This is a genomic window from Kytococcus schroeteri (assembly GCF_042433515.1).
Lineage (GTDB): Bacteria > Actinomycetota > Actinomycetes > Actinomycetales > Dermatophilaceae > Kytococcus > Kytococcus schroeteri.
Genome location: NZ_JBHLVH010000013.1, coordinates 56,804 through 113,923, shown reverse-complemented (window position 1 = coordinate 113,923; position 57,120 = coordinate 56,804). Strand labels below are relative to the sequence as shown.

Sequence of the window (57,120 nt, the reverse complement as noted above, 5' to 3'; positions counted from 1 at the left end):
CCGCCGCCGCCACGCCCAGCACCACGGCCCCGCTCCCGGTGCAGAGGTCCACCAGCTCGACCTGCACTCGACCCTCACCCCTGCTGGCGAGGATCTCGCCGGCCCGCTCGACGAGCAGCTCGGTCTCCGGGCGCGGCACGAACACCCCCGGCCCCACGGTCAGGCGCGCCCCGGCGAACCAGGCGTACCCGAGCACGTGCTGCAGCGGTTCACGGGCGGCCCGCCGTGCCACGCCGTCCTCCAGCGCGGCCACCTCCGGGCCGTCCGCGTCCACCGCGTGCCCCAGCAGGGCCCTCCGGTGCACCTCGGCGGGATCGCACCCCACCGCGTGGCCCAGCAACGCCGCCGCATCGGGGGCCGGGCTGGAGCAGCCGGCCTCGGCCAGCCGCTGCGTCGCCGAGCGCAGCAGGGCGGTGAGCTCCACCGTCGCCACGCCCTCAGCCCTCCCCGGCCAGCAGACGGGCCTCGTGGTCGGCCACGAGCGAGTCGATGACCGCCCCCAGGTCCCCGTCCAGCACCGCGGGCAGGTTGTGCGCCTTGTACCCACTGCGGTGGTCACTCACCCGGCTCTCGGGGAAGTTGTACGTGCGCACCCGCTCGCTGCGGTCCACGGTGCGCACCTGCGCCCGCCGCGCCTCGCTCGCCTCCGCCGCGGCCTCCTCCATGGCCGCCCGGCGCAGTCGGGAGGCCAGCACCCGCAGGGCGGCCTCCTTGTTCTGCAGTTGCGACTTCTCGTTCTGGCAGGTCACCACCACACCCGTGGGCAGGTGGGTGATCCGCACGGCGGAGTCGGTGGTGTTGACGCTCTGGCCACCCGGCCCCGAGCTGCGGAAGACGTCGATCTTCAGGTCGTTCGGGGAGATCTCCACCTCGGCCGGGTCCTCCACCTCGGGCAGCACCAGCACCCCGATGGCCGAGGTGTGGATGCGTCCCTGCGACTCGGTCACCGGCACCCGCTGCACGCGGTGCACCCCGCCCTCGAACTTCAACCGCGACCAGGGCATCCGTCCGGCCGGGGCCGACCCGGCGCGGACCACCACGCGCGCGTCCTTCACCCCGCCCAGGTCCGAGGCGGTCGACTCGGCCACCGTGGCCGACCACCCCTCCCGCTCGGCGTGCCGCAGGTACATGCGCACCACCTCGCCGGCGAAGAGCGCGGACTCGGCGCCTCCCTCGCCGGCCTTCACCTCCAGGATCACGTCCCGGTCGTCGTCCGGGTCCCGCGGGAGCAGCGCGCGGGTCAGCGCCGTCCGGGCCTCCTCGAGTTCCGCGGCCAGCGCCTCGGCCTCGGCCGCGAACTCGGGGTCCTCCGCGGCCAGCTCCCGGGCGGCGGCGAGGTCCTGCTCGGCCTGCCCCACCCGTCCGGCGGCCCGCACCACCGGCTCCAGGGCGCTGTACTGCCGCGCGGTGGCGCGCAGGCGCGTCGGGTCCGACACCACCTCGGGGTCGGCCATGAGCGCCTCCAGCCGGGCGTGCTCGGCCAGGGCCTCCTGCAGGGCGTCGCTCATCGGGCCTCCCTCATCCGGACATGATGATGGCCGGGGCCCCCGTGGGGAACCCCGGCCATGACCAGAAGTCTCAGTTGCCGGCCTTGTTGCCGTAGCGCTGCTGGAAGCGCGCCACGCGACCACCGGTGTCCAGGATCTTCTGCTTGCCGGTGTAGAAGGGGTGGCACTGGCTGCAGACGTCCACGTTCATGCGGCCGTTCGCGGCGGTGCTGCGGGTGGTGAAGGTGGCGCCACAGGTGCACACGACCTCGGTGGTGTCATACGCGGGGTGAATGTCCTTGCGCATGGGTCTCTCCTCGCTGGATGGGGATGTCCGGGTCGTCCGCGTGCCCGTGTGGACGGGACGCCGCGTTCCCCGATCGGGGCCTGACGTGAACCGGACGCAACGGAGCATTCTGCCAGCGCCGTCAGCCCGCTGGCAAACCGCCTCCGACGCGGGTGGGACGGGCCACCCGGCCACCCCTCCCCCGTCCCCCCTCGGTGCCATGCCCCCTCGGTGGTGATGCGTCCTACAGTTCACCCATGTTCGACTTCCTGCGCGATTCCCAGTGGCTCTGGTGGCTGGGCGCCGCCCTCGCCCTCGGAGCGATCGAGATGCTCACGCTCGACTTCATGTTCCTGATGCTGGCGGCGGGCGCCCTGGTGGCCATGGTGGCCGCTGCTCTGGGCCTGAACCTCACCGGGCAGTTCGTGCTGTTCTGCCTCAGCGCCCTGGTGCTGCTCTTCTTCGTGCGCCCCGTGCTGCGCCGCCGCCTGGAGGAGAGCACCCCGCTGGCCGTCACCAACGCCGCCGCCCTGACCGGTCGCGACGCCCTCGTGGCGGAGCCGGTCACGGAGCTGGCCGGCACGGTGAAGCTCCACGGAGAGATCTGGAGCGCCCGCCCCCAGTGGGACGGTGAGACCTTCGCCGTCGGCGAGCGCGTCCGCATCGCCCGCATCGACGGAGCCACCGCGCGCATCGAGCGCCTCCCTGCCTGACCCGTCCGACCCACAGTCCCCGAGGAGGAGACGTGCCCGAAGCCATCACCGCAGTGGTACTCGTGCTGCTGCTGCTGTTCGTGGTCGTCGTGCTGGTGCGATCCATCAAGATCGTGCCGCAGGCGACCGCCGTCATCGTCGAGCGCCTGGGCCGCTACAGCAAGACGCTGGACGCCGGCCTCAACCTGCTCATCCCGTTCATCGACAAGCCGCGCGCCACGGTCGACCTGCGTGAGCAGGTCGTGAGCTTCCCGCCGCAGCCGGTGATCACCAGCGACAACCTGGTGGTCTCCATCGACACGGTCATCTACTTCCAGGTGACCGACCCCAAGGCCGCCACCTACGAGATCGCCAACTACATCTCGGGTATCGAGCAGCTCACCGTCACCACGTTGCGCAACGTCATCGGTTCGCTCGACCTCGAGCAGACGCTGACCAGTCGCGACCAGATCAACGGTCGCCTGCGCGGCGTGCTCGACGAGGCCACCGGCCGCTGGGGCATCCGCGTCAACCGCGTGGAGCTCAAGGCCATCGACCCGCCGCCCAGCGTGCAGGACTCGATGGAGAAGCAGATGCGCGCCGAGCGCGACCGTCGTGCGGCCATCCTCAACGCCGAGGGTGTCAAGCAGTCGCAGATCCTCACGGCCGAGGGTGAGAAGCAGGCCGCCATCCTCACCGCCGAGGGTGACGCGCAGGCCGCCGTGCTGCGCGCGCAGGGTGAGTCCCGCGCCGTGATGCAGGTGTTCGACGCCATCCACCGGGGCAACCCGGACAGCAAGGTCTTCGCCTACCAGTACCTGCAGGCGCTGCCCAAGATCGCCGAGGGCGACGCCAACAAGATGTTCTTCTTCCCCAGCGAGATCACCGACGCCCTCAAGGGCGTGGGCGGCATCCTGGGCGGCCAGGGCGCCCTGGACGGCGCGTCGGCCCACCTGCAGGAGAACGTCAAGGGCGAGGCCATGCACCTCGACATCGAGGAGGCCACCCTGGAGGACCCGGCCGAGGCGCTGCGCAAGGCCCGCGCCGAGGCGGCGGGGGCCACCGACGAGGCCGCGGACTCCACCAGCCAGCGCCGCGGTTCGGCGGCCGGCATGGGCGGCCTGGGGGGCTCCACCCCGGCCGGCGGCTCGCCGGTGCAGAGCAACCCGGGCCTGGACACCACGCAGCAGGTGCCGCAGCAGAACTCGCCGATGCGGGACGACGTCCCCAGCGGTGAGGTGCAGCCGGAGGACCCGACCGACGGGTTCCCGCGCGGCTGACGCCTCCCCCACACCAGAGAGCCCCTCACCGGATCACCGGTGAGGGGCTCTCTGCACTGCGTGCGCCGGGCGCTCAGTCCTCGTCGTCGAGCTTGATCGAGGAGGTCTGCTGCACCTGCATGAGGAACTCGCCGTTGCCGGTGGTCTTCTTCATGCGGTCCAGGAGCAGCTCCATCGCGGCCTGGGTGTCCAGCGCGGCGAGCACGCGGCGCAGCTTCCAGACCACCTTGAGCTCCTCGGCGTTGAGGAGGATCTCCTCCTTGCGGGTGCCCGAGGCGTTGACGTCGACGGCCGGGAAGACGCGACGGTCGGCCAGCTGGCGCGAGAGGCGCAGCTCCATGTTTCCCGTGCCCTTGAACTCCTCGAAGATCACCTCGTCCATCTTGGAGCCGGTCTCCACCAGGGCGGTGGCGAGGATGGTGAGCGAGCCACCGTTCTCGATGTTGCGAGCGGCACCGAAGAAGCGCTTCGGCGGGTACAGCGCGCTGGAGTCCACACCACCGGACAGGATGCGGCCGGAGGCCGGCGCCGCGATGTTGTAGGCGCGGCCCAGACGGGTGATGGAGTCCAGCAGCACCACGACGTCCTGGCCCATCTCCACGAGGCGCTTGGCGCGCTCGATGGCCAGCTCGGCCACGGTGGTGTGGTCGTCGGCCGGGCGGTCGAAGGTGGAGGCGATGACCTCACCCTTGACCGTGCGCTGCATGTCGGTGACCTCCTCGGGGCGCTCGTCCACCAGGACGATCATGAGGTGCACCTCGGGGTTGTTCTGCGTGATCGCGTTGGCGATCGACTGCAGGATCATGGTCTTTCCGGCCTTCGGCGGTGCCACGATGAGGCCGCGCTGGCCCTTGCCGATCGGCGCCACCAGGTCGATGACCCGGTTGGTGTAGTTCTTCTGCCCGGCCTCCAGGCGCATCCGCTGCTGCGGGTAGAGCGGGGTGAGCTTGCCGAACTCGACGCGGCGCTTGGCGTCCTCGGGGGACATGCCGTTCACCTGGTCGACCTTCACCAGGGCGTTGAACTTGTTCTTGTTCGCCTTCTGGTTGCGGCGGCCCTGCTGCGGCGCCGGCATCGACATGTCGTCGTCGAGGTCGTGGCGCGGCTTGATGCGGCCCACCACGGCGTCACCCTTGCGCAGACCGTGGCGCTTGATCATCTGCTGCGGCACGTAGATGTCGCTCGGGCCCGGCAGGTAACCGGTCGTGCGCACGAAGCCGTACGAGTCGAAGACGTCCAGGATGCCCGCGATCGGCACCAGGTCGGCGTCGTCATGCTGGCCGCCGCGCTGCTGGTCGCGCCCGCCGTTGTCGCGGCCCTGCTCGTCGTCGCGGTTGCGGCCACGGTTGCGGCGGTTGCGACGGTTGCGGCGGCGGCCGCCGCGCTCCTCGTCGTCACGACCGTCGGTCGGGCCGTGCTGGCGGTCGTCGTCGCCCTCGCCACGGCGCTCCTCGCGCTCGTCGCGCCCCTGCTCACCGCGGTCGTCACGCTCGCCACGGTCCCCGCGGCGCTGGTCGTCACGGTCACGGGCGCCCTGGTCGCGGGCGTCGTCGCCCCCGGCCTCCCCACGCGACCGGCCGCCCCGGCGGCCCCGGCGGGTGCGGGAGGAGCCCTCCTCCTGGCCGCCCTGCTGGGACTCCCCGCCCTCGCGGCGGTCCGTCTCCTCGGCAGCCGCAGGCGCCTCGGCCTGCTCCTCGCGCGAGGCGACCGGCGCCTCCTGCGCGGCCGGCTGTGCGGCCACGGGCTCCACGCCACGGGCCGAACCGGCGTCCACGCGCGCCTGGCGGATCTCTGCGACGAGGTCCCCCTTGCGCTTCTTCGTGGTGTCGATGCCCATGCTGGCGGCCAGTTCCTGGAGCTCTGCCAGGCGGAGGGCGCTCAGGGCCGTGGAACGCTTCGGGCTCTCGGCCGGCTGGGTCTGGTCAGTCATGCAAGTCCTTCCAACCTGCGCCGACGGGGCGCAGCGGTGATGGATGTCGGCACGGCACCGGGCACGCCACATGGGGGCGCCCCGTCGTGCTCGGTTGCCGGCCTGCAGGGTTCGCCGTACGTGGCGAGGTGGTGTGCACCGGGTCCGTCATCACGTCCACGTCTCAGACGACGACTGTGTCGGAGACGGGGGGACGACCCTCAGGCCTTGAGATGCCGGGTGGAACGAGGTTCCCGCCGACGCCGTCACAGTACCACCCGGCCCGGCGACCTGCGCCACACGCCGACGGGGGCGGTGCGGGTGTCCCCGCACCGCCCCCCGTCACCGGGACGCCGTCCTCACATGCGCTCGGGCGCCGAGACCCCCAGCAGGTCCAGACCACGGCGCAGCACCACACCGGTGGCGTCGTTGAGCCACAGGCGGCTGCGGTGGAGGTCGGTGACCTCCTCGCCGTCACGGGGGCGCACGCGGCAGGCGTCGTACCACTTGTGGAACGCGCCGGCCAGGTCCTCCAGGTAGCGCGCCACCCGGTGCGGCTCGCGCAGCTCGGCGGCCTGGGCCACCACCCGCGGGAAGTCGCCGAGGGCCGCCAGCAGGGTGGCCTCGGTCTCGTGGTCGAGCAGGGCCGGGTCGAAGCCGTCGGCGCGGTCCACCCCATCGGCCTGGGCGAGGCGCGCCACGTTGGCGGTGCGCGCGTGGGCGTACTGCACGTAGAAGACCGGGTTGTCGTTGCTCTGCTTGCGCAGCTCCTCGCCGTCCAGGCTCAGCGGGGTCTCCGCGGGGTAGCGCGCCAGCGAGTAGCGGATGGCGTCGGCACCGATCCAGTCGAGCATGTCGTCCAGGTCCACCACGTTTCCGGCGCGCTTGCTCAGGCGGGCGCCGTTGATGGAGATGAGCTGGCCGATGCGGATTTCGATGTTCTTGTCCGCGTCGTCGCCGGCGGCCGAGCTGATGGCCTTGAGGCGGTTCACGTAGCCGTGGTGGTCGGCGCCCAGCAGGTAGATCTTCTCGGTGAAGCCGCGGTCCTTCTTGGAGAGGTAGTACGCGGCGTCGCTGGCGAAGTAGGTGTGCTCGCCGTTGCTGCGGATGAGCACGCGGTCCTTGTCGTCGCCGAAGTCCGTGGTGCGCAGCCACACGGCGTCGTCCGCGTCGTAGACGTGTCCCTGCTCGCGCAGGCGGGCGATGGCCTTGTCCACGGCGCCCTCGTCGTGGAGGCTCTGCTCGCTGAACCAGACGTCGAAGTGCACCCCGAAGCGCTCCAGGGTGTCCTGGATCAGGCCGAGCATCAGCGGGTAACCCAGCTCCCGGGCGGTGGCCACGCCCTCGGCGCGCGGCAGGTCGCCCAGGTCGGGGCGCTGCTCGAGCACCTTCTGCCCCAGCTCCTGCACGTACTCGCCCGGGTAGCCCCCCTCGGGGGTGGGCTCCCCCAGCGCCGCGGCCAGCACGGACTCGCCGAACTTGTCCATCTGCGTGCCGGCGTCGTTGATGTAGTACTCGGCCGTCACGTCGGCACCGGAGGCGGCGAGCAGGCGCCGCATCGAGTCACCCAGCGCGGCCCAGCGCGTGTGGCCGATGTGCAGGTGGCCGGTCGGGTTGGCCGAGATGAACTCGAGGTTGATCGTGTGGCCGACGAGCGCCTCGTTGTCACCGTAGGCCTCGGCCCCCTCCACGATGGTGCGGGCCAGCTCGCCGGCGCTCGCGGCATCGAGGGTGATGTTGAGGAAGCCCGGGCCGGCGATGTCGACGGCGGCCACACCTTCGGCCTCCCGCAGGCGCGCGGCCACGAGCTCGGCCACCTGGCGCGGGTTCATGCCGGCCTTCTTGGCCAGCTGCAGGGCCAGGTTGCTCGCCCAGTCGCCGTGGTTGCGGTCCTTGGGTCGCTCCACGCGGACCTCGGCGGGGACCTCGACGGAGATCTCCCCGGCGTCGACGGCGGCCTGGAGCGCCGTGGTGATGGCCTGTGCGAGCTGTTCGGGCGTCATGGGGCGCACCCTATCGACAGCGCTGGTAAGGTATCCCCTCGGTCCATGGCTGGACGGCGCGAAAGCGCGAGGTCGTACCTCGTTGTCCGCCCGACAGGCAGACCACGTGCCCCCGTAGCTCAGGGGATAGAGCACCGCCCTCCGGAGGCGGGTGCGCAGGTTCGAATCCTGCCGGGGGCGCACACGTAGAAGGCCCGGTCCACCAGGACCGGGCCTTCTACGTCCCCGGGAGCGAGCCCCACCGTCTGCCCCGCACCTGCCGACCCCTTCCCCCTTCCCCACTCCCTGGCCCCCTCCCCACTCCCTGGCCCCCTCGTTGAGTCGTCGTTTGTCGGGGTCCCACAGCCAATGTGACCCCGACAAACGACGACTCAACGAGGGGGGTGGCTGGGGACGGACGCCCTGCATCGACGGCTCGTCCACATCCCACCGAGCGGGGACCGCCCACGCCCACCTGTCCCGCTCACCCTGTGGACATGCCTCGAGACGCGCAGCCTCGGCTCCCAGCCACCACCCCCGACCACTTCACCTGCGCAGAAGCGCTGCAGCAAGGACTCACGCCAGACGTCCTGCGCAACCCGGCGTGGCACGTGCCGATGCGGGGAGTCCGCTCCCGCCGGGAGGCCACCACGGCCCTGGCCCGCATCGCGGCCGTCGCCACGGGGCTCCCCCACGGGACCGCCATCAGCTGTGACTCCGCGGCGGTCCTGCACGGCTTTCCGATGCCGCGGCCGGCCACGGCCGAACACGCCGTGCACGTCCGGCGCGCCGACGGATTCCGGGTGAGGCGACCGGGGGTCATCGCCCACGCCCGCCTCGAACGCCGACGGGCCCAGGTCGTCGACGGGGTGCTGACCGTGGGCCCCGAGGACACCTGGCTCGACCTGGCCGCACCCGGGCACTGGGGCCTCACCGCCCTCGTCGTGGCCGGGGACCACCTCGTGAACCGGTGGACAGGACGTGCCGTGGAACGGCTGGAGGAGGCGGTCGCGCGCCGCCGACGCTCCCCCGGGATCCGGCTGGCCCGCACCGCCCTGGGGCTCATCCGGACCGGTTCCCGATCCCCCGCGGAGTCCCACGCCCGGGTCCTCGTCGTGCAGGAGGGGTTGCCCGAGCCGGCCCTCAACGCAGCCGTGGCCGGCCAGTGGGGCGAGGTCGTGGCGGAGGTGGACATGCTCTGGGAGGAGGAGCGCGTCATCGTGGAGTACGACGGTGAGACCCACTACGAGGACCCCGAAGCCCGACAGGCCACCCTCCGCCGCACGGAGATGCTCCGGGACCTGGGCTTCCAGGTCGTCACGCTCACCCGACGCGACCTCTGGGCCGGGCAGCACCACCTCTGGCTGGCCGACCTGCGACGCAGGCTCCGCACCGCCCGCGGTTGACACCTCCCCAGCCGCCCCGTCCCTCTCGTCGCGGCCCCCTCCCCTCGTTGAGTCGTCGTTCGTCGGGGTCCCAGCGGAGATTCCACCCCGACGAACGACGACTCAACGAGGGGAGGGGGGGCGGGTCTCCCTCTCCGGGATGACGGATGTCACGCGATGCCGTCCTGCGGTTCACCCGCCTCCACCCCAGGGCGGTGATGGAATGGGTCCACCCAACGATCCAACGGCCCGGACGGACCGGGCCCCACCCACCAGGAGGTGACATGAGCACTGCCCTGCAGACGGACGGCCCCACGCCGCAGCCCACGGGCCGCGGTGCCGCCGGCGACGCCCGCGGCGCCCGCGTGGAGGTCCGCAACCTCTCCAAGCACTACGGCAGCTTCAAGGCCGTGGACGACCTGAGCTTCACCGTCGAGCCCGGCCGCATCACCGGCTTCCTCGGCCCCAACGGCGCCGGCAAGACGACCACCCTGCGCATGCTGCTCGGCCTGATCAGCAAGACCTCGGGCACCGCGACCATCGACGGCCACGACTACAAGGACCTGGCGCGCCCGCTGCACACGGTGGGTGCCGCCCTCGAGGCCACCGGTTTCCACCCCGCCCGTTCCGGCCGCAACCACCTGCGCACCATCGCCGCCACCCACGGCATCCCGGACTCCCGGGTGGACGAGATCATCGAGCTCGTCGGCATCCCGGCGGCCAGCCGCAAGAAGGTGGGCGGCTACTCCATGGGCATGCGTCAGCGCCTTGGCCTCGGCGTCACCCTGCTGGGAGACCCCAAGGTGCTCGTCATGGACGAGCCGGCCAACGGCCTGGACCCGCAGGGCATCCGCTGGCTCCGCGACTTCCTGCGTCACATGGCCCACGAGCAGGGCAAGACGGTGCTCATCAGCTCGCACATGCTCAGCGAGGTGCAGCAGACGGTGGACGACGTGGTCATCATCGCCAACGGGCGCATGGTCACCTCCGGGTCCCTCGCGAGCCTGGACACCGACTCCGGCACCCACGTGGTCACCCGCGATGCCGAGGCGCTCGCCCGGGTGCTGGCCGAGCGGGGCGTGCGTGCGACCGTCACCGGCCCCACCACCCTGGACGTGGAGTCGGGCGACGCCGTCCTCATCGGTGACACCGCGCTCGCCGCGGGCCAGCCCATCCACGGACTGTCCGCCGCCAGCAGCAGCCTGGAGGACATGTTCGTGAAGCTCACCGACCAGCACGGCAACCGGAACACGGAGGTCTGACATGGGAACCATCAACTCCGAGCTCCGCAAGGTCTTCACCCTGAAGTGGTGGTGGGTCCTGTGCCTGATCCTGGCGGTCGTCGCCGCCGGGATCGTGGCGCTGAACGCCTGGCAGTACGACTCCCTCCTGAGCGATCCTGCTCTGGAGGAGGCGCGCAACTCCGGGCAGATCCCGGGTCTCGACGACCCGCGCACCATGATCGAGAGCGTCTACCGCTCCCCTCTGATGTTCGGCTACCTGCTGGCCTTCACCGGCGGCGCTCTGGTGGCCGGCAACGAGACCGCCCACAAGACGTGGACCGCCACCTTCACCGCCGTCCCGCGCCGCTGGTCGGTGCTCGGTGGAAAGGTGGTCGCCGCCATCGTCGTCGCGCTCCTGACCGGTCTCACCCACCTCGTGGTGGCCGTCGGGTTCGGCGCGGCGCTGACGGGGGTCTTCGACGCCCTCGAGCCCTTCCCGGAGCCGGCCCAGCTCGCCGTGACACTCGGCACCTTCGTGGTGGCGCACGTCCTCTGGGCGCTGCTCGGCCTGGGGCTGGCACTCCTCACCAACAGCACGCTGGCGACGGTGATCATCGGTTTTGTGGCCACCCTCATCGGCGACAACGTGATCGCCGGACTCGCCTTCGCCTTCGACTGGGTGGGTGACGTCGCGCGCTACCTGCCGGGCCCGGTCACCGGTGCGCTGACGCGCAGCGATGCCGGCGGCGTGTGGGATCCGCTGGAGCCGTGGGCCGGCGGGTTGGCGCTCGCGGCCTACGCCGCCGTGGCACTCCTGCTGGGTGGTCTCCGCCGCGCACGCAAGGACGTCGACTGACACCACCCTTCGGCGGCTGCCCATGAGCCGCACGACACCGCCTCGGGCGGGTGGACGACCCTCGTGGTCGCCACCCGCCCGAGGCGCGCCCGGGACGTGCTCCAGACCACGCGGCCCGCCTTCACCCCGCGTCGGGGCCACGCATTAGGCTGGTGCCCAGCAGTGCCGTGCGCGGTGCCCTGATCCCGGGTGCCGGACGGCGTTCGTGACCTCGAGTGCAGGGAAGAAGGCGCATCCACCGTGGCCCAGAACCACTCCTCCGACGCCCAGGCCACCTTTGGGGCCAACGACTGGCTCGTGGAGGACATGTACGACCAGTGGCGTGAGGATCCTGACTCGGTGGGCACCGAGTGGCAGGAGCTCTTCGCCACCTGGAGCCCCGAGGGCGGCGACGCCCCGCAGGCTGGTTCCGCCACGAAGAAGTCCTCCCCGAAGGCCACCGGCAGCGACTCCGCCCCGGCCGAGCAGGCCAAGGAGCGCGCGCGGGCCGAGAAGGCTGGCAAGGACGCGACCGGCGAGAAGCCGGTCGACCCGGTGAAGGCCGCGGCCGCCGACCCGACCTCCGACGAGGCCCCCGAGCGTCCGGCCAAGGTGCGCCGCGCTCCGGCCGAGAAGGTCGTCCCGTCGCAGAAGCGCTCGACCGTGCTGCGCGAGGACACCGCGCCGGCCGAGGGCCTCATCCCGCCGCGCCGCCGCCCGCTGAGCCGCGACATGCCCGGCCCGCGTGACGTGCAGGGCGAGGTCGAGGCGAAGACCGAGAAGATCAAGGGCACCGCGGCCGCCATCGTCAAGGCGATGGACGCCTCCCGCGAGGTGCCCACGGCCACCTCCGTGCGCGCCGTGCCCGCGAAGGCCCTGATCGACAACCGCATCGTCATCAACGGCCACCTGGCGCGCAACCGCGGTGGCAAGATCAGCTTCACCCACCTCATCGGGTACGCGCTAGTCAAGGCCGTGCGCGCGATGCCGGACATGAACTTCCTGTACGGCACGGACGAGAAGGGCAAGCCCACCGTCACCGACCCGGGCACCCTCAACCTCGGCATCGCCATCGACATGAAGAAGCCGGACGGCAGCCGCACGCTGCTCGTGCCGAGCATCAAGAACGCCGACCAGATGGACTTCACCCAGTTCTGGTTCGCCTACGACGCGATGGTGGCCAAGGCCCGCGACAACAAGCTCGACGTCAGCGACCTCACCGGCACCACGATGTCGCTGACCAACCCCGGCGGCATCGGCACCAACCACTCCGTGCCGCGCCTCATGTCCGGCCAGTCGGCCATCATCGGCGTGGGCTCGCTGGACTACCCGGCCGAGTTCCAGGGCATGGCCCCCGAGCGCATCGCCAAGGACGCCGTCAGCAAGATCCTCACGCTGACCTCCACCTACGACCACCGCGTCATCCAGGGTGCGGCCTCCGGCGAGTTCCTCAAGCTGGTGCACGGCTACCTGCTGGGCGAGGAGGGTTTCTACGACGAGATCTTCCAGTCCCTGCGCATCCCCTACGAGCCGGTGCGCTGGACCCCGGACATCGCCGCGGTGCACGAGGACGACCTCTCCAAGGACGCCCGCGTGCAGGCGCTCATCCAGGCCTACCGGGAGCGCGGCCACCTCATGGCCGACACCGACCCGCTGGAGTACACCCTGCGGCGCCACCCCGACCTGGACATCAACACCCACGGCCTGACCCTGTGGGACCTGGACCGCACCTTCGCCACCAACGGCTTCGGCGGCTCCGCCCGCCTGCCGCTGCGCGACATCCTGGGCATCCTGCGCGACTCCTACTGCCGCACCATCGGCGTGGAGTACATGTACATCTCCGACCCGGTGCAGCGCCGCTGGATGCAGGAGCAGCTGGAGCAGCCGTTCGAGAAGCCGGACCGCGAGGAGCAGCTCAACCTGCTGGGCCGCCTGAACGCCGCCGAGGCCTTCGAGACCTTCCTGCAGACCAAGTTCGTGGGCCAGAAGCGCTTCAGCCTCGAGGGTGGCGAGTCCGTCATCGCGATGCTGGACATCATCCTGCGCGACGCCGCCGTGAACGGCCTCTCCGAGGTGTGCATCGGCATGCCGCACCGTGGCCGCCTCAACGTGCTGGCCAACATCGCCGGCAAGTCCTACGCCCAGATCTTCCGCGAGTTCGAGGGCGAGTCCGGCTCGGCCCACGGCTCGGGCGACGTGAAGTACCACCTGGGCACCTCGGGCACCTACAGCGACGACGAGGGCAACGAGGTGGGCGTCTACCTGGCCGCCAACCCCTCGCACCTGGAGGCCGTGAACCCGGTGCTCGAGGGCATTGCCCGCGCCAAGCAGGACCGCGTGGCCACGCAGGACGGCGAGTACCCGGTGCTGCCGATCCTGCTGCACGGTGACGCGGCCTTCGCGGGCCAGGGCGTCGTGGCCGAGACCCTGCAGATGAGCGGCCTGGCCGGCTACAAGACCGGCGGCACCATCCACATCGTGGTCAACAACCAGGTGGGCTTCACCACCTCGCCGCTGGAGGGCCGCACCGCGCGCTACTCCACCGACGTGGCCAAGATGATCGAGGCGCCGGTGTTCCACGTGAACGGCGACGACCCCGAGGCCTGCGCCCGCGTGGCCGAGCTGGCCTTCGCCTACCGCGAGGCCTTCCACAAGGACGTCGTGGTGGACCTGGTCTGCTACCGCCGCCGTGGTCACAACGAGGGCGACGACCCCTCGATGACGCAGCCGCAGATGTACAACCTGGTGAACAACAAGCGCTCCGTGCGCAAGATCTACCAGGACTCCCTGCTGGGCCGTGGCGACATCTCCGAGGACGACGCCAAGGCGATGCTGCAGGACTACCAGCAGAAGCTGGAGTCGGTCTTCACCGAGACCAAGCAGGCCCTCAAGGAGAACGCGGCCAACGGCAACGCCGGCCAGAAGGACCAGGAGCAGGTGGAGCACGGGTGGGACTCCCCCCTCGACACCTCCATCGAGCCGGAGCTGCTGAAGCGGCTCGGCGAGGTCTTCTCCGACGTGCCCGAGGGCTTCACCGTGCACCCCAAGCTCGGCAAGCTGCTCGAGCGCCGCACCGCGATGACCACCGAGGGCGACATCGACTGGGGCATGGGCGAGCTGCTCGCCTTCGGTGCCACGCTGGCCGGTGGCCGTGACGTGCGCATGTCCGGCCAGGACGTCCGCCGCGGCACGTTCACCCAGCGCCACGCCGTGATGGTGGACAACGTGACCGCCGACGAGTGGACCCCGCTGCGTCATATCAGCGAGGACCAGGGCCGCTTCGACGTCTACGACTCGCTCCTGAGCGAGTACGCGGTGCTCGGCTTCGAGTACGGCTACGCGGTGGAGGACGACGAGGCCCTCGTGCTCTGGGAGGCCCAGTTCGGCGACTTCGTCGACGGCGCCCAGACGATCATCGACGAGTTCATCGCCTCCTCGGAGCAGAAGTGGAACCAGCGCTCCCGCGTGGTGCTGCTGCTGCCGCACGGCTACGAGGGCCAGGGCCCGGACCACTCCTCGGCCCGCATCGAGCGCTTCCTGACGCTGGTGGCCGAGAACAACATGACCGTGGCCTACCCGTCCACGCCGGCCAACCACTTCCACCTGCTGCGCAAGCAGGCCGAGAGCGAGCCCGGCCGCCCGCTGGTGGTGTTCACGCCCAAGCAGCTGCTGCGCGTGAAGGCCGCCGTGAGCCCGGTGAAGGACTTCACCGAGGGCCGGTTCCAGCCGGTGCTCGGTGACCCGGCCCAGCCGGACGCCCAGGCCGTCAAGCGGGTGCTGGTGTGCTCCAGCCGCGTGTTCTACGACCTGGCCGCCGAGCGCGACAAGCGTGGCGCGAAGGACGTGGCCATCGTGCGCGTGGAGCAGCTCGCCCCGCTGCCGGCCGAGGAGCTGGCGCAGGAGCTGGCGCAGTACCCCGACGCCGAGCTGGTGTGGGTGCAGGACGAGCCGTTCAACCAGGGCGCGTGGCCGTACATGAAGGTCAACCTGCCGGGCGCCCTCGCGGAGCACGGTGAGGAGCGCGAGATCCGCCCGGTGGCCCGTCCGGCCTCGGCCTCCCCGGCCACCGGCGTGGGCTCCAAGCACAAGAACGAGCAGGCGGACCTGATCCGCCGCGCTTTCGAGGAGTGAGCCCCGTGGACGCCTTCCGCGAGCGCTACCACCGCGAGCTGGCCCTCTCGCTGGACATCACCGACGACGTGGTGGACGGCGAGGACCAGTTGCCCACCGGCTGGCACCTGCGCAAGCCGGTCTCGGCCGAGACGCCGGCCATGACCCGGCTGCTCGCCGCTCACCAGGAGGCGGTGCTGGGCAAGGCCAGCACCGCCTGGGTGGACGTCGACGACCGCGTCCTGGGCCGTGGTGCGGAGTTCCGCTTCCACCGCATCGCCCAGGACGCCGAGGGCGAGGTGCGCGGCTGGGTCAACGTCCACGACCGCGCCGTGCACCGCGTGATGCTCGACGTCTACCTCGACCCCCGGCTCGTGGCCGGGGAGGTCGAGGGCGTGGACCCGGTACAGGTCTGGAAGGCCCTGTTCGCCTGGGGCCGCGCGGCGGCGATCCGCATCGCGTGGCGCCGCGGCGTGCAGGAGACGACGCTGGACGCCAGCCCCTACGAGGCGGACACGTTCACCCGTGAGCGCCTCGCCGAGGTGGGCTTCGAGCACACGCGCACGTGGTGGCAGATGCGTCGCCCGGTGGACCCCTCGGAGGCCGACGTGGAGACGCTCGGTGCGCCGAAGGACGGGCTGGTCATCCGCATGGTCGACCAGAACACCTCGGGCCGCCTGCCCAACGAGGACGACCTGCGCCAGGTGCACCAGACGCTGGAGGACTCCTTCCGCGACCACTTCAACAGCCAGCCCGAGCCCTTCCTGGAGTTCGTGAGCCGGCTGCGTGAGGACCGCGCCCACCGGTGGGACCACTGGTGGATCGCCGAGCTCGAGGAGGACGGCACCCCCGCCGGGGCCGTCATCGCCGCCGCGGTGCTCGATGACGGGCCGCTCGACGAGCAGTTGCGCCGCGCCGAGGAGGGCCTCCAGCAGGCCGTCCCGGAGGCGGTGGGCAGCTACGTGGAGTACCTCGGCGTGACGCGCGCCGCCCGCGGCCGCGGCGCGGCCAAGGGCCTCCTGCACGCCGTGATCCGCGACGCCGCCGAGCGCGGGCGCCAGTTCGTGGACCTGGAGGTCGACGCGAGCTCCCCCACCAACGCACACGAGATCTACTCGGCAATGGGGTGGCGCACCAAGTACTCCACCGACACCTGGCACGCCACCCTGCAGGTCCCGCAGGGCTGAGAGGCGTCGACACCACGGTCCGGCGCACGCGATGATGTGCGCCGGACCGGTAGGTTCCCCCACGCACCCACCCACGAACCCCAAGGAGCCGGCGTGACCGACACCCGCCCCACCTATCCCAGTGACAGCACCCGCCCCACCTTCGACAGCAAGCAGCAGTTCCAGGTGAGCGAGGGCCAGCGGCGCATCGGGCTGTGCTTCGTGGGCGACGGGTCGGTGGCCGGCTACGGCGACGAGCGGGCCCTGGGCTGGGTCGGCCGCGTGATGGCCCGCACCCCCCTGGAGCACGTGGACCTGGCCGCCTACAACCTGGGCGTGGTGGGTGCCACCTCCGCCCACCTCCTGGCCCGTTGGCGCACCGAGTGCGACCCGCGCTGGGAGCAGCGCAACGAGCGCCGTCTGGTCATCGGCGTCGGTGCCGGGGACCCGGAGGCCGCGCTGACCACCGCCCGCTCGCGCCTCAACGTGGCCAACATGCTCGACGACGCGGCCACGCACGGCATCGCCACCTTCGTGGTCTCCCCCACCCCGGTGGTGGACGCGGTGGCCAACGAGAAGCTGCGCGCCATCGTGGACGCGCAGGCCGACGTGTGCGCGCGCCGCGGCGTCCCGTTCGTGGACTGCTTCACCCCGCTGCTGGGCCACCAGCAGTGGGAGGCCGAGATGCTCGCCGGCGACGGCCGCAACCCCGGCCGCACCGGCTACGGCCTGCTCGCCTGGCTCGTGCTCAACGGTGGCTGGCACCGCTGGATGCGTCTGGGCGAGTGAGTCCCCGCATCGGCCTGGCGCGTGTCTCCGGCCGCTCGATGGAGCCGGTCCTCCGGGAGGGGGACCGGCTCCTCGTGCTCCACGGGGCGCGACCCCGCCCCGGCCGGCTCGTGGTCGCCCAGCTCCCGCCCGGCCCGGCCGGCCCCCGCCCGATGGGGGTGAAGCGCGCCACCCACCGCCGAGTGGTGGACGACGACGTCCGCTGGTGGCTCGCCAGCGACAACCCGGGTGCCGGAACGGACTCGCGCACCTTCGGCCCGGTCGCGGCCGGTGCGGTGGTGGCCGTCGTCCTGGCCCGCCTCCCCCGACGGCGCCGGTGGGCCTCACACCGCCGACGGAGGGCCTGAGCCGGTTCCGCCGGTTACGCTGGGGCCCCCTCTGTGGTGGACCGACCCCGATGGTCGGGCCGCACCGCCGGAGGACCCGTGACGTCCCTCCACCCCCACGAGCAGGAGCAGACCCGTGCAGCAGGACACCACCGACGCCGCCCGCCGCGACCCCCGCGCCGAGGTGGTGGAGGACTCCCGCCCCTGGGGTCGTTTCGAGCAGTTCACCCACAACGAGCAGTCCACGGTGAAGCTCATCACCGTGCTGCCGGGCCAGCGCCTCTCCCTGCAGGTGCACGAGCACCGCGACGAGCTCTGGGTGGTGACCCATGGCCCCGTGACCGCGCAGGTGGGCGACGAGACCACCACGGTGGAGGCCGGCGGCCGTGTGTGGATCCCCCGCGGCGCCACCCACCGCCTGGGCAACCCGGGCACGCAGGACGCACAGGTGCTCGAGGTGGCCTTCGGCACCTTCGACGAGGGCGACATCGAGCGCCTGGAGGACGACTACTCCCGCGGCTGAGGCGGGTTGCCCGTCGCGGAGCCGCGCCCCGTGGCGAGGTTCGCCATGTGACGAACGCCGTAGTCCACGGCGTGGGGCGCGCCGCCCACCGTCGGCTATCTTCGGGGTGGTCCCCTCGGGGACCGCACCACCACCGACGAGAGGGAGACCGTGGCGAACGATCTGCGCAGTGACCAGACGACCCGGGACCGAGCGGTCCGCCTGACGTGGGCGGGGATCGACGCTCTCCTCTGGTTCGTCGCGACCTGGGCCGCCACCGCGCTGCGGTTCGACTTCTCGATCGGCGAGGCCCATCTGCTGGGAACGATCGGTATGGCCGCGTTGGCCGCCGCGTTCCATGTGGCCCTGGGCCTCGTCGTCGGCCCCTACGCGGTCGGCCACCAGCGGGGCTCCTTCGAAGAGGTCGCCGACCTCGCGCGGGTCACACTCATCACGATGGCTGTGCTGCTCGTGGTGGAGCTGGCCAGCCCCGGCGTGGGTGTCCCCCGCAGCGTCCCGCTCATCGCGGGCCTGGTGGCCCTGGCCGGCATGCTGGCCGTGCGCTTCGTGCTCCGTGCCCGGAACACGCGGCAGGCAGCCTCGGCCGACCGCGAGCACCGGGCCCTGATCTTCGGGGCGGGCTCCGCCGGCCGGCAGCTCGTCCGGTCGATCATCGAGGACCCCAAGGCCGCCTACACGCCGGTCGGCTTCGTCGACGACGCCCCGAGCAAGGCGAAGCTCCGGATCGACGGCGTGCGCGTCCGCGGCACGCGGCGGGACATCAAGGCCCTCGCCGAGGCCCACGACGCGAGCCACCTCATCATCGCCCTCCCCAATGCGGACTCCGAGCTCCTGCGCGAACTCACCGAGCTCGGCGACGAGGCCGGCCTGCGCACCATGGTGCTCCCCCCGGTCGCCAGCATCGCCGACGGCCGCCCGCAGGTCTCGGACCTGCGCGACATCAACCTCGCCGACCTGCTGGGCCGCCGCCCCATCGAGCTGGACCAGGCCGCCATCTCCGCCGAGCTCTCGGGCAAGGTGGTGCTGGTGACCGGCGCCGGCGGCTCCATCGGCTCCGAGCTGGCCCGCCAGATCTCCAAGTTCAAGCCGGCCAAGCTGCTGCTGCTCGAGCGCGACGAGTCCTCCCTGCAGGCCACCTCCATGAGCCTCGTCGGCCACGGCCTGCTCGACTCCGACGACCTGGTGCTCGCCGACATCCGCGACCTGCAGGGCCTGCACGCGGTCTTCCAGCGCCACCGCCCGGAGGTCGTGTTCCACGCCGCGGCGCTCAAGCACCTGCCCCTGCTGGAGGCCTACCCGCACGAGGCGTGGCTGACCAACGTCATGGGCACCCACAACGTGCTCACGGCCGCGAGCGCCGCCGGGGTGCGCACCTTCGTCAACGTCTCCACCGACAAGGCCGCCAACCCCACCAGCGTTCTCGGCTACTCCAAGCGGCTGGCCGAGCGCATCACGAGCGACTTCGCCGGCAAGGAGCCCGGCCGCTACGTCTCGGTGCGCTTCGGCAACGTCCTCGGGTCCCGCGGGTCGGTCATCCCGGCCTTCACCGCGCAGATCCGCAAGGGCGGGCCGGTGACGGTCACCCACCCGGACGTGGAGCGCTACTTCATGCTCATCCCCGAGGCCTGCCAGCTGGTGATGCAGGCCGCCGCCATCGGGCACGACGGCGAGGTGATGGTGCTCGACATGGGCACGCCGGTGAAGATCGTGGACGTGGCCAAGCGCCTCATCGCGATGTCCGGCAAGCGAGACGTCGAGATCACGTACACCGGTCTGCGCCCGGGCGAGAAGATGAGCGAGGAGCTCTTCAAGCCGGGTGACGACGCCCGCGTCACCGGCCACGAGCTGGTCTCCGCCGTGGACGTGCCGCTGCTCGACCGCGACGTGGTCCGCGACCTGGTCTTCGACGACGCGGAGTCGGCCCGGGCATACATGGACCGGGAGGCCACCTTCGACCTCGAGGTGCGCCGCACCGACGACACGCAGAGCAACGCGGTCCTCGGCGATGGGCGCACGCACCCCGAGCAGGAGGGCGCCCACCCCGCCCGCGACCTCTGACGCGCCACCCCACCCGTCGCGGTATCGCTGCCCACGTACTAGCGTGGGCAGCGACGAACACTCCCGCGAAAGGTTGTGACATGTTCTCCCGCTTTGTCGCCCCCACCCTCGAGGTCAGCGCCCACTGCGACCTGCCCTGCGGCGTCTACGACCCCGCTCAGGCCCGCATCGAGGCCGAGTCCATCAAGGGCATCATCGCCAAGGTCGACGGTGAGAAGGCCGGTGACGCCGACTTCCGCACCCGCGCCATCATCATCAAGGAGCAGCGCGCCGAGCTCGTGAAGCACCACCTCTGGGTGCTGTGGACCGACTACTTCAAGCCGCCGCACTTCGAGAAGTACCCCCAGCTGCACCAGCTGGTCAACGAGGCCACCAAGCTCGCCGGTGCCTCCGGCGCCAAGGGTGCGCTGGACGCCGAGGTGGCCGACCAGCTGCTGGCCAAGATCGACGAGATCGCCGAGATCTTCTGGGAGACCAAGAAGGAGGCCTGAGCCACTTCCTCCCCTGCCCGAGGGCGTCACCGGTCACCGGTGGCGCCCTCGGCGCGTGCGGGGTCGGTCGCTCAGTCCTCCCGCAGGCCACGCACCACCCGACGGGCGATGGCGACCACCTCGGGGTCGAACTCGTAGCCCTGCTGCATCGAGATGCGGGACATGGCGCGCTTCAGGGCCTCCGGGGTACGACGGCCACCGGCGTAGTCGTCCACGGCGTTGGCGACCTTGAGGATTCGGGCGGCCCGGGGGACATCCGCGCGGTAGGTCACGTGATCGATGAAGGGGTGCGCCTGGTGCCGCAGGGCGTCGATGACCGGCGCGTCCTCCGGCATCTCGGCGGCGATCTCCGCCGAGCGGGCCGCGATGCGCTGCTGGTCCAGGGGCGCCAGGAGGCTCGTGCTCCCGTCGGTGATGCGGGTGTTGAGGGACACCAGTCCGACGTCATGGATGAGGCCCGCCCGCCGGAGCTGGTCGCGTTCCACGGCGGAGAGGCCCAGGGAGGCGGCGATGCCCACGGCCACCTCGGCCACGCGCTGGCCGTGCCCGTCCCGGGTGTACCCACCCACGTCAGGGAGGCGTGAGAGGGCCGTGACCGTCTCCTGCGCCACGGCCAGCGCGCGGTGGCGCCCCTGCAGGGCGGCCGCGATGTTGAGCAGGGGTGCCAGGGCGAGCGGGGCGAACCACCAGCCCACCGGGGGCACCCCGGCGATGAGGGCCGCGGCGGTGGCCGCCATGCTCAGCGTGGCGAAGGCCTCGGCCGGCCGGATCGCCCGTGGTCCCCGGCGCCCGGACCCCCCGCGCCCCGCCATGAGCTCCACCACGAGGCCCGCCCCTGCCGTGAGCGCCACGAGCAGCGAGAGCCACCCCTTGGCCACGGGAGCCCACCAGATCGCCGCCACGAGGAGGCCGGTGACCGCGGAGCCCCCGAACCACCACAGCAGGTCCGGGGTGACGGATGCTCCGGGGTGCCTTCGGCGGGAGAGGGCGAGCGCTGCGGTGCTGCTGACCGCGGCGGCCACCAGCGCAGCGACCACGCCGTCCAGCCCCCCGCACGCGGCGATGGCGCTCAGGCCCACAAGGCCGATCTGGCCGGCCCTGGCCACCAGCCACATCGGCATGAGGAACCGGGGCCAGCGCCGCGCCACGAGGACCGCGGCAACGAGCACCACTGCGAGGAGGACGGCCCCGCCCTGTGCGGCGCTCACGCGGCACCCCGGACGGCGCGCGGCAGGTCGTGGCGCCACCACCCCGGTAGGTCCTCGAGGGCGACGTCGTGGCGGCGCAGCACCGGCCGTGCCTCCCGGAGGCCGTCGACGGCGCGCCGGTCGTAGCGCGTCGGGTCCGCCTCCAGCAGGTCGCAGATCTCCTCGACGGTGATGTCCGGCCGCTCGATCACCAACGCGTCGACCGCATCGGCCACCTGCAGCACCCGGAGCTCGATCGGCTGGGCACGCTCGGTGTCCATCTCGGCCCCGGCAGGCACCGGCACGTGGCTGTCCCGGATGAGGCGCGCCGCGGCATCGAGGAAGGGCAGCCCCTGCACCATGCGGGCACCCTGCTCACCGTGCCCCTGCTCGCGCTCCCCCTCCTGCGGGGGCAGGGCCACGAACCCGATGTCGTGCAGCCGTGCCGCCAGGTCGAGGCTCTCCATCTGGTGGGGGCCCAGACGGAGATGACGCCCGACCTCCTTGGCGTACTCGGCGACACGGGCACCGTGCGGTTCGAGGTACGGGTCGCTGGTCTTGGCGGCTCGCATGAGGGTGCGCAGGGCACGGGTCTGGACCGTCTCGGCCTCCTGGATGGTGGCCAGGACGGCCATGTGCACCATGAGCGGCACTGCCGCCACGAGGAGCCCCAGCCCGCGGGGGTGGATGCCCCAGGTGGCCAGGGCGAGCACCACACTGCCGAGCACCTGGTTGAAGGATCCCACCCGCAGGACAGTGGCGGCGTCACGTGCCAGAGCGGGCAGTCCGTGCCCGCGCAGGAGAGCCAGACCCGGCACGATGAGCAGGATGTTCGTCAGCAGCTGTGAGAGCGCGCCGACCACGGTGGGCCAGGCGACGTCCTGAATGGGGTGCCGGGCGTTCCCGAGGTATTCACCGCCGGCCCAGTGGAAGCCCCACCACCCCGCGCTGCTCATGATGACGAAGGTCCCCACGTTGTAGGCATGGACCTGCCACGGCTTTCTCGTCCGGGGGACCACCACCGGAGCAAGGCACGCCATGAGCGAAGCCCACGGCCCGGCGAACAGCCAGGACAGTGCCTGGACCGTGCCCATGAGCGAGTGGCCGAGGCCGAGCCACCGCGTCACGGCCGTGTACCGGTGCGCGGCAGCCGCCAGGACGACCAAGAAGACCGCCATCGGCCAGTATCTGACCTCGGGGAGCGGGACCAGGCACAAAGTCGTGGTGCCGACGACCAAAGCCGTCGGCACCACGCCCCAGAGGAGACGGTTCATGCGTTCACGCTGTCACGCAGAGAACTTCCGCAGCGCGTCCTCGACCTCGATGGAGATGTTGCTGGTCTCGATGGAGATGTTCGCGGCGCGCGCAATCGTCTCGATGGAGATGTTGGCGGCGTGCGCGACCGTCTCGATGGAGATGTTGGCCGTCTGCGCGGCGTCGGACAGGGCGGTGATGGCCTCGATGAACATGGGGATCTCCTTCAATGGGGGCGTTGAGGGGCGCCACCAGTGTGGGCACCCCTCCCAGCCTTCTCCAAGGTTCGCCCCTCTTCTTGGGCAAATCTTTACCTTCGATCCAGCGTCGGCCCAGCCTCCGGCGTGACACTCAGGGGCCGCTCAGGCCTGACGGCGCACCACCGTCACGCTGGTGTGGATGTAGGTGACGATGCGCTCGCGGAGCTCGGTCGGCGCCGGCTCGCACGCACAGGACCGGCGCACGAGCTCCTTCAGGCGCGCGTCGCGCTGGTAGGCGGCCATGCACGGCGGGCACGACTCGAGGTGCGCCTGCAGGGCCCGGCAGTCGGCGTCGGACATCTCCCCGTCGAGGTAGGCGTAGACCTTCTCGAGGTACTCGTGACACATGCGGCTCACGACGAGACCTCCTCCACCTGAGACTTCCGACCGAAGCCGCGTTCGGCTCCGTACTCGGCCAACGCCTCGCGCAGCTGCTTTCTTCCGCGGTGCAGACGCGACATCACGGTCCCGATGGGGGTGTCCATGATCTCGGCGATCTCCTTGTAGGCGAAGCCCTCCACGTCGGCCAGGTACACGGCCATGCGGAACTCGTCGCTCAGCTGCGCCAGCGCCTCGGTCACCTGGGTGTCGGCGATGTGGTCCAGCGCCTCGGTCTCGGCCGAACGCAGCCCCTTGGCCGTGTGCGACTCCGCCGCCGCCAGCTGGTAGTCCTCCACCTCGGCGGCGTCGGACTCCAGCGGCTGCCGCTGCTTCTTGCGGTAGTTGTTGATGTACGTGTTGGTGAGGATGCGGTACATCCACGCCTTGAGGTTGGTGCCCGGCTTGTACTGGTGGAAGGCCGCGAACGCCTTGGCGTAGGTCTCCTGCACCAGGTCCTCGGCGTCCGAGGGGTTGCGGGTGGTGCGCAGCGCCGCGCTGTACAGCTGGTCCAGGTGCGGCAGGGCCTCGCGCTCGAAGCGGGCAGCCTGCTCCTCGGGGGTCTCGGTGGCCACGTCCACGACGTCGTCGGCCGACCCGGCCGTGGTCGTGGCGGGCTTCTCACGGGTGGTGGGCGTCATCGCAGACCCTCCTGGAGGCTCGTCATCCGGGACATCGTAGGTCGGTGCGGCGCGCCGCGGGCCGGTGTTCGCGCTGGGCGCAGCCGGTGTGACCCACATCGCGGAGACCCGCTCCCTGACCCGACGGCCGCCGCCCCTGTCCCGGGGTACGGTGACCGGAGTCCCGAGTGCCCACCGGAAAGGCCCCCCGATGACCGAGCGCATCCACCTCTCGATGGCTGACATCTCGGATGCCGAGGAACAGGCCGTTGTCCGCGCGATCCGCTCCGGCTGGGTCGCCCCGCTGGGACCGGAGGTGGACGCCTTCGAGGCCGAGCTCGCCGAGCGGGTGGGCGCGAAGCACGCCCTCGCGCTGAGCTCCGGCACCGCGGCCCTGCACCTGGGTCTGATCCACCTGGGGGCCCGCCCCGGCACCCACGTGGTCACCAGCTCCATGACCTTCGCCGCCACCGCCAACGCGATCGCCTACACCGGCGCGACCCCGGTGTTCGTCGACTCCCAGGCGTCCGACGCGAACGTGGACCCGCAGCTCATGCTGCAGGCCGTGCGCGACCTCAAGGACCGTGGCGAGACCGTGGTCGCCGCCGTCCCGGTGGACCTCTTCGGCCGTGCCTGCGAGATGGACGTGCTCGAGGCCGGGCTGGTCGAGCTGGACGTCCCCCTGTTCTGCGACACCGCGGAATCGCTGGGCGCCCGGCTGGGCGACCGCGCCGCGGGCTCCTTCGGGCTGGCGTCGGCGTTCTCCTTCAACGGCAACAAGATCATGACCACCTCCGGCGGGGGCATGCTCGTCAGCGACGACGAGGCGCTCATCGCCCACGCGCGCAAGCTCTCGACGCAGGCCCGTGAGCCCGTCCCGTGGTACGAGCACACCGAGCACGGGTACAACTACCGACTGTCCAACATCCTGGCGGCCATCGGCCGCGCGCAGCTGGGCCGGCTGGACGACCTGATCGGCCGTCGCCGCGCCATCCGGGAGCGCTACGTGGAGACCATCGGTGCGCTCGAGGGCGTGCGGGTGCTCGGGGACCAGGACGACGCCCACTTCGACAACTGCTGGCTGACCAGCATCGTGGTGGACCGCCCCGGCTTCGACGTGGACGCGGTGCAGGGCGCCCTCTCCGGCCAGGGCATCGAGGCCCGCCACCTGTGGAAGCCGATGCACATGCAGCCGGTGTTCGCCGACACCCCGGTGGTGGGTGGCGAGGTGTGCGAGGAGCTCTTCCGCACGGGCCTGAACCTGCCGAGCAGCAGCACCATGACCGACGAGCAGCAGGAGCGCGTCATCGAGGCGCTCACGACGCTGCTGGACGCCTGAGGGGCCTCGTGAGCTACGCGCCGGTGAAGCGAGCACTCGACCTCGCGCTGACCGTTCCCGCCTTCGTAGCCTCACTGCCGGTGCAGGCCGCGGCAGCCGTGGCGATCCGCACCACTCTCGGCTCGCCGGTGTTCTTCCGCCAGACGCGGCCCGGTCTGCACGGTGAGCCGTTCGAGATGATCAAGTTCCGCACCATGCACCACGTGGACGAGGCTCGTGGCCGCGTGACCGATGCCGAGCGCATGACGAGGGTCGGGTCCTTCCTCCGTTCCACGAGCATCGACGAGCTCCCCACGCTGTGGAACATCGTCCGGGGCGACATGAGCCTCGTCGGCCCCCGCCCACTCCTGATGAAGTACCTTCCGCTCTACTCCCCCACGCAGGCCCGGCGTCACGAGGCCAAGCCCGGACTGACCGGGCTGGCCCAGGCCTCGGGGCGCAACTCCCTGACGTGGGAGGAGCGGTTCGCGCTCGACGTGGAGTACGTGGACCGCCAGAGCCTGGTGCTGGATCTCAAGATCCTTGCGCACACGGTCGGCGCGGTGCTTTGCCGTGAAGGAATCGCCGAAGACGGGCAGGCGACGATGACGGAGTTCCGTGGGAGCGGGGAGAGCGCGTGAGCCCTACTGAGATTCTCGTCTGTTCGTCCGCCGTACTGGTCCTACTCTTTCGGCGCGGTCCACGCTCGTCCGTCATGGCCTATGTCGCGGCCTACTTCGCCTTCTTCTCCTTGGGCCCCGTCGTAAACACGATGCGAGGCGAGGACATCTACGAAGGCACCGTGGTGTCAGAGGTCCCGGATGCCTGCATCGCATACCTAGTCGTACTCGTCGCCTGGCTCACTGTGGACCTGCTGGCGCGGGACTCCCAAGCCCTCCGGACGAACCCCTATTGGCGGCGCGACGACGGGACACGATGGACAGGCTACTCCGTGGCCCTCTTCATCCTGACCCTCTACGGGGGGTTCTTCGCACTCCAGCTGGCCGTCCTCAGCCCCTTTGAGAAGGCCGTGTCCGTCGGCACCGCCCCCGCGCTGCACTACCAGTATGTCCTTCTGGAGACCATCGCCCTGTCGATGCTCTTCTTCATCTGGCCGGACAAGACGGCTCGCAAGTGGTATTTCCTCAACGCGGTCGTTTTCATTGCCTATGGACTACTGTCAGCGGAACGCGACTTCATTTTCCTGATCTTCAGCCTGTTCGTCCATGCAACGACGTTCGGACTGCTGCGCTCAGCCCGATGGACACCGATCGTCGGGGGCACCTTCGCGGTCTTGGGAACATGGATCTTCGCGACGCGAGGAAATGGTGACCTCGACACGACCGGAGTGCTCAACCAGGGGTCCCTCCTCTTCGTCGACACCTACCTCTTGAGTCGCTACCCCATCAATGACACCGACGCGACCCACTCCTACTGGAACATGATCAGTGGAGGCTCGAGCTCGGGGTTCACCTCATTGAGCGACTGGTTCGTGCAGTTCTATCTCGATTCCCACGCGAAGGCGGGGTACGGCTTCTCCCTCGTGGGCGAGGCGCGCCTCAACGCGGGCCTGGTCGGCGTCTTTGTCGTCTTTGCGCTACTGGCCGTGTTCCACAAGTACCTACTCACCAAGGCCACCACGTGGCGGCCGGCACTCTTCTTCGCGCCGCTGTTCATCACCTTCCTCATGTATTCGATGCGCGGCGACCTTGACATGCTGCTCTCAACGCTCTTGTACGGAGCAGTCTTTCTCCTGGTCGTGTGGCTGACTCGCACCACGGCTCCAGCCAAGGCCGTCCCCCGCACCACGCAGCCGAGCACCGATCCTGCACCCCGGGTGCGTGCCGGAGGTGCAACAGTTGCACGTTAAGGTCGGCCCATGACCGCGGGGCAACAGCAGTTACCCCGCGGTCATGGGCCGACCTTGTCCCGCAAGAGGCCAAGCACTCGAGAGCCGCCGTACAATGCCCATCCCCTTCACGAGTCCGAGGGCATGGACAGAGCGGCCCATGTCAGACCCGAGAAGGAAGACGCACCGTGGATGGTAGGACGATGACCGAAGGAAAGACGAAGAACGGAAGAATCGAATGGATGGACGCGGTACGGGGCTTGGCCGTCCTCCTAGTGGTGTTGCTCCACGTTCCCGTCCTGCCGATGCAGCTGGGAGCCGAGCCCCCTCCATGGCTTGAGCGGTGGCAGTTCGCCCTTCAGCCGTACCGAATGCCCACCTTGCTCTTTCTTTCAGGCATGCTCTTGGAGTCCTCGCTGACGAAGGGAACCAAGCGTTACATCTCCGGAAAGCTCAAGGGGATCGTTTGGCCGTACCTGGTCTGGACCTTCGTGACGGTCGTGGCCTTCCGTGAGACGGAGGCACTCCTTGACCCGCGCACCTGGATCATCGGCTACCACCATCTCTGGTTCCTGATGGTCCTGACCGCTTGCTACGCGCTCGGTCTCCTGGCCAACTCTCTACCGGTGTGGGTCTTCCCCGCCCCCTTGGCCCTCATCGCCATCGGCGCATACACGTTCGTCCCTGATCTGGCAGTGGCGAAGCTGGTCATCCACTACGCCTGGTGGAGCAGCTTCTTCTTCCTGGGCGCCACATCGCGTCACTGGATGACGAGATGGCAGTCCACACGCGGTCTCGTGCCCGGCGTTCTCGCCGGGTTCGTTCTTCTGTGGTCGGTCTTCGTCGTGGTCGATCCAGAGGCGCGCTGGTCGCGCGGGATCCACGCCTATGCCCTCTCCGTGGGCGGTGTACTGCTTCTGATCTGGTGCGCAAGCCGTATCTCGTGGCCCCGTTGGATGCAGTGGGTGGGGAAGAACTCCATCGTGTGGTACTTGGTCCACGGCGCAGCCATCGGAGGGTGCTGGCTCTTCCTGGAGGACCTGGGCGTGACATCTTGGTGGATCGTCACCCCCATCCTGTTGGTGGTTGGTTACCTCGTCCCGCTGGCTCTTTCTCCGTTCGCGAGGACGCCGCTGTTCCGCTGGTCCAGGACCACACCACCGATCCTCACCGGGCGCAACGCGTAAGCCAGATCGCCGGGGATCTTCAGTTCACACCAAACCGCGCCGGGTCGCCACCCCTGGGCGGCTCACCGGCAGCCCTGCGGCGACGTGCAGGACCACCCAGGCCACATTCAAGGCGTGCCCACCACCGGCCTCTGCGACGGCACCGCCACGAGAAAGCCCAGCCGGATGATGGCCTGGACCAGGGCTGCCGTTGCAGCAGCAACCGCAGCTCCCGTGAGGCCGCCCCGGGCGGTGAGGAACCACGCCAGCGGTACCACCACCAGCACGGTGAGCAGGGTCGAGTACAGCTGAGCACGGAACAAGCGACGTGCAGCGAGTCCCAGATCGAACATCCATCCCACCGCGGCGAGCCCCAGCGACACGACGAGCCAGACCAGGACCGGGACGTCCACGAAGACGTCCTTCTCGTACAGCAGGCGAAGCACCGGCGCACCGAGCAGCCAAGCGACGCCTGCTGCAACAGGGGTGAGGGCCAGCAGACCTGCCGCCCAGATGGCTGTCGCCCGGACCACTGCGCGGATACCACCGCTCTCACGCAGGGAGACCAGTCGTGGCAGCAGCACCGTGGCCACGGCCCCCACCACGGTCAGCCCCGCGATCTGGATGTAGGAGATGGCCGAGTACACGGCCAGCGCCTCGGCCCCCAAGATGTCCTCGATGGCATACCGGGGGATGTTGGCCAGGAATGACGTCACCGCCGACGCGATCCCGGCAGGAGCCGCCACGAGAAGGAGTCCACGCCACGACGTGGCGGGGCTCGCCCTCCAGAAGTGCAGGGTGAGGGGTCCCAATCCCTGCTTCTGAGCCAGAACCAGAAGCCACGCCAACGCGCTGAAGGAGGCGGCGACACTGCCGCTCACAGCGATCTGAGCCGGCACACCACCAAGCAGCATGGCCCCCACCACCAACGGCGTGAGGAATCCGTTGGCGATCTGACTGAGCGCCACGGGCCCAAAGCGTTCCTGCCGTTGGAACCACGCGTAGAACACCTCCCCGATCGCGTCCAAGGCCTTCGCCACAGCAACCATGGCGACGACGAGCGTCAGGTGCCCCAGCGCCAGGGCGAGCAGAAAGACCAACCCAACTCCCACGACGGAGCACAACAGACGGAGTCGTGCATAGTCCGGGAACCGGTGGTCCATGTCTTCATCGGTGAGAGCAACGACACGCATGCTCAGGTTCGTCAGCATGAAGACAGGCGTGCACACCGCCAGGGCCCACGCGAACTGCCCCATCACCTCCAAGCCCGCCCAGCGGCTCAGTGCAACGACGAGGGCCCACTGACCCAGGTTGAAGGCAAGGCTGCCCGCGAGAGCCTGGCCCGCCTTTCCCGTCATGCGCCTCCGTTCCTCGCACGATGCTCCTGTGCGAGCGATCGGAGCGTCGCAACCCACTCCGCGAACGCCTCATCGACGCGCTCCTGGACGTACCCCTCAGCGGTCTCCAGCGAGAGCCTCGAGGACTCCTCATAGACCACCGGATCGAGCAGGCTTGCCACGGCGCGAGCGAGGCCTCGGTGGTCATCCACACCCACGAGTCGATCGGACGGCACGAGTTCCGGCACACCACCGACCGGTGTCGCTACGACAGGGAGACCGGTGGCCATGGCCTCAACAACCACCCTTGGCAGCCCCTCGGTCCGTGACGGATGCACCAAGATGTCGGCCGCCTCCATGGCCAGCCGCACCTCCGACCGACTCACGGCCCCGGTGAACTCCACCGAGTCCGTCAGACCGAGCTCACCGGCGAGTTCCTTCAGGTCCTCGTGGAGCCGACCCCCGCCCACAAGCACGAGGTGTGCCCGGACGCCGTCTTCACGCAGGTGGCCGAGGGCGCGGATCGCGATGTCGTGCCCCTTGTAGTTCGTCTCCTGCGACCCCACGGCCAGGAGACGAACCCTCTCTCCCGTCATGGCGCGAGGCTCGCTGCGCAACTTTGCACGCGGGATACGCACGTTGGGAATACCAAAAACCGGGCGGCCAAGGGCGGCCGGATAGACCGCCTGCAGGTTGCTTCGAGTCACGAACCGTGCGGCGGCAGCATGGGACACCACCCAACGGGTGACCTTGGCCGCCCCCTTGGCGGCTCGTCTGGCCACTTCCCCGGCTGCACCACTGGACAGCACGTCAAGAGGGTCACCGACCATCTCCGTCACATAGGGGACGCCACGGCAGCGAGCGCTCAAAGCTGCGAGGGTACCGATGGGGCCCGGGACACGGCAGATCACCAGATCGCTCTGCGCGACAGCCCGGTCGACGGCAAGGATCAAGGGCAGAGAAGCACGCACCAACTCGCCTGCACCGTGGTACTCGGGCAGCGGGACGAGAGCCGAGGTGCTCACGACCTCACCGCCCGTGATCTCCTCCGGGGCCGACGTACGGCCTGCAACGCGCAGCGTCCCTCCCAACGCTGCGTACCGGCCCCACTGCGAGTCGCCATTCGCACCATCGGGTGCAGTGACCCCGGCGAGCCCTCGATGAAAGTGCGCCTCCGTGAAGGCCGTGACGACCGGATCACCGGAACCCACGACGCCCTGCACGGCATCGGCCACGCTCTCCGCAGCCGAGGGTGAGTGGAACAACCGCACCATACGGTCGCGCGCAGCCACCCCCATCGCCCGCAGACGTCCCTCCACGAAGGCCTGGTGCGCTGCCCGCAGTCGGTCCGCCAAGGCTGGGACATCCCCCCGCGGGAATACCCAGCCACTTGCAGTGTCCACGGTCTCGGGCAGACCCCCGGCGTCACTGACGATGGAAGGCAGCCCGAGCGCCCCGGCCTCGCAGGCCGCCCCGTGGTTCTCGGAGAGCGAAGGGCTCACACTCACGTCAGCCGCGGCGTAGTAACTGGCCACGTCGGTGACCTTGCCGGTCCACAACAAGCCGCGTCCCGGATAGCGAGCCATCAGCTCCTGCCGGTAGACCTCTCCCTCATCGTCGAAGCCACCCCCGACGATGAGCAGGCGGACACCCTCCTGGCCAGCCGCGAACTCATCCCACGCCTCGATCAGCGTGTCGTGACCCTTCACACCGGTCGTGTACCCGGCGAGTGTCTTGGGTGCGTAGACGTAAGCCACGATGATCGCCACGAACTCGTCCTCCAGGATCCCCAGTCGACGCCGAGCCCGGCGCCGTTCTTCGGGGGTGGCAGGAACGAAGGCCTCCGCGTCCACGCCGTAGGGCACGACCGTGTGGTTCCCCGGGCGAGGACCGGCGAGCTGCTCGTACCGCCGGAAGGTGTACTCGGAACCGGAGATGAGGGTGTCGTCCAGCGCGCGCAGGAACCCCTCCAGCCGGGCGATGATGGGTGAATCAAGGTACAGCGGCCCCGCCACCATGTGGACCCTCCGCAGCGGAAGACCGATGGTGGACAAGCGTCCCGCCAGTGCCGAGGCGTAGAGGTGGTACAGCACGACGTCAGGGCACACCTGACGAACAAGGCTCCGCAACGCGAGCAGGCCCCGCAACGTCGAGAAGCGCGGCCCGAACTCGAAGTCGAATGGGCTCGGCAGGACCTCGATGCTCTCGCCGTCCAGAGCTCGGCGGAGCTTGCCGTCCCCTTCCGGTATGCACACGACGACTTCCTCCCCCCGAGCCCGCAGCGCTCGAACCTGGGGGAGGATCCACATCCCCCCTTCATTCGTCTTCAGAAGGATCAGCACGCGCATGCGCCCAGACTCCTTCAGAGCGACCTGAAGTACTCGAGCGTCTCGGCGATGCCCTGCTTCAGGGTCACGGGCTCCACGTCGGGGAACAGCGACATGAGGGAGTCGTTCATCGCCTGGGAGTGCTTTACGTCGCCCGGGCGCGGGTCCCGGTGCACGACCTCCGCGGCCTGGCCGGAGACCTCCTGAATCTGGTCGATGAGCTCCAGCAGCGTCGTGTTGGTGCCGAATGCAAGGTTCACCGGCTCGGGATTGGTCACCTTGCGCTCGGCAGCATCCAGAAGGACTCGACACACGGTGCCCACGTACGTGAAGTCGCGGGAGTTGGAGCCGTCACCGTTGACCGGCAGTGCCTCCCCCTTGAGCAGGGCGTCCAGGAAGATCGGGATGACCGCGGCGTACACGTGGCCGGCCCGCTGCCGCGGCCCGTAGACGTTGAAGAAGCGGAACGCCAAGGTGTCCATGCCGTAGGACTGCTGGAAGGCGAGGGTGTACTGCTCGGTGGCCAGCTTGGAGACGGCGTACGGGGACATCGCCCGAACCCACTCGCGCTCGTGCTTGGGCATCGCCGGGTTCATGCCGTACACCGAGCTGGACGAGGCACAGGCCACGTGCTTGACCCCTGCGTCACGCGCGGCCTCGAGCACACGCAACGTGCCGGTCGCGTTGGCCTCGTGCGTGGCACGGGGGTTCGCGATGGAGCGCGGCACGCTGCCGAGGGCGGCGAGGTGCGTCACCGACTCGACGCCCACCATGGCCGAGGCCATGAGCTCGTCGTCAAGGACCGAGCCCTCACGGAAGTCCACGTCGAGCCCGTCCAGGTTGTCCCGGTACCCAGTGGAGAGGTCATCAACGACCACCACCTGGTGCCCCTTGTCCAGGGCGAGGCGGGTGAGGTTGGAGCCGATGAACCCGGCTCCTCCAGTGATCAGAATACGCATCTTGGCTCCAGACTGGGGTTCGGGACGGCCTCCAAGGTAGCCCATCCCCGGAGAGGCGTCGGGAGGACGGCACTGATGAGACTGTGCCACCAGTCACACGCGCGGTCCCTGTCCGTCACGGACGTCTTCCGTACTCACCGCCGCCGGGGACCCCAGGCCATACGCACGAGACGTCGCACAGCACCCGGCAACTGGCGCAGCCCCTTCGCCCAGTGCTCCGGCGTGCGCCGCAGACGTTGCGCCCAACCGTTGCGCTCACCCCACAGAGGCGGGGGGACCAGCGCATAGGCCAAGAGCCTCAACCGCGGCATCACACCCGGTGTATCCCAGATGCGGGCGAGCCACATCGCTGTCCCGGTGGGCTGGTTGCTCACCACCTGCCAGTAGTAGGAGCGCCGCTCGGGGTGGAACAACTCAGGCAACCGGGTGGCCGCGGCCTGGGCCCCTCCAAGCTCGTGCACCATCGTCACGCCACGCCCGAACTCACGGCTCGTCCACCCATCGTGGACGAGCCTGGCGTCATGATCCATCGGGTTTCGCGCGGCATTCACGATCAGCACGGCACCGTGGGCACACCGCTTCGGGACTGCACAATTGCGACCGCCAAGACGTATATACTCGCGCCCCGCCCACAGGCAGCGAAAGACATCGGTCGGCGAGGCCGAGAACCCGGGAAAGTGTCGGTGCACGTCGATGGTGAGGCCCCAGAGAGGGTGCTCGAGGACGACGGCGTGGTTCGACAGATCCAGATCGTGCGCATCCCGGCCGATCGTCCAGCCGCCCCGGGTGAGCGCCTCCACGAAGCGGTCCGCCTGACCGGGCCGCACGAGGACATCCACGTCGGTGCCGATCCGGGTCCTTGCCGTGAACTGCTCGCGGGCGACCGCTCCCTTGACTGCCAGGATGTCCACTCCCGAGGAGTCCGCCACGTACTGGCACAGGGCATGAATGAGGTCAAGTCGTTCCCTGACCTCGACCTCGTGCGTAGCCACGCGGGCTCCCTCTCTCCCGAGCACTTTCCGTCGAGCATAGAGTACGTGCCGTGTCCATCTCTCGTAACAAGCGTCCGGGCGGATCGTCACAACTGGTGCTGGTCGGCGCAGGGGGTCACGCCCGCGAGGTACTGGCTCTGGTGCGAGCCGGCGTACTCCCCCCGGCTCCCGCTCACGTCCTGGGAGCGGTGGACGATGGGTCTCCGGACCCCGAGGTACTCGAGCGCATCTCACTCCGCAACCTCGGTGGCACCGAAGAGCTCGCACGCTTCCCCGGTGCCAGGTTCACCGTGGGCATCGGTTCGGGCTCGATTCGGCTGGAGTTGGCCGAGCGCGCTTTGGACGCGGGCCTGGTGGAGGCGACACTCGTGAGCGCCCAGGCCCACATCGGCCCCGACGTCCGCATGCACGAGGGGTGCGTCGTGTTCCCGTTCGCGACGGTCACCACCAACATCGAACTGGGCTCGCACACCCATGTCGGCCGCGGTGCCGCGGTCGGTCACGACAGTCAACTCGGCCCTGGGGTCACGGTGATGCCGAACGCCTCGGTCTCGGGGAACGTCACCATCGGCGCCCGCTCCACCATCGGGACCGGTGCCGCAGTGATCCAAGGGGTCGCCATCGGCTCCGACGTCATGGTGGGCGCCGGAGCCGTGGTGGTCCGCGACGTCCCCGACGGCGTGACGGTGGTGGGATCCCCCGCCCGCCCGCTTCCCACGAGGTGACGCGGGGCACTCTCACCCCACAGGACGCTGTCGGCGCGCGGCGTTAGGCTGACAACGAGTCCGTCCACGACAGAGGAGACCCTCATGGACCCCATCCGCATGATCGCCCGCCCGATGCTCGGTGGCATCTTCCTCGCCTCCGGCATGCAGCACGTGAAGAACCCGTCCTACGGCGCCGAGATCGCCCAGCAGGCCGCGGACGAGGTGCTGGAGCCCGTGGGCGTCCAGACCGATGGCGAGACCCTGATGAAGGTGCACGGCTACGTGTCCGTGGTCGCCGGTGCCGGTCTGGCCCTCGGCGTGGCCCCGCGCCTGTGCGCCCTGGCCCTGGCCGCCGACGTGACCGCCGTGAACCTCTCCACCCACCGCTTCTGGGAGCAGGACGGCGAGGAGCGTCAGGGCACGCAGATCCAGTTCATGAAGGACCTGGCCATCGCCGGTGGCCTGCTGCTGGCCTCCGTGGACACCGCCGGCAAGCCGGGTCTGGCCTGGCGCGCGCAGAACGCCGCCTCCATCGCCGGTGACCGCGCCGACCACCTGGGCACCGTGGCCGCGCTCAAGAAGGACGTGCTGGCCCTCCAGGCCGAGAACAAGGCCCTGCAGGCCAAGGCCACCGTGAGCGGCTCCGCGGGCAAGGCCACCGGCAAGGCTGCGGGCGTCACCGGCCTGCTGGGCAGCCAGGCCAAGGCCGGCAAGAAGGCCTTCGCCGCCAAGAAGCGCAAGGACTCCTTCATCGACCGTGCGCTGGACGCCGTCGAGGACTCCTACAACACTGCCAAGAAGAAGGTCGCCTGAGCACCAGGCCGATCACATGAGCACCAACCCGACGGGGCGTGCGGACCACACCGGTGGATCCGCGCGCCCCGCGGCGTACCCCGCGCCCCTCGCCCACACCCCGCTGAACGCCACCGTGACGGTTCCCGGCTCCAAGTCCTGGACCAACCGCTGGCTCGCCCTCGCCTCACTGGCCAGCGGCCCGAGCAGCCTCATTGCCCCCTTGGAGGCCCGCGACACGCGGCTCATGGTGCAGGCGCTGCGCTCCCTCGGCCACGCGGTCGCCGAGTCCACCGATGCCGACGGCACCGTCCGCTGGACCGTCTCCCCCGCCACCCGCTGGCAGGCCCCCACCGAGCCCGTGGACTGTGGCCTGGCCGGCACCGTGCTGCGCTTCCTGGTGCCGCTGGCCTCCCTGGCCGACGGCCCGGTCACCCTCACCGGCGACGAGCGCCTCGGCCACCGACCGCTGACGCCCCTGCTCGATGCCGTGCGCTCGCTGGGCATGACCGTGGAGCCCGGGTCCAATGGGTCCGTGCTCCCTCTGCGGCTCGCAGGTGCGCTCACCCAGGCCGACCCCGACGACGCCCGCGTGGAGGTGGACGCCTCGGCCTCCAGCCAGTTCGTCAGCGCCCTGCTGCTGGCCGGGTGCACCGTGCCCGGCGGGCTCACCGTGCACGCCACCGGCGACGTGCCGAGTCTCCCCCACGTGGAAATGACGCTCGCGGCCCTGCAGCACGTGGGCGTCCACACCGAGCAGCGCGACGAGCGCACCTGGTGGGTGGAGGGCCGCCGCCCCGACCCGTTCGAGGTCACCGTGGAACCGGACCTCTCCAGCGCTGCGGCCTTCCTGTGCGCCGCCGCCGTGGCCGGTGGCAGCGTCACCGTGCCCGGGTGGCCCACGCAGACCACCCAGGCCGGCGACCACGTGCGCGACCTGCTCACCCGGATGGGGGCCACCTGCACCTTCGACGAGCGGGGCCTGACCGTCACCGGTGGCGAGCTCCACGGCATCGAGGCGGACCTCTCCGCCGCCGGGGAGCTGACGCCCGTCATCGCGGCCACGGCGGCCCTGGCCGACTCCCCCAGCCGACTGACCGGCATCGGCCACCTGCGCGGCCACGAGACCGACCGCTTGGCCGCGCTGGCCACCGAGCTCAACGCCCTGGGCGGCGAGGTGAGCGAGCTGCCCGACGGCCTGGCCATCACGCCGCGCCGGTTGCACGGCGGGCTGTTCCACACCTACGCCGACCACCGTCTGGCCATGGCCGGGGCGATCCTCGGACTGCGCACCGAGGGCGTGGAGGTAGAGGACATCGCCACCACCGGCAAGACCGTGCCCGGCTTCGACCGGCTCTGGGACGCGATGGTGGGCGCCTGATGGCCCGCCGGCTCTCGGACTACAGCGAGGCCGACGTGCGCGTGCGGCCCAACAAGCGCGGCTCGCGGCCCCGCACCAAGCAGCGCCCCGCCCACGAGGACGCCACGCCCGGTCGGGTCCTGGCCGTGGACCGCGGGCGCTTCGACGTGCTCGTGGACGGCGTGCGCGTGCGGGCGATGAAGGCCCGGGAGCTGGGCCGCAAGGGCATCGTGGTGGGCGACGACGTCTCGCTGGTGGGCGACCTGTCCGGCGACCCGGACGCGCTGGCGCGCATCGTGCGCCGCGAGGCACGCACCACGCTGCTGCGCCGCACCGCCGACGACACCGACCCGGTGGAGCGCGTGCTGGTGGCCAACGTGGCCCGCATGCTCATCGTGACCGCCGCGGCGGACCCCGAGCCGCGTCCGCGCCTCATCGACCGCTGCCTGGTGGCGGCGTGGGACGCCGGCATCGAGCCCGCGCTGGTGGTGACCAAGGCCGACGTGGCCGACCCCGGCCCCCTGGTGGCGCAGTACGCCGCCCTGGACGTGCCCGCGCTGGTGGTGGCGCGGCGCGGGGACGACCCGCACGAGGGCCTCGATGCCGTGCGCGAGCTGGTCTCCGGCGGATGGTCAGTGCTCGTGGGCCACTCGGGGGTGGGCAAGTCGACCCTGGTGAACGAGCTGGTGCCCGGCGCCGGGCGCGCCACGGGCGGGGTGAACGACACCACCGGGCGCGGACGGCACACGAGCACCTCCGCGGTGGCCCTGGAGCTGCCCGACGGCGGCTGGGTGGTGGACACCCCCGGCATCCGCTCTTTCGGGCTGGCCCACGTCGATGCCGAGAATCTGGTCGGCTTCTTTCCGGACCTGGCCGGGGGCACGGAGGCGTGCCCCCGCGGCTGCCCCCACGAGGGCGTGGACGACTGCGGGCTGGACGGCTGGGTGGCGTCCGGGCAGGCAGGGGCCGGAGGGGCGGCGCGTCTTGACTCGTTGCGGAGGTTGCTGGCCGCGCGCGGCAGCGAGTGAGCCTGCGGCGGGGTCTCCCCGCCCCGTGTGCGGCCTGCTCCCCTCCACCCGAACTCCACGCTGCCGGAAAACGGTCGCTTCACCTACGTTTCCGCAACAGCGGAATGACAGCCCCCTGCTTGGGAAACGCTCGTTTCACCCCCTACGGTGCCAAAGCCTTCGCCTGACACGGCGTCACACGCACTGACAAGGAGCACCTCCCATGACCACTACCCGCCGCACCGTCCTGCGTGGCGCCGCCTGGAGCGCGCCCGTCGTCGCTGCCACGTCCACCGCCCCGGCCGTGGCCGCCAGCGAGTGCACGCCCGTCCCCGTCACCGTGGACTGGGAGTCCGCCCACTACACGCGCGTGTCGGACACCTACGGCTTCTACGAGATCCCGCTGTCCGACGGCAGCACCCTGCGCATGGAGGTGAACACCTCCTTCGTGAACATGAACCCCGGCGGGAACCCGCCCACCGACGGCCAGGGCACCTCCAACGACAACCTGCGGCTCAGCCAGTTCGTCATCGGTGGCACCGATGAGCCCGGCCTCGTGCTGCACCAGAACAACTACGGGTGCGCCCCCGGCGGGTACCAGGACGTGACCTTCACCTTCGACCGGACGATCTCCACGATCGACTTCCAGGTCACCGACATCGACGCCGTGGTCCACGACTTCTGCGACGCCGTCGGCTTCTCCACGAACCTGTCCACCACCCCGAGCAACACGCTGACCGGCCAGCAGCTCGCCGACGGGCGGTGGTGGTACCAGTCCGCCCAGACGGGTGACGCCCCCAACAGCGACGGCACGCACAACGTCCGCGCCCACGGCGAGAAGCTCACCCGATTCACCGTGACCTACGAGAACTGGGACAACGCGGACAACAACACGATGGACCGCGACCAGCGCGTGTTCCTCACCGACTTCGCCATCACGGTGCCGCCGGTCGGCTGCTGACCCGTGGGGCGCGGGGTCAGGAACCCGGCGCCGGCACCACCTGTATGTGGGGCGTGAGGCCGTCCAGGCCCGCGCCCCACACCGCGTGGTCGCCCACCAGCACCATCACCCAGCGCCCGCCCGACCAGCGCCGCCAAGCCCGCAGCATGGCCGCGGCGTCCACCTCGGCCAGCTCGGCCAAGGTGCGCGTGGTGAACTCCGGCGAGAGGCCGTCGAGCCCGAGCACCGCGGCCTCGTGGGCCACCACCTGGCCGGTCGCGTAGCGCATGGGCGCCGTGAGCAGGGCGAAGTCGCGCGCCGCGGTGGCATCCGCCTCGTCGATGCCGGCATCGACGCTCCGCAGCAGGCGCACCAGCTCGCGGGTCGCCTCGGCGGTGGCCTCGGTGGTGAAGCTACCCGAGACCATGAACTCACCCCGGCCCGCCCGCGGGCGGAAGGCCGCGCGCATGCCGTAGGTCCAACCCTTCTCCTCGCGGAGCACCTCATCGAGCAACGAGGTGGGCGAGGCACCCACGTGCACCGCCAGCGGCGCGTACGGGGCGTACCCGCCCTCGGTGTGGCGGGTGGGACCGATCCAGCCGAGCCGTACCTCGGTCTGGGCGGCACCACGACGCTCCACCACGAGCAACTCCAGCGGCGCCGCATCGCCCGCAGCCTCGGACGCAGCCGGGGCGGGCTCGGGCGCGGCCGATCCCGCGGAGCCCCCGTCCGGCACCTGCCCGGCCGGCTCCTGCCAGCCGTCCACCGCATCGCGCCAGGGGTCCACGAGGTGCTCCTGCACCGCGGCGGCCACCTCGGTGGCACCCACCGGTCCGGCCACCACCACCTGCGCACCCGCCGGGCGCACCCACGCCCGGTGGTGCGCCACCACGTCGGCCCGGGTCACGGCCTGCACGGTCTCGGCCGACCCCGCCCCCGGACGCCCGGCCCGCGCCTGCGGACCGTGCAGCAGCGCCGCGAACTCGCGGGCCGCCCGCACCGCCGGGGTGTTCATCTCCTGCGCGATGTCGAAGAGCCGCCCCCGCACCTCGCGGGCCACCGCCGCCTCGGGGAAGGTGGGCCGCGCCAGCAGCTCCGCGGCCAGCGCCAGCCCGTCGGCCACCCGCTCGGGCACCATCTCCAGACCCACCATGAGGCCGTGCTCGGTGGAGCTGATGCCCAGGTCCACCCCGGCCCGCTCGAAGGCGCGGGCCAGCTGGTCGGCCGGGAGGTCCTGTGTGCCCTCCTCGAGGGTGGCGGCCACGATGACGCCCACCCCCTCCAGCGCGCGCGGCTCGGCCGCCCACGGCATCGGCACCGTGATCTCCACGCTCACCACCGGCTGGCCGGGCAGCTCGAAGACACGCACCTGCTGCGCGCCCTCCAGGGTGTGCACGCTCGAGGCGGGGAACTCCCACGCCCCCGGCTGCTCCACGGCAGGGGCGGCGCTGCGGTCCACGGCGGTCATCGGGTCTCCTCCTGCGGCTCGAACACCAGCACCTCGAAGGCGCCCGGCTGCCACCACCGCTCGGCAGCGGCCTGCACCTGCTCGGCGGTCACCGAGCGCACGTCGTCCAACCACTCCCAGGCGCGGTGGGCCCCGCCGCGCAGGGTGGCGAAGTGACCCAGCACGTCGGCCCGCTGGTCGGCGTGCGCCAGGCTCGAGAGCCAGGCGCGCTCGGAGTCCGTGGCGACGGTGGCCATGTCGTCGGCCGTGACGCCCTCGCGAGCCACCCGGCCCATCTCCTCCACGACGGCCAGCGCCACCGCCCGCGGGTCGTTCCCCTCGGCCACGTCGGCCACCACGAAACCCGGGGACACGCCGGCCGCCGAACCCATGACGTGCCCGGAGACGCCGTGCACGGACTCCTCGCCGCGCAGCAGGCGGGCCGCCAGGCGCGAGGAGGCCAGTCCGGCCACGACGTCCATGCCCAGGGCCAGCGGCAGGTGGTCGGGGTGCTCCTCGGCCGGGGCGCGGAAGGCCACGTGCACACGCGAGGAGGGCACGGCATCGGGCACGACGGTGTGGCGCGGGCCGTCGCCGGTGAGCGGGCCGAGCGGCGCCAGCGGCGGGGTGTCGGCCGGCTCGGCCGGGGCCCGCCAGTCACCGAACCAGTGCTCGGCGCGCGCGAAGGCGTCCTCGGGCTCCACGTCGCCCACCAGCGTGAGCACCGTGGTGTCCGGACGGTAGTGCCGGGCGTGGAAGGCGTGCGCGTCCTCCAGCGAGGCCGCCATGAGGTCGTCCATGGACCCGATGGTGGGGTGGTGGTACGGGTGCCCCGCCGGGAACAGCGCGGCCTGCATGCGGTGGAAGGCGCTGCCGTAGGGCTGGTTGTCGTAGCGCTGACGCTTCTCCTCCACCACCACCGACCGCTGGGTGTCCAGCGTGGACTGGTCGAGTGCCTCGCGCAGCAGCAGGTGACGGTCGGACTCCAGCCACAGGGCCAGGTCCAGCGCGCCCGCGGGAAGGGTCTCGAAGTAGTTGGTGCGGTCCAGGGCGGTGGTGGCGTTGGCCGAGCCACCCACGGCCATGAGCCGCTCGAAGTGCTCCCCGGTGCGCACGTTGGCCGAGCCCTGGAACATGAGGTGCTCGAAGAGGTGGGCGAAGCCCGTGTGCCCCGGCGCCTCGTGGCCGGACCCGACCCTCACCCAGAGGTTCACCGCCACCACGGGGGCGGTCGCGTCGGGCTGCACCACCACGCGCAGGCCGTTGGGCAGGGTGCGTTCCACCAAGGGGAGGTCCACGGGCATGCGCGTCACCCTACGTGGCGCCGGGCACACGACGACGCTCCCCCCATCACCCGTGGGCGATGGGGGGAGCGTCCGTGGTGCGGCGGCCGGTCAGGCCTGGCGGGTGGGCGCCGGGTGGGAGGTGATCTCCTTGACCTCCGGCGAGGGGGCGCCCAGGGCGTCGGTGACCCACGCCTTGAGGGAGAGCGCACGGTTGCGCAGACCCGGCAGGTAGGCCAGGTGGATGCCCAGCCACATCAGCCACGCGGGGACGCGGGTGAGCTCGACCTTCTTGTCCGCACCCAGGTAGCCGACGGCCTTGCCGCGGGCGATGACCGCGAAGGAGCCCTTGTCGAAGTAGGAGTACGGCTCGGTGGAGTCCAGGCCCACGGTGCGGCGGGCGATGGTCTCACCGGCGTGCTTGCCGGACTGCATGGCGTTCTGGGCGACGCCCGGGGCGCCGTCGAACTTGATCATGTCGCCGACGAAGAAGATCTCCGGGTGGCCCGGGAGGGTGAGGTCGTCCTGCACCACGACGCGGCCGGCGCGGTCGGTCTCGGCACCGGCCTTGTCGGCCACGACCTTGCCGATGCCGGCGCACTGCACGCCCGCGGCCCAGATCTTGGTGTCGGCCTCGATGGTCTCCGGCTCCTGGTCCTTCACCGAGAGGGTGATGCCCTCGGCGGTGATGTCGGTGGCCATGGAGTTCAGGCGCACCTCGACGCCGAGGTCCTCGAGCTGGCGCTGCGCGGAGGCGCCCAGCTTCTGGGAGAACGGCGGCATGACCTGACCCATGCCCTCGACGAGCACGAGGCGGGCCTCACGGGTGTCGATGTGCTGGTAGCGGTCGGCCAGGGTGCGGTTGCAGATCTCGGCGAGCTGGCCGACGAGCTCCAGGCCGGTGGGGCCGGCGCCGACGACCACGAAGGTCAGGGCCTTGCGGGCGTCGTCCATGCGGCCCTCGGCGGCGGCCTTCTCGGCGCGGTCGAAGGAGTCGAAGATCAGGGAGCGCAGGTAGAGCGCGTCCTCGACGGTCTTCATGCCGGGGGCGAACTCGGCGAAGTGGTCGTTGCCGAAGTAGGACTGGCCCGCACCGGCGGCGAAGACGACCTCGTCGTAGGCGAAGCGCTGCTCGGCCCCGTTCGCGGTGGCGATGACGGCCTTGCCCTCGAGGTCGATGTCGGTGACCTCGGCCTGCACGATGGTGACGTTGTCCTGGCCCTTGAGGACCTCGCCGATGGAGGGGGCCACCTCGTTCTCGGTGATGAGGCCGGTGGCCACCTGGTACAGCATGGGCACGAACAGGAAGGTGTCGGTCTTGCTGACCAGCGTGATGTCGACGTTCGCGTCGGCCAGCGCCTGGGCGGCGGAGATGCCACCGAAGCCGGATCCGACGATCACGACGCGGCGACGACCGGTCGAGGCCGCCGGGACGGCGGTGTTCTGGGCGGACTGAACGGACACGTGGATCTCCTCGGGGATGCTGCGAGCAGGGGTGAACCGAGCGTGGTTCGCCCCTACGGTACCCACTGTCCCGGGAGTCCCGCGCACCCCCACGGCGCGGCCCGTCCCCATGCGTCGCCGGATGCCCGCGGACGCGCCCGTTCGTGCTCCGGGTGACGCACGAGTGACGGCGATCGGGTACGACGAAGGGCCCGGAAACTTCTGGTTCCGGGCCCTTCGGGCGCTTGCGATCCGTGCGGACCTCGACGCGTTGGTAGCGGGGGCAGGATTTGAACCTGCGACCTCCGGGTTATGAGCCCGGCGAGCTACCGAACTGCTCCACCCCGCGTCGGCGGAGCAATACTCTAGACGATCGGCAGCGCCGATGCAAAACGGTGTGCTGCTGCGGACTCCGGGACCGGCTGCGGGAGGATGGGGGCGTGGAACACCCCGAGACGACCCCCCGGACCGACCTGCCGCCCGAGCACCTGCTGGCCGTGGCCACCGAGACCGAGCAGCACGTGGCCGCCGACGGGTGGGGCCAGCCCGACCGCGTGTTCGCCCTCGTGCGCACCACCGACCTCGCGGCGGCCGAGCCCGCCCTGGCCGCGGCCCTGAGCGACGCGGGCATGCTCACCGCGGTGGAGCAGGAGCTGCCCGCCGGGACCGACCTGCACGACTACCTGGGCCACCTCGCCTGGCCGGCCGGCGTGCAGGGGTGCGCCCTGGCGGTCGAGCGCCGCCGTGCCGCGCAGGAGGGCAGCACCGAGACCGAGGCGGTGCGCCTGCTGGTGCTGGCCACCCGCGAGGACGAGCGCCTCACCCTGGTGCGCCTGGCGCAGCACGACAGCGACGACGCCGTGGCCGTCGCCCACCACGTGGCCGACGACCTCGAGGGCGCGCTGGCCGCGAGCCTGGAGGACTGAGCCGGGTCAGCGCCCCGCGAGGTGCTCCTCGCAGGTGGGCAGGGCGTCGGTGCTGCCCGCCGCGATCGCCTCGACCGCCCTGCGCGCCTCGGCGAAGTCGGTGACGGCCACGTCGTGCATGCCCTCGGGCACGTGGCCCACCACCTGCTCGCAGTTGTCGTCCGGGGCGAGGAACCACGTGGCCCCGGCCTCGCGGGCGCCGTGCATCTTCTGCGCGATGCCGTCGATGGGGCCCACGGTGCCGTCGGTGTCGATGGTGCCCGTTCCGGCGACGTCCTGGCCCCCGGTGAGCGGGCCCTCGGTGAGCTTGTCGTAGATACCCAGGGCCAGCATCATGCCGGCCGAGGGGCCACCCACCGAGCCCGCGTCGACGTGCACGTCCACCGGGCTCTCGGCCAGCGTGGCCAGCTGCACACCGACCACCGTGCGGCCCTCCATCTGCCGGGTGGGGACCGTGACGGTGCGCTGGGTGCCCTTGCGCTGCACCACGACCCGGACCGTGGAACCGGCACCGGCCCGCTGCACCGCCTGCTGCACCACCTGCACGGAGGTGGCCTTCGCGCCGTCCACGGACACGATGGTGTCCTCGGCCTCGAGTCGTCCCTCGGCCGGGGCGCCCGGGACCACCTGGGCCACGACCACCTTCTCGGTCACCGGCACGCCGGCAGCGCGCAGGGCCACCGTCTCGGCGCTGGACTGGGAGCCCGTCATCTGCGCGGTGCTCACCTTCTGCACCTGGTCGGCGGTCACGTCCTCGGGGAAGACGCGGCTGCGCGGCAGGATCTCGTCCTGCCCCCCGAGCCACGAGGTGCCCACCTCCCACCAGCTCAGCTCGTGGCCGGGGCCGCCGTACATGGCCACCGTGGTCATGCGCAGGGCGCCGTCGGTGGGAAAGGTCTCGTGCCCGTCCACGCGCAGCATCGGGCCGTCACCGGGGCCGTCCTCGGCGAGCACGTCGTAGGCGCCGCCGGGGGTGAACACGACGTAGGGGGCGGTGACGGCGTTGGCCACCACGATGCCCACGACGAGCAGCAGGGACAGCACGAGGCCGAGCACGGCCAGCGGGTGACGGCGGCGGGCGGGGGGCGCCTCCCCGGGGGAGGTGTCGCGGGCCGAGGTCATTGCGACATCATCGCACCGGGCCGTGGGCGCCCCGGGAAGGTCCGGGCGGCCACGGGTGTTCACCCCTCACCACGACAGGGAGGTCACGATGAGCCAGGACAACCTGCCCCAGGACGACGCGGGCGCCGACGACGAGCACACCCCCGGCGAGGGCGGCTCCGAGCAGCCCACCGACCCGATGAAGGACATGCTGCGGCAGTTCCTCGGCGACGCCGTGGACTCCCCCGAGGTGGACGAGATGCTCTCCGCGCTGGGCATGGGCGGCGCCGGGGCGGGCGCGGCGGGGGCCGGCGGCGCCGCGACCAACCCGATGGCCGCGATGATGGCGAACAACCCGGCGGCGTTCGGGGCCCTGCAGGCGCAGGTGCAGCAGATGTTCGCCGGCGGCGACGGACCGGTGAACCAGCAGCTGGCCACCGACGTGGCCCGCCGGGCCGCCGCCCAGGGGGGCGACTCCTCGGTGGGCGAGGCCGCGCAGCGCGACGCCGAGCAGGTGGGCAACGTGGCCTCGCTGTGGCTCGACGCGGCCACCGAGTTCCCCGCCGCGTCGGGGGCCGTGCAGGTGGTGAGCCGCGCGGAGTGGGTGGAGACCACCATGCCGGCGTGGGTGGAGGCGCTCACCCCGTTGGCCGAGGGCGTGAACTCGGCCGTGGCCTCCTCGCTCACCGACCGCCTGGGTGACGACCCGGAGACCCTGCGCTCGCAGCTCCCGCCGGGGATGTCGCTGCCCGGTGGCATGGACATGGAGGCCGTCATGGGCCAGATGGCGCCGATGATGGAGCGCATGTCCAGCTCGATGTTCTCGCTGCAGCTGGGCCAGGCCGCCGGGGCGCTGAGCCAGGAGGTGGTCTCCGGCACCGACGTGGGGCTGCCGCTGGTGCCCGAGGGACGGGTGCTGGTGCTGCCGACCAACGTGCGTGCCTTCGCCGAGGGGCTGGAGATCGACCCCGCCGAGGTGATGCTCTTCCTCACCGTGCGCGAGAGCGCCCGCCAGCGCCTGTACGCCGGGGCGCCGTGGGTGCGCAGCCAGGTGCTGGAGGCGGTGCGCTCCTACGCGGCGGACATGCGCCTGGACACCGACGGCATCGAGGCCAAGCTGGGCTCGGTGGACCCCACCGACCCGGAGGCGATGCAGTCGGCGCTCTCCGGCGGGCTGTTCCACCCCGAGCCCAGCGAGCGGCAGAAGGCGGCGTTGACTCGCCTGGAGACCTGGCTCGCCCTCGTGGAGGGCTGGGTGGACGTGGTGACCGACCGCGCCACCCGCGGCACCCTGCCGCACGCCGACGCCCTGGCCGAGGTGGTGCGCCGCCGCCGCGCCACGCAGGGTCCGGCCGAGAAGACCTTCGCCGGGCTGGTGGGCCTGGAGCTGCGTCCGCGGCGCCTGCGCGACGCGGCCAACCTGTTCGCGGCCATGGAGGACAAGCACGGCGCGGCCGCCCGCGACGCGGTCTGGGACCACCCCGACATCGCGCCGGACGCCGCCGCCCTGGACGACGTGCTGGGCTACGTGGAGCGCTGGGGCACCAACGAGCCCGGCGAGGCCACCGGCACCGACTTCGACGCCGAGCTGGCCAAGCTGCTGCAGGACGAGGGCGGCGACGGCGGGGCCGGGGCGCGCTGAGGCTCAGCCCTCCGGGTGCGCCCAGCCGTGGCTGACGCCCTGGAGGAAGACCATCGCCTGGTCGTACCGCGGGTAGCGGCGCACGGCGGCCTGGAAGTCCGGGCCGTGCCCGCGGTGCAGCAGGTGGGCCAGCTCGTGCACCAGCACGGCGTCCACCACCCAGTCGGGCATGGGCTGCAGGCGGTCGCTGAGCCGGATGGTGCCGCGCCCCGGGGTGCACGACCCCCAGCGCGACCGCTGGTTGGCCACCCACCGGACGTCGACCGGCACGGCCACCCCGTGGAAGTAGGTGCGGTTGAGGCGCTGCGCGCGCTGTACGAGCGAGGCGGTCGAGCTGGCGTTGCGCCGACGGCGCAGCACCCTGCCCACCAGCTCTGCCACCGCCCGCTCCTCCTCGTGGGGCGGCATGCCGGCGGGCACGGCCACGTGCACCCGGCCGTCCTGCCAGCGCGCCTGGAGGGTCTTGCGCCGCCGAGCGCTGCGGGTGACCACCACCTCGGGTGCCGGCTCGACCGCCGGCGGCGCCTCATCGGCCCACCCGTCGGGCTCCCAGCCGCCGTCCTCCGGCGCAGGCCCGTCCCAGCCGTCGCCCTCCCAGCCGGGCAGCGGCTCCCCCATCGGCTCCCCCTGGGCGGTCATCGGCCGGTGAACTCCGGGGCGCGTCGCTCGGCGGCCGCGGCGATCCCCTCGGCGAGGTCCGCGGTGGTGAGCGTGACGCCCTGGGCGAGGGCCTCCCACTGCAGGGCGTCGGCCAGCGACCGGTGGCCGCCGTCGCGCAGCGCCACCGTGGTGAGGCGCTCGGCCTGCGGCGCCGTGGAGGCCACGGCGCGGGCCATGTCCAGGGCCTCGGGGAGCACGTCCCCCGGCTCGGCCACCCGCGAGGCGAGCCCGAGCCCCACCGCCTCGTGGCCCTTCACGCGGCGCCCGGTGAGCAGCAGGTCGCGTGCCACCGGCAGCCCCACGGCCTGCGGCAGCAGCCAGGTGGAGGCCATGCCCGGGTGCAGCCCCAGGTGGGTGAACGGCATCGCGAGGGTGGCCTGCGAGGAGACGACGCGCAGGTCGCAGGCCAACGCCACCGCGAGCCCCGCCCCGATGGCGTGCCCGTTGACCGCCGCGATGGTGGGGACCTCGAGCTGGCCGAGGGACAGCCAGGTGGCGTAGAAGCGCGCCATGCGCTCGCGCAGGTCCGTGGCCGAGGCGTCCGGCTCGGCGACGATCCAGTCGAGCTGGCCGCCGGCGCAGAAGGCCGACCCGCGGCCCGTGACCACCACCGCCCGCAGGGCCCGGTGCTCGGCCAGCTGGCGCACCACGCGCGCCCACGAGTCGGTCATCTCCTCGCTCATGGCGTTGCGCTTCTGCGGCAGCGCCAGCTCGACGACCGCGACCTCGCCGGTGCCCTGCGGCAGCAGGTGCAGGGCGAGGTCGGGCAGCTCGGTGGTCTGCGCACCGGGCAGGGACAGGGGGGTCTGCTCGCTCATGGAGCGAACGCTAACCCCCTGACCCGGCCGCACCCACGGGCGCGAGGCGACGCGCTGTGGACGAGCACCCGGGGGGTTGATCTCGTCCACCACCCGGCGCGCGCTCCCGTCGGGCCTGTGGACGGAGGACCACCCGCACCCCGGCGGTGGTGTCAGGGTGCCGCCATGGTCGATCTGGTTCGCCTTCCCCACAGCCTGCGCCCCCTGGTGCGCGCCGACGGCGTCGTGCAGCTGGGCAGCCCACCCGGCCGCTGCCTGGAGGTGGACGGGCTCACCCCCGCCGAGGTGCGCTATCTCACCTCGCTGGCCGGACCGGCCTCCGAGCGCAGCGACCGGGCCGCCGCCCTGGCCGCCGGGCTCGACGAGGAGGCCCGCGAACGGCTGGTGGAGCGCCTCCGGCGGCTCGACGCCGTGCTCGACGTGAGCGACCCGCCCCGCGCCCGGGCCATGTGCGGCGCCCGCCGCGACCGGCTGCGGGCGGCCGTGCAGACGATGCAGGCCGCCGGCGGCACGGGTGGCTGGGACCGGGTGGAGGCGCGCGACCGGGCGACCGTGGTGGTGGACGACCTGGCGGGGTGGGCCGGGGACGTGGCGGTGGACCGCGTGCTGCACGGCCTGCGCGACCGGCTGCGCGAGGGCGGCGTGGGCCAGGTGCTGGGCCCGGTGGAGGCACCCCGCTGGTGGCACGGCCTGGGGGACCACGGGGCGGTGGAGTCCGCACAGCTGGTGGTGCCGGTGCTCACCACGCGCACCGCGGCGGTGGACCTGCGGCGGCTGGTGGAGACCGGCATCCCCCACCTGCCGGTGGTGGTGACGCCGGGCTGGGTGGGCATCGGGCCGCTGGCGGTCCCCGGCGCCGCGTGCGCGGAGTGCGTGGTGCGCCACGAGGTGCCACCCGAACAGCTGGCACTGGAGTGGGGCGGGCCGCAGGCCGAGAGCCCGACGCTCGAGCACCTGGCGCCGGTGGGTCAGACGCCGGTGGACCTCGTGGAGTGGGCGGTGCGGTGGGGTGCCCGCACGGCGCTGTGGGTGCTGGACACGTCGGACGGCCCGGGCACGGCGGACGGCACCGCGGAGCGGGCCACCACACGGGTGAGCGTGGTGGCCCACTCCCCGGTGCCGAGGGTGGAGCGGTTCGCGGTGCACCCGGACTGCTGGTGCACCGGTCGACGGGCCACGGCCTGAGCCGGGTCACGCCGCGACGGGGTGCTTGCGCGGGCGGCCGCGGGGGCGCTTGCGCGGCAGCACCCGACCGGAGTCGATGAGCTCGCCGCCCCACACGCCCCACGGCTCGCGGCGCTCGAGGGCGCCCTCGAGGCACAGGGTGCGCACGGGGCAGTCGAGGCACAACGCCTTGGCGTGCTCGACGCCGGCGGGGGTGTCGGCGAACCAGGTGTCGGGGTCGTTCACGAGGCACGGCAGGGGGCTGCCGGCGGCACGGGCTTCGTCGATGAGGGTCTGGTGGTGATCTGCCAGGGCCAACATGCCTGGGAGTCCTTCCGGGGTCCTGCGGATGGGTGCCCGTCGGGGCCACGCACGGCTGCGCGGCGGTGTGGGACGGGGCGGCACGCGCCGGGGGCTGCGTGCGAGGGCACCGGGGTCCGGTCGGGGGACACGGGTGCCGTGGTGGGAGCGGCCGGTGGCCGGTCCTGGGCGCGGGGCGCAGTGGGCGCCGCGACGTCGCGTCAGGCCACCAGGGGGAACGCGGTCGAGGCGGAGCGATCTCGCGTCATGCGGCCGGTGGCCGGCACGAGGTCAACACGCCCACGGGCGTCCGTGGCGGCAGCGCGGGCATCGAGTGCCACTGCGGTGCAGGTCAGGGTGTTGATCATGGTTCTCGCTCCTCCTTCCTCGATCGCGGTCAGGTACCCACCCGGCAGGAGCCGCAGACGACTCCCGGAAGGTGTGGCCCCACCCTAGAAACCCCTCCACGGCGGGGGCAACCGATTTAACGGATCCGCCCGATTCGTGACCTTTTCGAGACCTGCGGGTCGCAGGAGGGCCGGCTCAGCCCGCGGCCTCCTCGCCGAAGACCTCGTCGGCCACGGCCTGCGGGTCCTCCCCGCCGAGCACCCGCATCACCGACGGACCGAAGCGCTCCAGCTTGGCCCGCCCGATGCCGGACACGCCCGCGAGGTCGGCCACCTCGCCCGGGTCGGCGGTGGCGATCCCCTCCAGCGTCACGTCGGTGAACACCGTGAACGCCGGCTTGGAGGTGTGCAGTGCCACCGCCTTGCGCCAGGCCTTGAGCGCCTCGAAGGTGGCCACGTCGTACTCCGGCGGGCAGTCGGCGCAGCGCCCCACCTTGGCCTGGGTGGCGTTCTCCAGCGGGACCCCGCACTGCCTGCACACCGCGGGCCGGGCTCGGCGCCGCGAGCGCCCGCCGCCGGGCTCGGCCGGGGCGCGCGTGGCCACGGCCTCGGAGCCCAGCACGGACGCGGCCCCGGCGAGGAAGCGCGAGGGCTCGCGCTCGCTGCGCGCCCCGGGCCGCCCCTTGGCCCGGGAGAGCAGCAGCCGGTCCCGGGCACGGGTGATGCCGACGTAGGCCAGCCGCCGCTCCTCGTCGACGGCCTGGGGCGTGCGGGCCAGCGAGATCGGCATGAGCCCCTCGGAACACCCGATGATGAACACCACGGGCCACTCCAGCCCCTTGGCGGCGTGCAGCGAGGCCAGCGTGACCCCGTCCATGGCCGGGGCGTGCTGCTCGGCCGCGCGCCGGTCGAGCTCGGCCACGAGGTCGGCCATCCGGGCCTCGGGGGCGGCGGCCGCGAGGTCCTCGGCCACGGTGAGCAGCGCCTGCAGGGACTCCCAGCGCTCCCGCTGCGCCCCGCTGGACTGCGGCGGCTCGTGCGTCCACCCGGCCCCGGAGAGCACGTCGGCGGTGAGGCGCACCAGCGGCAGCTCGCCGTCGTCGCTGCGCACCGCGCCGCGCAGCAGGACGATGCCGGCCCGCACCTCCTGCCGGTTGAAGAAGCGCTCCCCGCCCCGCACCAGGTAGGGCACACCGGCGCGCGCCAGGGCGGTCTCCACCGCCTCGGACTGGCCGTTGGTGCGGAAGAGCACCGCCACGTCGCCCGGGGTCACCTCCCCCGATGCCGTGAGCTCCCCGATGCGCTGGGCCACCCAGCGGGCCTCGGCCTCGTCGTCGGCGTGCACGGTGAGCTCCGGCTCCGGGCCCGGCGGGCGCTGCGCGTGCAGCTCCACCCGGCCGGCCGCCGAGCGCACGTCGCCGGCGATCACCGCGTTGGCCACGCCGAGCACCTGCGGCGTGGAGCGGTAGTTGCGGTGCAGCTGCACCGAGGTGACCCCGGGGTGGCGCGTCGGGAAGTCCAGCAGGTGCTGGGGCGTGGCACCGGTGAAGGAGTAGATGGTCTGCGCCGCGTCGCCCACCACGCACACGTCGTGGCGCTCGCCGGTCCAGGCCTCGAGCAGGGCCTGCTGCACGGCGTTGACGTCCTGGTATTCGTCCACCACGAAGTGCCGGTACTGGCTGCGCACCGTGCGGGCCACGTCGGGGCGGTCACGCAGGATCGCCAGCATCGAGAGCAGCACGTCCTCGAAGTCCATGACCCCGCGGTCGCTGGCCACCTCGGCGTAGACCTCCAGCAGCCGCGCCATCGCCGAGGGGTCCAACCCGCCGGCCGAGCGCTCCAGGCGCCGGGCCTCGGCGGCGTAGGTGGCCGGGGTGAGCAGCGAGACCTTGGCCCACTCCACCTCGGCGGCCAGGTCGCGCACGGCGGTGCGGTCGACCTCCAGACGCAGTCGGCTGGCGGCCTCGGCCACCAGCGGCGCCTTGGAGTTGATGATCTGCGGCGGCGCGCCGCCCACCACGTGCGGGTGGAAGTACTGCAGCTGGCGCAGCGCCGCGGCGTGGAAGGTGCGCGCCTGCACGCCCGGCACGCCGAGCGCGCGCAGGCGGGTGCGCATCTCCCCGGCCGCACGCGCGGTGAACGTGACCGCCAGCACCTGCTGGGCCGGGAAGGCCCCGGCGTGCACGCCGTAGGCGATGCGGTGGGTGATGGCGCGCGTCTTGCCGGTGCCCGCACCGGCAAGCACCCGCATCGCGCCCACGGGGGTGGCCGCCACCTGCCGCTGCTCGGGGTCGAGCCCCTCGAGGATGCGCTCGGGGTCAGTCACGCACGGACCCCCGCACCTCGTCGCGCACCGGCAGCGGGCCGCCGTACCACTGCTCGATGAGGCGGCGGGCGATGGAGAACGGCCCCGGCAGGCCCACCTCGCGCGCGGCGAGCGCGGCGGCCAGGCCTTCCCGGGACACCCAGCGGGCCTCGGCGATCTCGTCGTGCTCCAGCGCCGTGGCGGGCACCTCGTCAGGCTGCGCCCCGGCCCGGGCGGTGAAGCCCACCATGAGCGAGGCCGGGAAGGGCCACGGCTGGGACCCCGCGTAGGTCACGTCCGACACCTGCACCGACACCTCCTCGTACACCTCGCGCGCCACGGCCTGCTCGAGCGTCTCGCCGGGCTCCACGAAACCGGCGAGCACCGACAACCTCCCCTCCGGCCAGTGGCGGCCCCGAGCCAGCAGCAGCCGGTCGCGGTCGTCGACCACGGCCATGATCACCGCGGCGTCCGTGCGCGGGAAGTGCAGGCGCCCGCCCTCCTCGCGGCGCACCCAGCCGGAGGAGACCACCTCGGTCTCCGCGCCGGTCTCCGGGGAGAAGCGGTGCCGCTGGTGCCAACGCGCCAGGGCGACGGCCGTCATCGCCGCCTCGCGGTCCTCCTCGCCCAACGCGCTCCCCACCACCTTGAGGTCGGCCCAGGAGGCCCCCTCGGGCAGCTGCACCGCGTCCTCGTCGGCCACCACCACGGCCACCAGCGGGCCGTCGGCACCCCGGCCCAGGAAGACCTCGACGCCGTCGGCCACCCCGTCGGCGTCCAGGTCCGGCAGCTCGCCGGCCGGGGAGGTGCGCCACAGCACCGCCGCCGGGCTGCCGGTCACCGCCACGTCCCCCTCGAGGGTCACCCAGAGACGCCGGTGGGGTGCCTCACGCCCCCACGCCGGCTCCCCCGCCGCGCTCCCCCGCAACCACGCGGCCCGCTGCAACGCGGGCTCGTTCCGGGCGGACGACGCGGGCGGTGTGGGAGGGCTGGACACACCCGCAGCCTATGCGGCCGCACTTAGGGTGTGCGCATGGATCCGGCGCCGTACCTCGCCCTCGTCGTGGCCCTGGCGGTCGTGTGCCAGTGGGTCGCGTGGCGCTGGAAGGTGCCCTCCCTGCTGGTGCTGCTGCTGTGCGGCTTCGCCCTGGGACGGGTGGAGTCCCCCGACACCGTGCTGGGGCAGACCATGCTCTTCAGCGGCGTGAAGCTGGCCGTCGGCATCATCCTCTTCGAGGGGGCGCTCGGGTTGCGCCTGCGCCAGGTGCCCGACCTCGGCAAGCCCATCCTGCGGCTGTGCACGTGGACGGTGCTCATCACCTGGGTGCTCGTCACCCTGCTGGCCTGGGGGCTCGGGTTCGACCTGCGGGCCGCGCTGCTCGTGGGCGCCATCCTCACCGTCACCGGCCCCACCGTCATCAACCCCATCCTGCGCACCCTGCGCCCCACCCGGCGCGTCTCCCAGCTGCTGCGCTGGGAGGGCATCGTGGTGGACCCCATCGGCGCCATCCTCGGCGTGCTGGTGCTGCAGGTGGTGACCGCCACCGGCCGGGCCGGCCCCTGGGCCGACGCGGCGCTCACCCTGGTGCGCGCGGTGGGCGTGGCCGTGCTGCTCACCGTGCTGGTGGGCTGGCTGCTCACGTGGATGATGCGCGAGGACCTCATCCCGGACTACCTGCAGGGCGTCACCTTCCTGGCCGCCGCGCTGGGCTCGATGACGGCGAGCAACACCGTGCAGCCCGAGTCCGGTCTGCTCACGGTGACCCTGCTGGGCATCCTGCTGGCCAACCAGACCGACCTGCACATCCAGCACATCATCGAGTTCAAGGAGAACCTGCAGGTGCTCTTCGTGGGCGCCCTGTTCATCGTGCTGGCCGGACGGGTGGAGCCCGCGCAGCTGGTGGAGGTGGCCCCCGTGGCGGCCGTCTTCGTGCTCGGGCTGGTGGTCATCCGCGTCGTCGCCATCGGGGTGGGCCTGCGCGGCACCGACGTGACCCGGGCGGAGCGGACGCTGCTCATGTCGATGGCGCCGCGCGGCATCGTGGCGGCGGCCGTCACCTCGATCTTCGCGCTGGAGTTCGGCCACGCCGCCGACCACGCCATCAGCCTCGGCGAGGCCGCCCGCGAGGACGGCGACGCCGCCCTGGCCGCCGCGCTGTTCGAGCGCGCCACCGACCTGCACGCCCTCTCGGTGGAGGTGGACCGCCTGGTGCCGCTGGTGTTCATCGTCATCGTCTCCACCGTGGCCCTGTACGGCCTGGGGGTGGGCCGGCTGGCCGAGCGGCTCGGACTGGCCACCGCGAGCCCCCGCGGGGTGCTCTTCTCCGGCGCCGCGCCGTGGGTGGTGCCGGCCGCCAAGCGCCTGCGCGAGCTGGGGGTGCCGTCGGTGATCGTGGCTCGCGAGCGCGCGGACCTGCGGGCCGCCCGCATGTCCGGCCTGCGCACGGAGGCCGCCAGCATCATCAGCGAGTACGCGGTGGAGGACATGGACCTGGCCGGCATCCGCTCGATGGTGTGCGCCACCCGCGACGACGACACCAACGCCATCGCCGCCGGGGAGTTCTCCCACGTGCTGGGGCGCAGCCACGTGTACACCCTCAAGCGCCACGAGGACACCGAGCGCGCCCGGCAGGCCACCGCCGGCCACCTGGTGGGCAACATCGCGTTCTCCCCGCCGATGGACTACGACGAGCTGCTGCAGCGCACCCGCAACGACCACAAGGTGACCTCCACCGAGCTCACCGAGGAGTACGGCTCGGACGACTTCTGGAACGACCACCCCGAGGCCGTGGTGCTCTTCGTGCACTCCGAGGAGACCACCCGGGTGGCCTCCGGCAAGCGGCAGTCCGGCGAGGCGGGGAACACCTTCGTGGCCCTGGTGCCGGTCGGCGCTGACGGCACGCCGGCCACCGGCCCGGTGCCGACCACCACCGGCGCGCACCCCGCGGTGGTGTGAGGCGGACGTGAGAAGGTGGGCGCCGATCTCCGGGAGGTGCAGGTGAAGAAACCGGTTCGCCCCACGTGGGCACGCATGGCGGCGTGGTCGGTGGCCGCCGTCCCCTCGATCGCACCCCGCGGGGTGGCGTGGGTGGACTCCGGGGGCGCGGACCACGAGGTGGCCCAGGTGGTGGACGCCGACGACCGGCGCTGGTCGGTGCGCCGCACCGACACCGACGCCACGCCCGGTGAGCGGCTCGCCGAGACACTGCCGACGGACCTGCGCGGTGCACCCCCGGCCGTGGCCGGCAGGACGATGCTGGGCGACGGCTCCACCGTCAGCGTGCGGCCGTGGGTGGCCGGGCGCTCCCTGCGCTGGGTGATGGTGCGCCCGGGCGACGCCGTGGTGGAGCACTTCGCGGCCTTCCTCGCCGCGCTGCACGGCACGGACCCCGCAGCGCTCGGCGACGCCGCCGAGGTGCCGACCGCGGAGGACCTGCGCATCGAGCGCCTTGATCTGCTGGACCGTGCCGCCTCGACCGGTGTGGTGCCGCCGCGTCTGCTCTCCCGGTGGGAGGAGTCCCTCGAGGACACCGAGCTGTGGGTCGTGCAGCCCTGTGTGGTGCACGGACGCCTCGTGGACGAGCACGTGCTGGTGACCGCCGACCACGACCTGGCCGCCGTCATGGGCTGGTCCGGGGTGCACGTGGGCGACCCCGCGGAGGACTTCGCCGTGGTGAGCCGGTCGGCCACCCCGGACGTGCTGGGGGCCGTGCGCAGCCGATACGCCGAGCTGCTGGGCCGCACCGACGAGCGGCTGCTCGAGCGCGCCCACCTGGTGGCCGAGATGCGCGACCTGCCGCGGCTGGTGGTGGCGCACACCCGCGGGGACTCGGCGACCGTGGCCGACATCGAGGCCGAGCTGGCGCACCGCTCGCGGCTGCTCGCCGAGGCTGAGGAGCTCGACGCCTGGGAGTGAGGCCGGGCTGGCGGGGGTGGTCCGCCGCGGCACCCCCGTCCTCGCCGGCCTCAGGCCTCCTCGCCTGCGCGCAGCAGGCCCACGAGGCGTTCGAGTTCCGCGCCCGCGGGCAGGGTCGGGCGCAGCGTGACGCCGTTGCCGGCGTGGAAGAAGGCACCCCCCACCACGGCCGGGTCGAGCCCCTGCCAGGCGGCGAACGCCTGCCGGTAGCAGGCCAGCTGCACCGCGGCCACGGCCGCCTGCTGCCCACCGGGCGCGGACGAGGTCTTCCAGTCCACCACCACCCACTCCAGGCCCTCGGCCCGTTCGGCGGGTGAGGCCGGGAAGATCGCGTCGGCACGCCCGCGGACGGTCAGGCCCGCCACGGTGGTCTGCAGCGGCAGCTCCACCCAGCGCGGCACGCGGTCGGCCCACTCGCTGGCCCGGAAGTTCTCCCGCAGACGCTTCAGCTCGTCGCCGGTCCCGGCCGGGGCGTCGCCACGGTCGCCCTCGGCCGCGTCGGCCCACAGCGCCTCCTCCTCGTCCTGCGTCACGTCGAACAGCTGCGCCGGCGCCCACTGGGACTCCACCCACGCGTGGAAGTCCGTGCCCCGCCGCGCCGCCCGGGCAGGCGGCGTGGGCACGGGACGCGCGAGGAAGCGCCGGGCCTGCGGGTCGCGGGCGACGGCCACCAGGGCGCTGGTGCTCACGTGGCTCGGCACCGCGGGGCCGGGCCGGTCGACGGCGTCCCGCTCGGCGAGCAGCAGACGCACGTCCTCACGGAAGGCCAGCAG

51 protein-coding genes and 2 tRNA genes (2 of these 53 only partly in view) are annotated in these 57,120 nt (G+C 71.9%); 27 read left to right on the top strand and 26 right to left on the bottom strand.

What is annotated here, in order from left to right; genetic code table 11:
* From prmC to rpmE, 3 genes are all read right to left on the bottom strand, one after another.
* Positions 1-433 carry the 5' portion of a peptide chain release factor N(5)-glutamine methyltransferase gene (gene prmC / locus ACFFHC_RS06290; RefSeq protein WP_238329957.1) on the bottom strand. 482 nt of this gene lie to the left of the window's left edge, so only the first 433 of its 915 coding nucleotides appear in the window; the start codon lies at positions 431-433; the stop codon falls past the left edge of the window.
* A 4-nt stretch (positions 434-437) separates the two neighbouring features.
* On the bottom strand, positions 438-1,508 hold the full coding sequence (gene prfA / locus ACFFHC_RS06285; RefSeq protein WP_070703280.1) for a peptide chain release factor 1: 1,071 nt from the start codon (positions 1,506-1,508) through the stop codon (positions 438-440).
* Positions 1,509-1,578: 70 nt separating this feature from the next.
* Positions 1,579-1,794, bottom strand: a complete 216-nt coding sequence (gene rpmE / locus ACFFHC_RS06280; RefSeq protein ID WP_070703281.1) for a 50S ribosomal protein L31 — start codon at positions 1,792-1,794, stop codon at positions 1,579-1,581.
* 236 nt (positions 1,795-2,030) lie between these two features.
* On the opposite strand from rpmE, the gene ACFFHC_RS06275 reads away from it, so the two are divergent.
* A complete protein-coding gene (locus tag ACFFHC_RS06275; RefSeq protein WP_101849026.1) occupies positions 2,031-2,486 on the top strand; it encodes an NfeD family protein in 456 nt (151 codons plus the stop codon).
* A 32-nt stretch (positions 2,487-2,518) separates the two neighbouring features.
* A complete protein-coding gene (locus ACFFHC_RS06270; protein WP_070703283.1) occupies positions 2,519-3,745 on the top strand; it encodes an SPFH domain-containing protein in 1,227 nt (408 codons plus the stop codon).
* 73 nt (positions 3,746-3,818) lie between these two features.
* On the opposite strand, the gene rho is transcribed toward ACFFHC_RS06270, so the two are convergent.
* Both rho and argS read right to left on the bottom strand, forming a co-directional pair.
* Entirely contained in the window at positions 3,819-5,675 is a 1,857-nt protein-coding gene (gene rho, locus ACFFHC_RS06265) for a transcription termination factor Rho (RefSeq protein ID WP_141494954.1), read from the bottom strand.
* A 338-nt stretch (positions 5,676-6,013) separates the two neighbouring features.
* Positions 6,014-7,657 carry an arginine--tRNA ligase gene (gene argS, locus ACFFHC_RS06260; RefSeq protein WP_141494953.1) on the bottom strand — a complete coding sequence of 548 codons (1,644 nt, stop codon included), beginning with the start codon at positions 7,655-7,657 and terminating at the stop codon, positions 6,014-6,016.
* A 108-nt stretch (positions 7,658-7,765) separates the two neighbouring features.
* Here argS and ACFFHC_RS06255 point away from each other — a divergent pair.
* The 11 genes from ACFFHC_RS06255 (at position 7,766) to sodN (ending at position 20,542) form a co-directional block, all read left to right on the top strand.
* A tRNA-Arg gene (locus ACFFHC_RS06255) sits at positions 7,766-7,837 on the top strand.
* Between the two features lie 296 nt (positions 7,838-8,133).
* Positions 8,134-9,042 (top strand): DUF559 domain-containing protein, encoded by a 909-nt coding sequence (locus tag ACFFHC_RS06250; protein ID WP_141494438.1) that lies wholly within the window; start codon positions 8,134-8,136, stop codon positions 9,040-9,042.
* A 263-nt stretch (positions 9,043-9,305) separates the two neighbouring features.
* Complete coding sequence (locus tag ACFFHC_RS06245; RefSeq protein ID WP_070703815.1) at positions 9,306-10,283, top strand: ABC transporter ATP-binding protein; 978 nt, start codon at positions 9,306-9,308, stop codon at positions 10,281-10,283.
* A gap of 1 nt (position 10,284) precedes the next feature.
* On the top strand, positions 10,285-11,100 hold the full coding sequence (locus ACFFHC_RS06240) for an ABC transporter permease (RefSeq protein WP_070703813.1): 816 nt from the start codon (positions 10,285-10,287) through the stop codon (positions 11,098-11,100).
* Between the two features lie 240 nt (positions 11,101-11,340).
* Positions 11,341-15,210 (top strand): multifunctional oxoglutarate decarboxylase/oxoglutarate dehydrogenase thiamine pyrophosphate-binding subunit/dihydrolipoyllysine-residue succinyltransferase subunit, encoded by a 3,870-nt coding sequence (locus ACFFHC_RS06235; protein ID WP_101849030.1) that lies wholly within the window; start codon positions 11,341-11,343, stop codon positions 15,208-15,210.
* Between the two features lie 5 nt (positions 15,211-15,215).
* The gene (locus ACFFHC_RS06230; RefSeq protein ID WP_083323440.1) at positions 15,216-16,376 is read left to right on the top strand and encodes a GNAT family N-acetyltransferase; all 1,161 of its coding nucleotides are present in this window, start codon (positions 15,216-15,218) and stop codon (positions 16,374-16,376) included.
* A 93-nt stretch (positions 16,377-16,469) separates the two neighbouring features.
* Positions 16,470-17,144 carry a GDSL-type esterase/lipase family protein gene (locus ACFFHC_RS06225; RefSeq protein ID WP_101849032.1) on the top strand — a complete coding sequence of 225 codons (675 nt, stop codon included), beginning with the start codon at positions 16,470-16,472 and terminating at the stop codon, positions 17,142-17,144.
* Complete coding sequence (locus ACFFHC_RS06220) at positions 17,141-17,491, top strand: S24 family peptidase (RefSeq protein ID WP_379803871.1); 351 nt, start codon at positions 17,141-17,143, stop codon at positions 17,489-17,491. Before ACFFHC_RS06225 ends, ACFFHC_RS06220 begins: the two co-directional genes overlap by 4 nt.
* 115 nt (positions 17,492-17,606) lie before the next feature.
* On the top strand, positions 17,607-17,993 hold the full coding sequence (locus tag ACFFHC_RS06215) for a phosphomannose isomerase type II C-terminal cupin domain (protein WP_101849034.1): 387 nt from the start codon (positions 17,607-17,609) through the stop codon (positions 17,991-17,993).
* A 150-nt stretch (positions 17,994-18,143) separates the two neighbouring features.
* Complete coding sequence (locus ACFFHC_RS06210; RefSeq protein ID WP_379803868.1) at positions 18,144-20,051, top strand: polysaccharide biosynthesis protein; 1,908 nt, start codon at positions 18,144-18,146, stop codon at positions 20,049-20,051.
* An 80-nt stretch (positions 20,052-20,131) separates the two neighbouring features.
* Positions 20,132-20,542, top strand: coding sequence for a superoxide dismutase, Ni (gene sodN / locus ACFFHC_RS06205; RefSeq protein ID WP_070703803.1), 411 nt, complete (start codon positions 20,132-20,134; stop codon positions 20,540-20,542).
* 71 nt (positions 20,543-20,613) lie between these two features.
* Here sodN and ACFFHC_RS06200 read toward each other — a convergent pair whose 3' ends face one another.
* From ACFFHC_RS06200 to ACFFHC_RS06180, 5 genes are all read right to left on the bottom strand, one after another.
* Complete coding sequence (locus ACFFHC_RS06200; RefSeq protein WP_379803864.1) at positions 20,614-21,750, bottom strand: HD-GYP domain-containing protein; 1,137 nt, start codon at positions 21,748-21,750, stop codon at positions 20,614-20,616.
* A complete protein-coding gene (locus tag ACFFHC_RS06195) occupies positions 21,747-23,003 on the bottom strand; it encodes an HD-GYP domain-containing protein (protein WP_379803861.1) in 1,257 nt (418 codons plus the stop codon). The genes ACFFHC_RS06200 and ACFFHC_RS06195 overlap by 4 nt, the downstream gene beginning before the upstream one ends.
* Positions 23,004-23,015: 12 nt before the next feature.
* Complete coding sequence (locus ACFFHC_RS06190; protein WP_101849040.1) at positions 23,016-23,198, bottom strand: hypothetical protein; 183 nt, start codon at positions 23,196-23,198, stop codon at positions 23,016-23,018.
* A gap of 147 nt (positions 23,199-23,345) precedes the next feature.
* Positions 23,346-23,591, bottom strand: a complete 246-nt coding sequence (rsrA, locus tag ACFFHC_RS06185; protein WP_070703820.1) for a mycothiol system anti-sigma-R factor — start codon at positions 23,589-23,591, stop codon at positions 23,346-23,348.
* A gap of 5 nt (positions 23,592-23,596) precedes the next feature.
* A complete protein-coding gene (locus tag ACFFHC_RS06180) occupies positions 23,597-24,262 on the bottom strand; it encodes a sigma-70 family RNA polymerase sigma factor (protein WP_101849041.1) in 666 nt (221 codons plus the stop codon).
* Between the two features lie 190 nt (positions 24,263-24,452).
* Between ACFFHC_RS06180 and ACFFHC_RS06175 the strand changes: the two genes are divergently transcribed.
* From ACFFHC_RS06175 to ACFFHC_RS06160, 4 genes are all read left to right on the top strand, one after another.
* Complete coding sequence (locus tag ACFFHC_RS06175; protein ID WP_101849042.1) at positions 24,453-25,580, top strand: DegT/DnrJ/EryC1/StrS family aminotransferase; 1,128 nt, start codon at positions 24,453-24,455, stop codon at positions 25,578-25,580.
* Between the two features lie 8 nt (positions 25,581-25,588).
* Positions 25,589-26,200, top strand: coding sequence for a sugar transferase (locus ACFFHC_RS06170; protein ID WP_101849043.1), 612 nt, complete (start codon positions 25,589-25,591; stop codon positions 26,198-26,200).
* Positions 26,201-26,274: 74 nt separating this feature from the next.
* Positions 26,275-27,429: an O-antigen polysaccharide polymerase Wzy gene (gene wzy, locus ACFFHC_RS06165; RefSeq protein ID WP_379803854.1), complete on the top strand. Its 1,155-nt coding sequence runs from the start codon at positions 26,275-26,277 to the stop codon at positions 27,427-27,429.
* A 182-nt stretch (positions 27,430-27,611) separates the two neighbouring features.
* The gene (locus ACFFHC_RS06160; RefSeq protein ID WP_379803851.1) at positions 27,612-28,595 is read left to right on the top strand and encodes an acyltransferase family protein; all 984 of its coding nucleotides are present in this window, start codon (positions 27,612-27,614) and stop codon (positions 28,593-28,595) included.
* 107 nt (positions 28,596-28,702) lie between these two features.
* Here the strand turns inward: ACFFHC_RS06160 and ACFFHC_RS06155 are convergent, their stop codons facing one another.
* The 4 genes from ACFFHC_RS06155 to ACFFHC_RS06140 all read right to left on the bottom strand — a co-directional run bounded on the left by ACFFHC_RS06155 (position 28,703) and on the right by ACFFHC_RS06140 (position 34,189).
* A complete protein-coding gene (locus ACFFHC_RS06155) occupies positions 28,703-29,932 on the bottom strand; it encodes a lipopolysaccharide biosynthesis protein (protein ID WP_101849047.1) in 1,230 nt (409 codons plus the stop codon).
* Positions 29,929-32,259 (bottom strand): glycosyltransferase, encoded by a 2,331-nt coding sequence (locus ACFFHC_RS06150; protein ID WP_101849048.1) that lies wholly within the window; start codon positions 32,257-32,259, stop codon positions 29,929-29,931. Before ACFFHC_RS06150 ends, ACFFHC_RS06155 begins: the two co-directional genes overlap by 4 nt.
* A 14-nt stretch (positions 32,260-32,273) precedes the next feature.
* Complete coding sequence (locus ACFFHC_RS06145) at positions 32,274-33,197, bottom strand: NAD-dependent epimerase/dehydratase family protein (protein WP_101849049.1); 924 nt, start codon at positions 33,195-33,197, stop codon at positions 32,274-32,276.
* 134 nt (positions 33,198-33,331) lie between these two features.
* Positions 33,332-34,189 (bottom strand): nucleotidyltransferase family protein, encoded by an 858-nt coding sequence (locus ACFFHC_RS06140; protein ID WP_379803846.1) that lies wholly within the window; start codon positions 34,187-34,189, stop codon positions 33,332-33,334.
* A gap of 50 nt (positions 34,190-34,239) precedes the next feature.
* Between ACFFHC_RS06140 and ACFFHC_RS06135 the strand changes: the two genes are divergently transcribed.
* The 5 genes from ACFFHC_RS06135 to ACFFHC_RS06115 all read left to right on the top strand — a co-directional run bounded on the left by ACFFHC_RS06135 (position 34,240) and on the right by ACFFHC_RS06115 (position 39,016).
* A complete protein-coding gene (locus ACFFHC_RS06135; protein ID WP_101849050.1) occupies positions 34,240-34,914 on the top strand; it encodes an acetyltransferase in 675 nt (224 codons plus the stop codon).
* A gap of 84 nt (positions 34,915-34,998) precedes the next feature.
* Entirely contained in the window at positions 34,999-35,709 is a 711-nt protein-coding gene (locus ACFFHC_RS06130) for a DoxX family protein (RefSeq protein WP_101849051.1), read from the top strand.
* A gap of 16 nt (positions 35,710-35,725) precedes the next feature.
* A complete protein-coding gene (aroA, locus tag ACFFHC_RS06125; protein ID WP_379803841.1) occupies positions 35,726-37,069 on the top strand; it encodes a 3-phosphoshikimate 1-carboxyvinyltransferase in 1,344 nt (447 codons plus the stop codon).
* Entirely contained in the window at positions 37,069-38,076 is a 1,008-nt protein-coding gene (gene rsgA, locus ACFFHC_RS06120; RefSeq protein ID WP_379803838.1) for a ribosome small subunit-dependent GTPase A, read from the top strand. Before aroA ends, rsgA begins: the two co-directional genes overlap by 1 nt.
* Positions 38,077-38,278: 202 nt before the next feature.
* The gene (locus tag ACFFHC_RS06115) at positions 38,279-39,016 is read left to right on the top strand and encodes a hypothetical protein (RefSeq protein WP_379803835.1); all 738 of its coding nucleotides are present in this window, start codon (positions 38,279-38,281) and stop codon (positions 39,014-39,016) included.
* Positions 39,017-39,032: 16 nt separating this feature from the next.
* On the opposite strand, the gene ACFFHC_RS06110 is transcribed toward ACFFHC_RS06115, so the two are convergent.
* From ACFFHC_RS06110 to ACFFHC_RS06095, 4 genes are all read right to left on the bottom strand, one after another.
* Positions 39,033-40,463, bottom strand: coding sequence for a M16 family metallopeptidase (locus ACFFHC_RS06110; RefSeq protein WP_379803832.1), 1,431 nt, complete (start codon positions 40,461-40,463; stop codon positions 39,033-39,035).
* Positions 40,460-41,746, bottom strand: coding sequence for a M16 family metallopeptidase (locus tag ACFFHC_RS06105; protein ID WP_379803829.1), 1,287 nt, complete (start codon positions 41,744-41,746; stop codon positions 40,460-40,462). The genes ACFFHC_RS06110 and ACFFHC_RS06105 overlap by 4 nt, the downstream gene beginning before the upstream one ends.
* A gap of 90 nt (positions 41,747-41,836) precedes the next feature.
* A complete protein-coding gene (locus tag ACFFHC_RS06100) occupies positions 41,837-43,189 on the bottom strand; it encodes an NAD(P)/FAD-dependent oxidoreductase (RefSeq protein ID WP_379803826.1) in 1,353 nt (450 codons plus the stop codon).
* A 251-nt stretch (positions 43,190-43,440) separates the two neighbouring features.
* Positions 43,441-43,517 (bottom strand) — tRNA-Met (locus ACFFHC_RS06095).
* A 91-nt stretch (positions 43,518-43,608) separates the two neighbouring features.
* On the opposite strand from ACFFHC_RS06095, the gene ACFFHC_RS06090 reads away from it, so the two are divergent.
* A complete protein-coding gene (locus ACFFHC_RS06090; RefSeq protein ID WP_379803823.1) occupies positions 43,609-44,094 on the top strand; it encodes a PPA1309 family protein in 486 nt (161 codons plus the stop codon).
* A gap of 6 nt (positions 44,095-44,100) precedes the next feature.
* Here ACFFHC_RS06090 and ACFFHC_RS06085 read toward each other — a convergent pair whose 3' ends face one another.
* Entirely contained in the window at positions 44,101-45,216 is a 1,116-nt protein-coding gene (locus tag ACFFHC_RS06085) for a YlbL family protein (protein WP_379803820.1), read from the bottom strand.
* Between the two features lie 88 nt (positions 45,217-45,304).
* Here ACFFHC_RS06085 and ACFFHC_RS06080 point away from each other — a divergent pair, with 88 nt between their 5' ends.
* Entirely contained in the window at positions 45,305-46,837 is a 1,533-nt protein-coding gene (locus ACFFHC_RS06080; protein ID WP_379803817.1) for a zinc-dependent metalloprotease, read from the top strand.
* 3 nt (positions 46,838-46,840) lie between these two features.
* Here ACFFHC_RS06080 and ACFFHC_RS06075 read toward each other — a convergent pair whose 3' ends face one another.
* The gene (locus ACFFHC_RS06075; protein ID WP_083323680.1) at positions 46,841-47,476 is read right to left on the bottom strand and encodes a M48 metallopeptidase family protein; all 636 of its coding nucleotides are present in this window, start codon (positions 47,474-47,476) and stop codon (positions 46,841-46,843) included.
* Positions 47,473-48,315: an enoyl-CoA hydratase/isomerase family protein gene (locus ACFFHC_RS06070; RefSeq protein ID WP_101849060.1), complete on the bottom strand. Its 843-nt coding sequence runs from the start codon at positions 48,313-48,315 to the stop codon at positions 47,473-47,475. Before ACFFHC_RS06070 ends, ACFFHC_RS06075 begins: the two co-directional genes overlap by 4 nt.
* A gap of 165 nt (positions 48,316-48,480) precedes the next feature.
* On the opposite strand from ACFFHC_RS06070, the gene ACFFHC_RS06065 reads away from it, so the two are divergent.
* On the top strand, positions 48,481-49,500 hold the full coding sequence (locus ACFFHC_RS06065; protein WP_070705723.1) for a hypothetical protein: 1,020 nt from the start codon (positions 48,481-48,483) through the stop codon (positions 49,498-49,500).
* Between the two features lie 6 nt (positions 49,501-49,506).
* Here ACFFHC_RS06065 and ACFFHC_RS06060 read toward each other — a convergent pair whose 3' ends face one another.
* The 4 genes from ACFFHC_RS06060 to nudC form a co-directional block, all read right to left on the bottom strand.
* Positions 49,507-49,800, bottom strand: a complete 294-nt coding sequence (locus ACFFHC_RS06060; RefSeq protein ID WP_101849062.1) for a WhiB family transcriptional regulator — start codon at positions 49,798-49,800, stop codon at positions 49,507-49,509.
* A 200-nt stretch (positions 49,801-50,000) separates the two neighbouring features.
* The gene (locus ACFFHC_RS06055) at positions 50,001-50,147 is read right to left on the bottom strand and encodes a hypothetical protein (RefSeq protein WP_168168508.1); all 147 of its coding nucleotides are present in this window, start codon (positions 50,145-50,147) and stop codon (positions 50,001-50,003) included.
* Between the two features lie 175 nt (positions 50,148-50,322).
* A complete protein-coding gene (locus tag ACFFHC_RS06050) occupies positions 50,323-52,452 on the bottom strand; it encodes an ATP-dependent DNA helicase UvrD2 (RefSeq protein WP_101849063.1) in 2,130 nt (709 codons plus the stop codon).
* The gene (nudC, locus tag ACFFHC_RS06045) at positions 52,445-53,272 is read right to left on the bottom strand and encodes an NAD(+) diphosphatase (RefSeq protein ID WP_379803808.1); all 828 of its coding nucleotides are present in this window, start codon (positions 53,270-53,272) and stop codon (positions 52,445-52,447) included. Before nudC ends, ACFFHC_RS06050 begins: the two co-directional genes overlap by 8 nt.
* A 192-nt stretch (positions 53,273-53,464) precedes the next feature.
* On the opposite strand from nudC, the gene ACFFHC_RS06040 reads away from it, so the two are divergent.
* Entirely contained in the window at positions 53,465-55,387 is a 1,923-nt protein-coding gene (locus ACFFHC_RS06040; protein WP_070703715.1) for a cation:proton antiporter, read from the top strand.
* Between the two features lie 42 nt (positions 55,388-55,429).
* On the top strand, positions 55,430-56,347 hold the full coding sequence (locus ACFFHC_RS06035; RefSeq protein ID WP_141494256.1) for a phosphotransferase: 918 nt from the start codon (positions 55,430-55,432) through the stop codon (positions 56,345-56,347).
* Between the two features lie 50 nt (positions 56,348-56,397).
* On the opposite strand, the gene ACFFHC_RS06030 is transcribed toward ACFFHC_RS06035, so the two are convergent.
* On the bottom strand, positions 56,398-57,120 hold the end of the coding sequence (locus ACFFHC_RS06030; RefSeq protein ID WP_379803803.1) for a UvrD-helicase domain-containing protein. 2,634 nt of this gene lie beyond the right edge of the window; 723 of the gene's 3,357 nt are visible here — the last part of the coding sequence; its start codon lies beyond the right edge, outside the window; its stop codon occupies positions 56,398-56,400.

Bases quoted from the DNA above. Each gene is read 5' to 3' on its own strand.
- prfA (WP_070703280.1), bottom strand. From the start codon at position 1,508: ATGAGCGACGCCCTGCAGGAGGCCCTGGCCGAGCACGCCCGGCTGGAG.
- rpmE (WP_070703281.1), bottom strand. From the start codon at position 1,794: ATGCGCAAGGACATTCACCCCGCGTATGACACCACCGAGGTCGTGTGC.
- ACFFHC_RS06275 (WP_101849026.1), top strand. From the start codon at position 2,031: ATGTTCGACTTCCTGCGCGATTCCCAGTGGCTCTGGTGGCTGGGCGCC.
- rho (WP_141494954.1), bottom strand. From the start codon at position 5,675: ATGACTGACCAGACCCAGCCGGCCGAGAGCCCGAAGCGTTCCACGGCC.
- argS (WP_141494953.1), bottom strand. From the start codon at position 7,657: ATGACGCCCGAACAGCTCGCACAGGCCATCACCACGGCGCTCCAGGCC.
- ACFFHC_RS06250 (WP_141494438.1), top strand. From the start codon at position 8,134: ATGCCTCGAGACGCGCAGCCTCGGCTCCCAGCCACCACCCCCGACCAC.
- ACFFHC_RS06245 (WP_070703815.1), top strand. From the start codon at position 9,306: ATGAGCACTGCCCTGCAGACGGACGGCCCCACGCCGCAGCCCACGGGC.
- ACFFHC_RS06240 (WP_070703813.1), top strand. From the start codon at position 10,285: ATGGGAACCATCAACTCCGAGCTCCGCAAGGTCTTCACCCTGAAGTGG.
- sodN (WP_070703803.1), top strand. From the start codon at position 20,132: ATGTTCTCCCGCTTTGTCGCCCCCACCCTCGAGGTCAGCGCCCACTGC.
- ACFFHC_RS06195 (WP_379803861.1), bottom strand. From the start codon at position 23,003: ATGAACCGTCTCCTCTGGGGCGTGGTGCCGACGGCTTTGGTCGTCGGC.
- ACFFHC_RS06190 (WP_101849040.1), bottom strand. From the start codon at position 23,198: ATGTTCATCGAGGCCATCACCGCCCTGTCCGACGCCGCGCAGACGGCC.
- rsrA (WP_070703820.1), bottom strand. From the start codon at position 23,591: ATGTGTCACGAGTACCTCGAGAAGGTCTACGCCTACCTCGACGGGGAG.
- ACFFHC_RS06180 (WP_101849041.1), bottom strand. From the start codon at position 24,262: ATGACGCCCACCACCCGTGAGAAGCCCGCCACGACCACGGCCGGGTCG.
- ACFFHC_RS06175 (WP_101849042.1), top strand. From the start codon at position 24,453: ATGACCGAGCGCATCCACCTCTCGATGGCTGACATCTCGGATGCCGAG.
- wzy (WP_379803854.1), top strand. From the start codon at position 26,275: ATGGCCTATGTCGCGGCCTACTTCGCCTTCTTCTCCTTGGGCCCCGTC.
- ACFFHC_RS06160 (WP_379803851.1), top strand. From the start codon at position 27,612: ATGACCGAAGGAAAGACGAAGAACGGAAGAATCGAATGGATGGACGCG.
- ACFFHC_RS06155 (WP_101849047.1), bottom strand. From the start codon at position 29,932: ATGACGGGAAAGGCGGGCCAGGCTCTCGCGGGCAGCCTTGCCTTCAAC.
- ACFFHC_RS06150 (WP_101849048.1), bottom strand. From the start codon at position 32,259: ATGCGCGTGCTGATCCTTCTGAAGACGAATGAAGGGGGGATGTGGATC.
- ACFFHC_RS06145 (WP_101849049.1), bottom strand. From the start codon at position 33,197: ATGCGTATTCTGATCACTGGAGGAGCCGGGTTCATCGGCTCCAACCTC.
- ACFFHC_RS06130 (WP_101849051.1), top strand. From the start codon at position 34,999: ATGGACCCCATCCGCATGATCGCCCGCCCGATGCTCGGTGGCATCTTC.
- aroA (WP_379803841.1), top strand. From the start codon at position 35,726: ATGAGCACCAACCCGACGGGGCGTGCGGACCACACCGGTGGATCCGCG.
- rsgA (WP_379803838.1), top strand. From the start codon at position 37,069: ATGGCCCGCCGGCTCTCGGACTACAGCGAGGCCGACGTGCGCGTGCGG.
- ACFFHC_RS06115 (WP_379803835.1), top strand. From the start codon at position 38,279: ATGACCACTACCCGCCGCACCGTCCTGCGTGGCGCCGCCTGGAGCGCG.
- ACFFHC_RS06110 (WP_379803832.1), bottom strand. From the start codon at position 40,463: ATGACCGCCGTGGACCGCAGCGCCGCCCCTGCCGTGGAGCAGCCGGGG.
- ACFFHC_RS06105 (WP_379803829.1), bottom strand. From the start codon at position 41,746: ATGCCCGTGGACCTCCCCTTGGTGGAACGCACCCTGCCCAACGGCCTG.
- ACFFHC_RS06085 (WP_379803820.1), bottom strand. From the start codon at position 45,216: ATGACCTCGGCCCGCGACACCTCCCCCGGGGAGGCGCCCCCCGCCCGC.
- ACFFHC_RS06080 (WP_379803817.1), top strand. From the start codon at position 45,305: ATGAGCCAGGACAACCTGCCCCAGGACGACGCGGGCGCCGACGACGAG.
- ACFFHC_RS06075 (WP_083323680.1), bottom strand. From the start codon at position 47,476: ATGACCGCCCAGGGGGAGCCGATGGGGGAGCCGCTGCCCGGCTGGGAG.
- ACFFHC_RS06070 (WP_101849060.1), bottom strand. From the start codon at position 48,315: ATGAGCGAGCAGACCCCCCTGTCCCTGCCCGGTGCGCAGACCACCGAG.
- ACFFHC_RS06065 (WP_070705723.1), top strand. From the start codon at position 48,481: ATGGTCGATCTGGTTCGCCTTCCCCACAGCCTGCGCCCCCTGGTGCGC.
- ACFFHC_RS06060 (WP_101849062.1), bottom strand. From the start codon at position 49,800: ATGTTGGCCCTGGCAGATCACCACCAGACCCTCATCGACGAAGCCCGT.
- ACFFHC_RS06055 (WP_168168508.1), bottom strand. From the start codon at position 50,147: ATGATCAACACCCTGACCTGCACCGCAGTGGCACTCGATGCCCGCGCT.
- ACFFHC_RS06040 (WP_070703715.1), top strand. From the start codon at position 53,465: ATGGATCCGGCGCCGTACCTCGCCCTCGTCGTGGCCCTGGCGGTCGTG.